Annotated in this window: 43 protein-coding genes (1 of these 43 running past the window's edge); 19 read left to right on the top strand and 24 right to left on the bottom strand. The window is 68.5% G+C overall.

The features are described 5' to 3' along the window. Positions 1-117: 117 nt before the first annotated feature. On the bottom strand, positions 118-909 hold the full coding sequence (locus tag AWC16_RS22155; protein ID WP_109561548.1) for a ParA family protein: 792 nt from the start codon (positions 907-909) through the stop codon (positions 118-120). A gap of 87 nt (positions 910-996) precedes the next feature. Here AWC16_RS22155 and AWC16_RS22150 point away from each other — a divergent pair, with 87 nt between their 5' ends. Continuing rightward, positions 997-1602: an acid phosphatase gene (locus tag AWC16_RS22150; RefSeq protein WP_085266860.1), complete on the top strand. Its 606-nt coding sequence runs from the start codon at positions 997-999 to the stop codon at positions 1600-1602. Beyond that, positions 1599-2738 carry an isochorismate synthase gene (locus AWC16_RS22145; protein ID WP_085266859.1) on the top strand — a complete coding sequence of 380 codons (1140 nt, stop codon included), beginning with the start codon at positions 1599-1601 and terminating at the stop codon, positions 2736-2738. The genes AWC16_RS22150 and AWC16_RS22145 overlap by 4 nt, the downstream gene beginning before the upstream one ends. On the opposite strand, the gene AWC16_RS22140 is transcribed toward AWC16_RS22145, so the two are convergent. Next, entirely contained in the window at positions 2680-3090 is a 411-nt protein-coding gene (locus AWC16_RS22140; protein ID WP_085266876.1) for a hypothetical protein, read from the bottom strand. The two genes, AWC16_RS22145 and AWC16_RS22140, sit on opposite strands and share 59 nt — an antisense overlap. Positions 3091-3145: 55 nt before the next feature. Here AWC16_RS22140 and AWC16_RS22135 point away from each other — a divergent pair, with 55 nt between their 5' ends. Next, positions 3146-4123 carry a diacylglycerol/lipid kinase family protein gene (locus tag AWC16_RS22135; RefSeq protein ID WP_085266858.1) on the top strand — a complete coding sequence of 326 codons (978 nt, stop codon included), beginning with the start codon at positions 3146-3148 and terminating at the stop codon, positions 4121-4123. Positions 4124-4366: 243 nt separating this feature from the next. Continuing rightward, positions 4367-4621: a WhiB family transcriptional regulator gene (locus tag AWC16_RS22130; protein ID WP_024443658.1), complete on the top strand. Its 255-nt coding sequence runs from the start codon at positions 4367-4369 to the stop codon at positions 4619-4621. A gap of 148 nt (positions 4622-4769) precedes the next feature. Here the strand turns inward: AWC16_RS22130 and AWC16_RS22125 are convergent, their stop codons facing one another. Beyond that, positions 4770-6257, bottom strand: coding sequence for a sensor histidine kinase (locus tag AWC16_RS22125; protein WP_085266857.1), 1488 nt, complete (start codon positions 6255-6257; stop codon positions 4770-4772). 32 nt (positions 6258-6289) lie between these two features. Next, positions 6290-6505 (bottom strand): biotin/lipoyl-binding carrier protein, encoded by a 216-nt coding sequence (locus tag AWC16_RS22120; protein ID WP_085266875.1) that lies wholly within the window; start codon positions 6503-6505, stop codon positions 6290-6292. Between the two features lie 342 nt (positions 6506-6847). Here AWC16_RS22120 and AWC16_RS22115 point away from each other — a divergent pair, with 342 nt between their 5' ends. Beyond that, positions 6848-7240, top strand: a complete 393-nt coding sequence (locus AWC16_RS22115) for a hypothetical protein (RefSeq protein WP_085266856.1) — start codon at positions 6848-6850, stop codon at positions 7238-7240. Positions 7241-7348: 108 nt separating this feature from the next. Beyond that, positions 7349-7441 carry a 50S ribosomal protein bL37 gene (locus AWC16_RS25805; protein ID WP_014208825.1) on the top strand — a complete coding sequence of 31 codons (93 nt, stop codon included), beginning with the start codon at positions 7349-7351 and terminating at the stop codon, positions 7439-7441. A 6-nt stretch (positions 7442-7447) separates the two neighbouring features. Here the strand turns inward: AWC16_RS25805 and rsrA are convergent, their stop codons facing one another. Next, positions 7448-7744 carry a mycothiol system anti-sigma-R factor gene (gene rsrA, locus AWC16_RS22110; protein WP_085266855.1) on the bottom strand — a complete coding sequence of 99 codons (297 nt, stop codon included), beginning with the start codon at positions 7742-7744 and terminating at the stop codon, positions 7448-7450. Next, positions 7741-8403, bottom strand: a complete 663-nt coding sequence (locus AWC16_RS22105; protein ID WP_234812388.1) for a sigma-70 family RNA polymerase sigma factor — start codon at positions 8401-8403, stop codon at positions 7741-7743. Before AWC16_RS22105 ends, rsrA begins: the two co-directional genes overlap by 4 nt. Before the next feature lie 316 nt (positions 8404-8719). Here AWC16_RS22105 and AWC16_RS22100 point away from each other — a divergent pair, with 316 nt between their 5' ends. Continuing rightward, complete coding sequence (locus AWC16_RS22100) at positions 8720-9211, top strand: aminoacyl-tRNA deacylase (protein ID WP_085266853.1); 492 nt, start codon at positions 8720-8722, stop codon at positions 9209-9211. A 9-nt stretch (positions 9212-9220) separates the two neighbouring features. Here AWC16_RS22100 and AWC16_RS22095 read toward each other — a convergent pair whose 3' ends face one another. The 3 genes from AWC16_RS22095 to AWC16_RS22085 form a co-directional block, all read right to left on the bottom strand. Continuing rightward, positions 9221-9748, bottom strand: a complete 528-nt coding sequence (locus tag AWC16_RS22095; protein ID WP_085266852.1) for an anti-sigma factor antagonist — start codon at positions 9746-9748, stop codon at positions 9221-9223. A gap of 102 nt (positions 9749-9850) precedes the next feature. Then, on the bottom strand, positions 9851-10024 hold the full coding sequence (locus tag AWC16_RS22090) for a CsbD family protein (RefSeq protein WP_085266851.1): 174 nt from the start codon (positions 10022-10024) through the stop codon (positions 9851-9853). Between the two features lie 84 nt (positions 10025-10108). Then, entirely contained in the window at positions 10109-10744 is a 636-nt protein-coding gene (locus AWC16_RS22085) for a TetR/AcrR family transcriptional regulator (RefSeq protein ID WP_165759293.1), read from the bottom strand. A 221-nt stretch (positions 10745-10965) separates the two neighbouring features. On the opposite strand from AWC16_RS22085, the gene AWC16_RS22080 reads away from it, so the two are divergent. Continuing rightward, positions 10966-11826: an SDR family oxidoreductase gene (locus tag AWC16_RS22080; protein ID WP_085266849.1), complete on the top strand. Its 861-nt coding sequence runs from the start codon at positions 10966-10968 to the stop codon at positions 11824-11826. A gap of 55 nt (positions 11827-11881) precedes the next feature. Here the strand turns inward: AWC16_RS22080 and AWC16_RS22075 are convergent, their stop codons facing one another. From AWC16_RS22075 to AWC16_RS22060, 4 genes are read right to left on the bottom strand one after another with little or no spacing between them, the layout of a single operon-like run. Next, positions 11882-12949, bottom strand: a complete 1068-nt coding sequence (locus tag AWC16_RS22075) for a class I SAM-dependent methyltransferase (RefSeq protein ID WP_085266848.1) — start codon at positions 12947-12949, stop codon at positions 11882-11884. Positions 12950-12988: 39 nt separating this feature from the next. Continuing rightward, on the bottom strand, positions 12989-14422 hold the full coding sequence (locus tag AWC16_RS22070) for a HAMP domain-containing sensor histidine kinase (protein ID WP_085266847.1): 1434 nt from the start codon (positions 14420-14422) through the stop codon (positions 12989-12991). Next, positions 14419-15138, bottom strand: coding sequence for a response regulator transcription factor (locus AWC16_RS22065; RefSeq protein ID WP_085266846.1), 720 nt, complete (start codon positions 15136-15138; stop codon positions 14419-14421). The genes AWC16_RS22070 and AWC16_RS22065 overlap by 4 nt, the downstream gene beginning before the upstream one ends. Before the next feature lie 53 nt (positions 15139-15191). Continuing rightward, positions 15192-15947 (bottom strand): SOS response-associated peptidase, encoded by a 756-nt coding sequence (locus AWC16_RS22060; protein ID WP_085266845.1) that lies wholly within the window; start codon positions 15945-15947, stop codon positions 15192-15194. Positions 15948-16195: 248 nt separating this feature from the next. Here AWC16_RS22060 and AWC16_RS22055 point away from each other — a divergent pair, with 248 nt between their 5' ends. The 4 genes from AWC16_RS22055 to rsgA all read left to right on the top strand — a co-directional run bounded on the left by AWC16_RS22055 (position 16196) and on the right by rsgA (position 20166). Continuing rightward, a complete protein-coding gene (locus AWC16_RS22055) occupies positions 16196-16495 on the top strand; it encodes a PE family protein (protein WP_085266844.1) in 300 nt (99 codons plus the stop codon). A gap of 14 nt (positions 16496-16509) precedes the next feature. After that, positions 16510-17754 (top strand): PPE family protein, encoded by a 1245-nt coding sequence (locus tag AWC16_RS22050; protein WP_085266843.1) that lies wholly within the window; start codon positions 16510-16512, stop codon positions 17752-17754. Between the two features lie 124 nt (positions 17755-17878). Continuing rightward, positions 17879-19171: a 3-phosphoshikimate 1-carboxyvinyltransferase gene (aroA, locus tag AWC16_RS22045; RefSeq protein WP_085266842.1), complete on the top strand. Its 1293-nt coding sequence runs from the start codon at positions 17879-17881 to the stop codon at positions 19169-19171. Beyond that, positions 19168-20166, top strand: coding sequence for a ribosome small subunit-dependent GTPase A (rsgA, locus tag AWC16_RS22040; protein ID WP_085266841.1), 999 nt, complete (start codon positions 19168-19170; stop codon positions 20164-20166). The genes aroA and rsgA overlap by 4 nt, the downstream gene beginning before the upstream one ends. Before the next feature lie 81 nt (positions 20167-20247). Here rsgA and AWC16_RS22035 read toward each other — a convergent pair whose 3' ends face one another. The 5 genes from AWC16_RS22035 to AWC16_RS22015 form a co-directional block, all read right to left on the bottom strand. After that, positions 20248-21507 (bottom strand): fatty acid desaturase family protein, encoded by a 1260-nt coding sequence (locus AWC16_RS22035; protein WP_085266840.1) that lies wholly within the window; start codon positions 21505-21507, stop codon positions 20248-20250. A gap of 81 nt (positions 21508-21588) precedes the next feature. Then, on the bottom strand, positions 21589-22734 hold the full coding sequence (locus AWC16_RS22030; RefSeq protein WP_085266839.1) for a ferredoxin reductase: 1146 nt from the start codon (positions 22732-22734) through the stop codon (positions 21589-21591). Between the two features lie 67 nt (positions 22735-22801). After that, positions 22802-23326 (bottom strand): DUF6912 family protein, encoded by a 525-nt coding sequence (locus AWC16_RS22025; protein ID WP_109561538.1) that lies wholly within the window; start codon positions 23324-23326, stop codon positions 22802-22804. 1 nt (position 23327) lies between these two features. After that, positions 23328-24155 carry a polyphosphate kinase 2 gene (gene ppk2 / locus AWC16_RS22020; RefSeq protein WP_085266837.1) on the bottom strand — a complete coding sequence of 276 codons (828 nt, stop codon included), beginning with the start codon at positions 24153-24155 and terminating at the stop codon, positions 23328-23330. After that, positions 24152-25546 carry a WS/DGAT/MGAT family O-acyltransferase gene (locus AWC16_RS22015; protein WP_085266836.1) on the bottom strand — a complete coding sequence of 465 codons (1395 nt, stop codon included), beginning with the start codon at positions 25544-25546 and terminating at the stop codon, positions 24152-24154. Before AWC16_RS22015 ends, ppk2 begins: the two co-directional genes overlap by 4 nt. Positions 25547-25746: 200 nt before the next feature. Here AWC16_RS22015 and AWC16_RS22010 point away from each other — a divergent pair, with 200 nt between their 5' ends. Continuing rightward, positions 25747-26280 carry an Rv3235 family protein gene (locus AWC16_RS22010; RefSeq protein WP_085266835.1) on the top strand — a complete coding sequence of 178 codons (534 nt, stop codon included), beginning with the start codon at positions 25747-25749 and terminating at the stop codon, positions 26278-26280. A 76-nt stretch (positions 26281-26356) separates the two neighbouring features. Here AWC16_RS22010 and secA read toward each other — a convergent pair whose 3' ends face one another. The 4 genes from secA to AWC16_RS21990 all read right to left on the bottom strand — a co-directional run bounded on the left by secA (position 26357) and on the right by AWC16_RS21990 (position 31481). Continuing rightward, the gene (secA, locus tag AWC16_RS22005) at positions 26357-29143 is read right to left on the bottom strand and encodes a preprotein translocase subunit SecA (protein WP_085266834.1); all 2787 of its coding nucleotides are present in this window, start codon (positions 29141-29143) and stop codon (positions 26357-26359) included. A gap of 129 nt (positions 29144-29272) precedes the next feature. After that, positions 29273-29983 carry a ribosome hibernation-promoting factor, HPF/YfiA family gene (gene hpf / locus AWC16_RS22000; protein WP_085266833.1) on the bottom strand — a complete coding sequence of 237 codons (711 nt, stop codon included), beginning with the start codon at positions 29981-29983 and terminating at the stop codon, positions 29273-29275. Positions 29984-30114: 131 nt separating this feature from the next. After that, positions 30115-30762: a ComF family protein gene (locus tag AWC16_RS21995; RefSeq protein WP_085266832.1), complete on the bottom strand. Its 648-nt coding sequence runs from the start codon at positions 30760-30762 to the stop codon at positions 30115-30117. A gap of 65 nt (positions 30763-30827) precedes the next feature. Next, the gene (locus AWC16_RS21990; protein WP_085266831.1) at positions 30828-31481 is read right to left on the bottom strand and encodes a carboxymuconolactone decarboxylase family protein; all 654 of its coding nucleotides are present in this window, start codon (positions 31479-31481) and stop codon (positions 30828-30830) included. Positions 31482-31642: 161 nt separating this feature from the next. On the opposite strand from AWC16_RS21990, the gene AWC16_RS21985 reads away from it, so the two are divergent. Genes AWC16_RS21985 through AWC16_RS21975 form a run of 3 tightly spaced genes read left to right on the top strand, consistent with a single transcriptional unit; the run spans position 31643 to position 35408 of the window. Continuing rightward, complete coding sequence (locus tag AWC16_RS21985) at positions 31643-33976, top strand: nitric-oxide reductase large subunit (RefSeq protein ID WP_085266830.1); 2334 nt, start codon at positions 31643-31645, stop codon at positions 33974-33976. Between the two features lie 2 nt (positions 33977-33978). Continuing rightward, a complete protein-coding gene (locus AWC16_RS21980; protein ID WP_085266829.1) occupies positions 33979-34626 on the top strand; it encodes a hypothetical protein in 648 nt (215 codons plus the stop codon). 11 nt (positions 34627-34637) lie between these two features. After that, entirely contained in the window at positions 34638-35408 is a 771-nt protein-coding gene (locus tag AWC16_RS21975) for a slipin family protein (RefSeq protein ID WP_420094316.1), read from the top strand. A 270-nt stretch (positions 35409-35678) separates the two neighbouring features. On the opposite strand, the gene AWC16_RS21970 is transcribed toward AWC16_RS21975, so the two are convergent. Then, positions 35679-36449 (bottom strand): SDR family NAD(P)-dependent oxidoreductase, encoded by a 771-nt coding sequence (locus AWC16_RS21970; RefSeq protein WP_085266827.1) that lies wholly within the window; start codon positions 36447-36449, stop codon positions 35679-35681. 100 nt (positions 36450-36549) lie between these two features. Between AWC16_RS21970 and dosR the strand changes: the two genes are divergently transcribed. Further along, positions 36550-37191 (top strand): hypoxia response regulator transcription factor DosR/DevR, encoded by a 642-nt coding sequence (gene dosR, locus AWC16_RS21965; RefSeq protein ID WP_085266826.1) that lies wholly within the window; start codon positions 36550-36552, stop codon positions 37189-37191. Continuing rightward, positions 37184-38890, top strand: a complete 1707-nt coding sequence (locus AWC16_RS21960; protein ID WP_085266825.1) for a GAF domain-containing sensor histidine kinase — start codon at positions 37184-37186, stop codon at positions 38888-38890. Before dosR ends, AWC16_RS21960 begins: the two co-directional genes overlap by 8 nt. Here the strand turns inward: AWC16_RS21960 and AWC16_RS21955 are convergent. Beyond that, positions 38829-39941: an Acg family FMN-binding oxidoreductase gene (locus AWC16_RS21955; RefSeq protein ID WP_085266824.1), complete on the bottom strand. Its 1113-nt coding sequence runs from the start codon at positions 39939-39941 to the stop codon at positions 38829-38831. The two genes, AWC16_RS21960 and AWC16_RS21955, sit on opposite strands and share 62 nt — an antisense overlap. Positions 39942-40151: 210 nt before the next feature. On the opposite strand from AWC16_RS21955, the gene AWC16_RS21950 reads away from it, so the two are divergent. Further along, positions 40152-41109: the 5' portion of a WS/DGAT/MGAT family O-acyltransferase gene (locus AWC16_RS21950; protein ID WP_085266823.1), read on the top strand. The gene runs 488 nt beyond the window's last position; the window shows 958 of its 1446 coding nt (coding positions 1-958); it begins with the start codon at positions 40152-40154; the stop codon falls past the right edge of the window.

Below are 41109 nucleotides of genomic sequence, written 5' to 3'. Positions count from 1 at the left end.
CTACAACCGCCTCCACACCGACGAGAAATCACGACGCCCTACACCCCACGCCACCGCTGCTTGACATAGGAGCAATCTTCGCGGGGGATGGGCGCGGGGATGGGGCGCGGCGGCTGGCTAGATCTCGGGGGCGAAGGTGGGCAGCGCCTTGCCGTTCTTCCAGTGCCTGAGCAGCGACTCAGCCAGCTCCCGATAGGCCTGCGCGCCCTTGTTCTTGCGGCCGGCGATCACCGAGGCCCCCGATGCGCTGGCCTCGGCGAAACGCACGGTTCGCGGGATGGGCGGCGCCAGCACCGGCAGGCCGTACCGGTCGGCGATGTCGAGCAACACGTCACGACTGTGGGTGGTACGCGAGTCGTAGAGCGTGGGCAACGCGCCCAGCAGGCGCAGCTTCGGGTTGGTGATCTGCTGGACGTCGGCGACGGTACGCAGGAACTGGCCGACGCCCCGGTGGGCCAGGGTCTCGCACTGCAGCGGCACGATCACCTCACCGGCCGCGGTCAGACCGTTGAGGGTGAGCACCCCCAGCGATGGCGGGCAGTCGATGACGACCACGTCGAACTGGCCGTCCAGTTTGTCCAGCGCCCGCTGCAGGGCGTACTCGCGACCGGCCCGCATCAGCAGCATCGCCTCGGCGCCGGCCAGGTCGATATTGGCCGGCAGCAGGGTCATGCCTTCAGCGGTCGGCACCAGTGCGGCGTTGGGTTCCACCTCTCCGAGCAACACCTCATGCACCGACACCGGCAGCTTGTCGGGGTCGTGTCCCAGCGAGAACGTCAGGCAGCCCTGCGGATCGAGGTCGACCAGCAGCACCCGTCGACCCTGCTCGGCCATCGCCGCTCCCAGCGACGCCACCGTCGTGGTCTTGGCCACGCCGCCTTTCTGGTTGGCAACCGCCAAGATCCGCATCCCCGTCACACCGACATACTGGCACGGCTTGCGTCCGCGCAGCGCCAAACGCGGGCCGGTGTCCGCAGTCGGGCAGAATCGACGGACGTGGGCATCGAGGAGCACCGGCTGCTGCTGCTTCGCCACGGTGAAACCGAGTGGTCTCGGACCGGGCGGCACACCGGGCGCACCGATTTGGAGTTGACCGAAGCCGGCCGGCGCCAGGCCGTCGCCGCCCGCGCGATGTTGGCGGAACTCGAACTGGACAATCCGCTGGTGCTCGCCAGCCCGCGCCGCCGCACTCAGGTGACCGCCGAGCTCGCCGGACTGCACGTCGACGAGGTCTCCGACGACCTCGCCGAATGGGACTACGGGCGCCACGAGGGGCTGACCACCGCACAGATCCGCCGAACCGAACCCGACTGGTTGATCTGGACCCACGGCAGTACCGGCGGCGAGACAGTGGCTCAGGTCAGCGACCGCGCGGACCGGATGGTCGCGTTGGCGCTGCGGCAGCTGGTCTCGCGCGACGTGGTGTTCGTCAGCCACGGTCACTTCTCCCGAGCGGTGATCGCCCGCTGGCTCGAGCGGCCGTTGGCCGACGGAACGCGTTTCAGGATGGCCGTGGGGTCGGCCGCCGTCTGCGGGTTCGAGCACGGGTTGCGCCAGCTCGTCGCGCTCGGACTGACCGGACCAAGGACCGAAGGGCCTTGAAAACACCGCCAACACCGAGAACATCGCCGGCGTTCGTGCTGTCCGGCCCGGCCGGGACGCTGTCGGGTGACGCGATCGCCACCGGTTTCGCCGACGTCGCCGCGGCCCGGGCCGCCCTGTCCGCCGGCGAAGCTCCAATAGTGATGGGCGCGTTGCCTTTCCGACCGGGTGCGCCCGCCGCGCTGTTCGTCCCGCGGGAGCTGCGACGTGCCGACGCACTGCCCCCGGAACCCGAAGCGACACTGCCCGCGGTGCGCATCGTCGCGCAGATCCCGCAGCCCGACGATCATCGCGCCCGGATCCGCCGGGCCCTGAGCGAACTGACCGTCCCGCAGGGCGGCCTGCACAAAGTGGTGCTGGCCCGCGGGCTGCGACTGGCCGCCGACGCCCCCCTGGACGCCGGAACCGTCCTGCGCCGGCTGGTCGCCGCCGACCCGAGCGGCTACGGCTATCTGGTGGACCTGAGCGCCGCCGGAGGTGAGTACACCGGCACGGCCCTGGTGGGGGCCAGCCCGGAGTTGCTGGTCGCCCGCGAGGGCGACCGGGTCACCTGCCGGCCATTCGCCGGCTCGGCGCCGCGCTCCTCCGACGACCCCGCCGTCGACGCCGCCAACGGGGCGGCCCTGGCCGAATCCGGCAAGAACCGCCACGAGCATCAACTGGTCGTCGACCAGTTGCGCGCCGCACTCGAGCCGCTGTGCACCGAACTGGACGTCGCTTCGGAGCCGCGGCTGACCGGCACCGCCGCGGTGTGGCACCTGAACACCCCGATCACCGGCCGGCTACGCGATACCTCCACCACCGCACTGGATTTGGCGCTGGCGCTGCACCCGACGGCCGCGGTCGGCGGAGTGCCGACGGCAGCCGCGGTCGACCTCATCACTGAGCTGGAGGGTGACCGGGGTTTCTACGCCGGCGCGGTCGGCTGGTGCGACGCCGGCGGCGACGGCCGGTGGGTGGTGTCGATCCGGTGCGCCCAACTGTCCGCCGACCGGCGATCCGCGCTGGCCCACGCCGGCGGCGGGATCGTCGCCGAATCCGATCCGGACGAGGAGCTGGCCGAGACCGTGACGAAGTTCAGCACGATTCTGTCGGCTCTGGGCGTTGCGCCACCCAGCGCAGCGCCGCCGGGCTGAACAGCGCCGCCAGCACCACCACCGCCACCACGCCGACGACCGCGCCGTACCCCCATCGGTGCGAGCCCACACCCAGGTACCAGGCGACCGGCAACAGGATCAGGTTGGCGAACACCGCCAGACCGCGCCCGACCCGCCGGCCCCGCAGCAACGCCCAGCCGGCCGCCGACACCGCGGCACCGACCACGGCGAACCACGCCGCGGTGCCGTAGCCGTTGACCGACTCCTGATCCGCGCCGGCCAGGGCCCGCCACACCAGCACCGCCGCGACCAGCAACGCGGCCACGCCCTGCACTGCAACGATCAGGCCCGCACCGAACACGGCGCGCGGTGGATCAGCGACGGCTTTCACGCCGCCAGAGTAACCACCGCATCCCAGATCCTGGATGCCCATAGACTCGTATCCCGTGCGCGCCGTGCTGATTGTGAACCCCAATGCCACGTCCACCACCCCGGCAGGCCGGGACCTGTTGGCCCATGCGCTCAAGAGCCGGCTCGACCTGACCGTCGTGCACACCGACTACCGCGGCCACGCCAGCGAGATCAGTCAGGCCGCGTCCCGAGACGGCGTCGACCTGGTGATCGCGCACGGCGGCGACGGGACCGTGCACGGCATAGTCAACGGCCTGCTCGGAGCGCCCGGTTCGGCGGCGCCGGAACACCTGCCCGCGGTGGCGGTGGTGCCCGGCGGCTCGGCGAACGTCTTCGCCCGTTCGCTGGGTATCTCCGCCGACCCGATCGCCGCCACCAACCAGCTGATCGAGTTGATCAATTCCCGTGGGGAGCAGCCCAACTGGCGCAGGATCGGGCTGATCGACTGCGGCGAGCGATGGTCGGCGCTCAACGCCGGCATGGGTGTCGACGGCGAGGTGGTGGCCGCGGTCGAAGCCGAACGCGAGAAGGGCCACGCCGTCACCCCGCTGCGCTACGTTCGCGCCGCGGTTCCCGCGGTGCTGGCCACCACCCGCCGCGACCCGACGTTGACGCTGCAGCTAGGCGACGATCAGCCGGTTGAGGGCGTGCATTTCGTGTTCGTCTCGAACTGCGCGCCGTGGACATACGCCGACGAGCGGTGCGTCTGGACCAACCCCGACACCACCTTCGAGTCGGGAATGGGCGTGTTCGCGACCACCAGCATGAAGGTGTTGCCCACCTTGAGGCTGGTCCGGCAGATGCTGTCGAAACGGCCGAAGCTGCGGGCCAAGCAGCTCATCCGCGACGACAACGTGACCACGCTGCGCGTCGATGCCGGCGACACACCGATAGCGACCCAGATCGACGGCGAATATCTCGGCATGCGCACCACGATGACGTTCCGCGCCGTCCCCGACGCGCTGAGCGTCGTCGCTCCCCCGGCTAAAAATCCCGCTGACCTGCGGAGATAGTGCTCAAATCGGCCGATGAGCACACAGTTGAGACCACTGTAGTACACGCCTGCGGGCGCCCGCGGAGCAGCCCCGCGCAGACGTGACGTTGGCCACGTGATAAAGCGCACCCTTGACATCTGTGCAGGCTGTGAAACGATCGAGCGATCGGATGCAAGCCGTAACCATTTCTTGCGCCGCTTATAACAGTCGAGAAACAAAGTTGCGCACCCGGCTGCGCCCAGAGTGAGGAGTTGGAGACCTATGGATTGGCGCCACAAGGCGGTCTGTCGTGACGAGGACCCGGAGCTGTTCTTCCCGGTGGGAAACAGCGGGCCGGCACTCGCCCAGATCGCTTCCGCTAAGCAGGTCTGCACCCGATGCTCGGTGGTCACCGAGTGCCTTACCTGGGCGTTGGAGACCGGTCAGGACGCCGGCGTGTGGGGTGGCATGAGCGAGGACGAGCGGCGCGCGCTCAAGCGCCGCAACGCCCGGACCCGGGCGCGCAGCGGGGTCTGACCCCTCAAGCAGACAACGACGCGGCCCCGACCTGGTCGGGGCCGCGTCGTTTTGCGTCAGCCGCGGTGCGCTGGCCGCGAGTGGGAGTTTCACGACGCGACGCGCCCATGTCACGTCGCCAGACTCCCATTGGGCCCCTATCCAGCACTCACAGCGCTTGGCGAAGCCGACGGCCGCCGACCGGAATGCGCAGCACCATCTCGGTCCCGCCGCCGGGTGCGTCCCGTGCGGTCAGCGAACCGTTGAGTTCCGCCGAGATCAGGGTGTTGACGATCTGCAGGCCGAGCCGGTCGGAGGTCTCCAGCCGGAATCCGGCGGGCAGACCGTGACCGTCGTCGTGCACCACCACGTCCAGCCAGCGCGCCGAGCGTTCCGCCCGGATCGTCACGCTCCGCCGGTCGGCATCCGCGGAGAAGGCGTGCTCGATCGCGTTCTGCACCAGTTCGGTGATCACCATGATCAAGGCGGTCGCCCGGTCGGCGTCCAGCGAGCCGACCGAACCGATGCGGGCGATGTGGATCGGGGTGTCCACGCTGGCGACGTCGTTCATCATCGGCAGGATCCGGTCGATGACCTTGTCGAGGTTCACCACCTCGTCGACCGACATCGACAGGGCTTCGTGGACCAGCGCGATCGACGCCACCCGTCGCACCGACTCCAACAGCGCCTCGCGTCCTTCGGCACTGGTGGTGCGGCGGGCCTGCAGCCGCAGCAGCGCGGCCACGGTCTGCAGGTTGTTCTTCACCCGGTGATGGATCTCGCGGATGGTGGCGTCCTTGGACAGCAGCGCCCGGTCCCGACGTTTGACCTCGGTGACGTCGCGGACCAGCACGGCGGCCCCGGCCGGTTGACCCTGCACGATCAGCGGCAGGGTGCGCAGCAGCACCACCGCCCCGGCCGCGTCGACCTCGAACCGCATGCTCGACCCGCCGGACAGCGATTCGCGCACATGCTCGGCCAGCTCATGCGCCTCGAACGGATCGGAGATCAGTGGCCGGGTGACGGCGACCAGATCGTGGCCGGCCAGTTCGGCGGCCAGGCCCATCCGGTGATAGGCCGACACCGCGTTCGGGCTGGCGTAGCTGACCGTGCCGTCGACGCCGAGGCGGATGAAGCCGTCGCCGACCCGCGGACTCGAACGCGACACCGCGATGTCGCCGACGTCGGGGAAGGTGCCCTCGGAGATCATGTGCACCAGATCCGCCGCGCAGTCCAGGTAGGCCGCCTCCAACCGGCTGGACTCCCGCCCGCCCGTCAACGCGGTCTGGTGGGTCAGCACGGCCACCACCCGGTCGCTGTGCCGGACCGGGACGGCTTCCATATTGCGTTGTCCGGCAACCCCTTCCCGCCCGATCACCCCCGAATCGAACGCCGCGACCGCCAGTGGCATCTTCTCCGCGCCGACGACGGTTCCGACGGCGTCGCTGAGCAGCACGGTGGGCGCGGTGTTGGGCCGGCACTGCGCGACGCACACCAGCGCGCCGTCCACATCGGGATCGCGACGGACCCACATCAGGTAGTCGGCGAATGACAGGTCGGCCAGCAGCTGCCACTCCCCGACCACGGCGTGCAGGTGATCCACCGCGCTGCCGGGCAAGAGGGTGTGTTCGGCCAGGAGGTCCCCGAGGGTGGACATCGGCTAGGTCGCGCCGGGTGTGGTGGCTGCGATCAGCTGATCACGGCGATGAGGTCGCCGGCTTGGATTACGTCACCGACCTGCACGGCCACCTTGGTGACGGTGCCCGCAGACTCGGCCAGCACCGGGATCTCCATCTTCATCGACTCCAGCAACACCACGGTGTCGCCCTCGCTGATCTGGTCGCCCTCGTGGACCACGACTTCGAGCACGCTGGCCACGATCTCCGCCCGAACGTCCTCGGCCATCTTCACCTCGTTCATCACCCAGTCGACGATTCCCTGATCCCCAAAATCCTTGGCCTTATCGAACCACAACCCCGGGCGGGCGTTGAGCGGGGCGCACGCGTAAGCGAACTCCAAGACAAATAAGAGGACGTAGAGAGTTTGATCCGTGACCGTGTCGTGTTTCTGCTGTGACAATTGCATAGCACCGTTACTCGAGTGTTTCGAACGCGTGACGTATCCGCTGTGACGCAGGACGAGTCGAAGTCGAACTTGAGGAGTAGTGCCTTGTTTGTTTCCCGGTCTGTTGCCTGGCCTGTTGCCCCTTGGTCTGTTGCCCGGTCCTTTCCCCGGTCCCTTCCCAGCATGTCCGACCCGCGAGTCCGGTTGCCCCTGGTGTGCGCCAGCGCCATGACGGTGGCCACGCTCGGGTTCGGTGTCGCCTCTGCCAAGGCGGCCCCGGCCCTGGTCGACGACCCGATGCCGATGCCGATTCCGTCCCCCGTCGGTGCCCCGGCGCTGCCCGGTCCGGCTGCCGGCAGCTCGGCCGCCGGCGTCAACGCCGCCAACTCCTTCCTGCAGGCGCTCAACGGTATGCTGAACCGCGTGGTGCCCGGGGTCGGCTCGATCATGCCGACCGACGTCAGCTCGCTGACTCCGCCGGCCGCAACGGTGCCCGGGGCCCCCGCGCTGGAGACCCCGCCGGCGTCCGCCGCAACCGTGCCGCAGACCCTGGCCGGGGCATGGAGCTTCTACTGAGGTGAAGGCGGTGACCGCAGTGGCGGGGGCCGTCAAGGCCCCGCTACCGCGTCACACCTGGCCGTATGAGAGACTGGCCAGCCGGAATACCTGCTAGGAGGGTCGATCATGGCAAAGCGTGGCCGCAAGAAGCGCGATCGCAAGCACAGCAAAGCCAACCACGGCAAGCGACCCAACGCCGGCTCGAAGGCCGTCAAGTAGCAGCTTCTACTCGTAGGTCCGGATGATCGTGGTCCGGCTGATCTCCAGCCGTACCCGTTCGAAGAGTTGCCGCGGAGCCTTCTCGCCACTGCACTTGCGGGCGATCAGCGCTTTGATCCGTTCCTCGACCCCGTAGTGCCGCAGGCAACCGGGACATTCCTCGAGGTGGCGACGCAACTTGGCCTTGGTCTCGGCCGTGCATTCGCCGTCGAGCAGCGTCCATACCTCGGCGATCACCTGCGAGCAGTCGGCGCCCGCCTCATCGGGCTCAGGGGTTGCGCACTCATGCGAGTGGTCGGTCACGACGACACCTCCTCGGGTGCCTGGCCGTCGCGGATGAAACCGCGGTCGCGGGCCACATCGGTCAGCAGACCGCGCAACTGGCGCCTACCGCGATGCAGGCGCGACATCACCGTGCCGATCGGCGTATCCATGATCTCGGCGATCTCCTTGTAGGGGAATCCTTCGACGTCGGCGTAGTACACCGCCATCCGGAATTCTTCGGGAAGCTGCTGCAACGCCTCTTTGATCTCGGTGTCGGGCAGTAACTCCAGGGCCTCGACCTCCGCCGAACGCAGCCCGGTCGAAGTGTGCTCCGCGGTGGCCGCGAGCTGCCAGTCGGTGATCTCGTCGGTCGGGTACTCGGCGGGCTTGCGCTGCTTCTTGCGGTAGCTGTTGATGTAGGTGTTGGTCAGGATGCGATACAGCCACGCCTTGAGGTTGGTGCCCTCCCGAAACGAGCGGAACCCGGCGTAGGCCTTGACCATGGTCTCCTGCAGCAGGTCCTCGGCATCGGCGGGATTGCGCGTCATCCGCAGCGCGCCGCCGTAGAGCTGATCGAGCATCGGGATCGCGTCGCGCTCGAAGCGCGCGGTCAGCTGCTCATCGGTCTCATCGGAACGGACCGGGGCCTTGGTTTCAGCCTCGGTCCCGGCCTCGGTCGCGCTTTCGGCGTCAGCCATCTCGATTGCCGCAGTCCCTTCTGTCGCGGTGCTTACAACCGGCGCAGCCGGCAGCTCCCTCTCCAGCAGACCGATCGCCGTTGACACCCGAACTCCTTCCCAGATCCTAGGACCGTGATCGACGGCTACGCGAAGCGACCACGCAACTGCCCTACTCAACAGCGTCGCCCACCGCGCTATTTCCGGCGGTTCAGCGAGGCTCGACGAAGGAGAGCCGAAGCTGGGACCGCCGCATGAACCCGGCGGTTCAGCGAGGCTCGACGAAGGAGAGCCGAAGCTGGGACCGCCGCATGAACCCGACCGTTATCCTGGCCCGGTGAGTCGCGCGGCAACCCCGGCCATCGCGGCCCTGATCGCCGCACAGGTGCCCCACGAGGTGCTGCGTTACCGTCACGATTCCCGTCGGCGCTCGTTCGGCGCCGAGGCCGTCGAGCAACTGGCGACCGGCGAGGGCGTGCTGCCCGAGCAGATCTTCAAGACGCTGATCCTGGCCGTACCGGGCGGCCTGGCGGTGGCGGTGTTGCCGGTTCCGGCGACGCTGTCGCTGAAGGCGGCCGCCGCGGCGCTCGGGATGACCAAGGCGGCGATGGCCGAACCCGCGGCAGCTCAACGGGCGACCGGTTATGTGGTGGGCGGGATCTCCCCGTTCGGGCAACGCAGGACGCTGCCGACGGTGGTGGACCGCTCGGCGCTGGGTTTCGAGACGGTGCTGTGCAGCGCGGGGCAGCGCGGCTGGGACGTAGCGGTGACGCCGGCAGATCTGATCCGGCTGACCGCCGCGGTCACCGCTGACATTCGGGCGCCCTGACCCGGGCTGTCACCGCGAGTTCAGCTGCTCCGGATCTTCCCGCGGCGAGCCGCCGAGCGCCTCGTCAAGGTCGGCGAAGAACGACAGCTCGGCGTGGAGCCCGGCTGCGGTCACGACCCGCGCCACGATGGGCTGGCCGCTCACCAGGCACAGCGTGATGCCGCGGCTGCGGCATCGGGCTGATTCCTCGACCAGTACCGCGAACGCACAGACTCCCATGAATTCAAGTCCGTTGGTCTCGATGATCAGGGGACCCGGTGCGGTGGTGACCCCGGCGGCCTCGCCGACCAATCGGCGCCAGACCATCACGTTGGACGCGTCGACGCTGCCGCCGGCGTGGACCAGCAGGGCCGCGCCGCTGCGCTCCAGAACGACGCGCAGACCGTCATCCGGAAGGCCTGGCCCGTCGCCGAGGCGAACCGGACGATCGCCGGTCGTCACCGGCCCGCCGGCGTCCTTTCCGGCCTGACCCGGCGCGGCCGCGTTGTCGCGCCGCGCCGCACAGCGCCGAAGTTTACGCCGTAAACCGAACAGCATGCGGTCGAAGCTACGCCGGTTTGTTTACGTTGTAAACCCATCGCCGGCCACCGACAAGACGCGCCCCGCCCGGGCGAACAGGGCGGGGCGCGTCATTTCCTGTCAGTCCTTGAAGGCGTCTTTGATGTTCTCGCCGGCCTTCTTGAGGCTCGACTTGCCCTGGTCGGCCTGGCCCTCGTTCCTCAGGTCGTCATTGCCGGTCGCGTCGCCGACGGCCTCTTTGACCTTGCCCGCGGCGTCCTGCGCGGCATTCTTGGCCTTGTCTGCCAGTCCCATCGTGAAGCTCCTCCCTGGTGCGGCTCTTACGTCATGGAACGTACCCAGGAGGTTTACAACGTAAACGCGGTGCAGGGCGAGGCTTCAGTCCCGGGCAAGGAGCACTTCGAGGCGGTCGAGCATGGCTTCCAGAGCCTCTTCGAACTCGGCGGTGCTGTGGTCCTGCGACAACATCGGCTGCAGACGATGCAGATGCCGATAGTCGGTCAGATTGCGCTCGGACCCTCTGCTGCCCTCGAGGATGGCCTCGTCGGGATGCAGGTCGGCCCCGCGCGCAGACACTTCCAGCAGCAGGTGACCGACCAGGAAGGTGGTGTAGGAGCGGTAGGCGGCAACCGCGGCGCTGTCGTCGAAGCCGTAGGAGATCAGCGTGTCGAGGAAACTCTCCATCCAACGCAGGCTGCGCAGCGGCGGCCGAACCCACGGCGCCTCCGGGGCCTGCGTGGCGACCAGCGGGAAAACCTCGGGGTGGTCCAGGGCGATCTGGCGGACTCCGTGGGCCAGGCGCACCAGGTAGTCCTGCCAGCCGTCCTCTTGGCGCCGCGCGGCGAGTTGATCGGTGTAGAGCCGGTCGATGATGTGGTCGACGACGCCGGTCAGCAGGTCGCCGCGGCCGTGCACATAGCGGTAGAGCGCCATCGCCTCGACTCCGCAGGCGGCCCCCAGCCGCCGCATGGTCAGCTTCGCCAGGCCGTGCCGGTCGATGAAGTCGATCGCCATCTCCAGGATGCCGTCGCGGCTCAACTGCGGCGACACTCGCGGACCGTCGGCCGTGCCGATGTCCTCGACGTGCGGCCTCCGCTGAGGATCGCGATCGTCGGCATCCACCAGACCAACCCCTTCTCGCTGCACCGCCAAGACCGGCTGGTGCCCTAGTTTACGGCGTAAGCCGGTCGGGAGACGCGAAAGCAACGGGCCGGCGGGGGCATAGGGTGACACCTATGCCAAACCCAGCACCCCTCTCGGGCAAGACCATGTTCATCTCGGGCGCCAGCCGCGGCATCGGGTTGGCCATCGCGAAGCGGGCGGCGGCCGACGGCGCCAATATCGCGCTGATCGCCAAAACCGCCGAGCCGCACCCGAAGCTGTCCGGCACCATCTACACCGCTGCCGCCGAGATCGAGGAGGCCGGTGGGCAGGCACTGCCGATCGTCGGCGACATCCGCGACGGGGAGTCGGTGGCCGGTGCCGTCGCGGCGGCGGTCGAGCGGTTCGGCGGGATCGACATCTGCGTCAACAACGCCTCGGCGATCAACCTCGGGTCGATCCTCGAGGTGCCACTAAAGCGCTTCGACCTGATGAACGGCATCGAGGTGCGCGGCACCTACGCGGTGTCGCAGGCCTGCATCCCGCACATGATCGGCCGGGAGAACCCGCACATCCTCACACTGTCCCCGCCGATCCGGCTGGAACCCAAGTGGCTCAAGCCCACCGCCTACATGATGGCCAAGTTCGGGATGACGTTGTGCGCGTTGGGCATGGCCGAAGAGCTGCGCGCGCACGGGATCGCGTCCAACACGCTGTGGCCGCGCACCCTGATCGCGACCGCCGCGGTGCAGAACCTGCTCGGCGGCGACGAGGCGATGGCCCGGGCCCGCACACCTGAGGTCTACGCCGACGCGGCCTACGCCATGGTGACCAGGCCGGCCACCGAGTACACCGGCAACTCGGCGCTCTGCGAAGACGTGCTGCTGGACTCCGGTGTCACCGACCTGTCGGTCTATGACTGTGTTCCCGGCAGCGACTTGGGCGTGGACCTGTGGGTGGACACCGTCAATCCCCCGGGGTATATGCAGCCGTAGCGCACATCCGATCGAACGACGCGGCGCTACATGTCAAGGGCGATGAGCGCGGCGGTCAGCGAGCCGTCGTGGCCTCGTCGCCTTCGACCGGCTTCTGGTAGATCAGCCAGTGCAGCTCGATCGGGCACGCGTCCGGTTCGAGATCGAATACGTCAAGGCCGCGGGCCCAGTCGGCGAACCAGCCGGTGGGGGGCCAAGCGCCGTCGGGCAAATGGGCTTTCTCGTACTCGTACACCAGATCGTCACCGACCAGCTGCAGGCCCAAACCATCTGCTGCATAGTTCATCTCGTCCCAGGTGTAGAACATGTTGTAGCACTGCTGGCTGAGTTCACGGGCGGCCGCGTCGGGCACATAGCCGCCGCGAGTCACGAAAACGTTGAGCACAAAACGCCCACCCGGGGCCAACCGCTGGGCTGCCAGTTCGAATATGTCACGCAGCTGCTGGGTGGTCCGGAAATCCGGGGTGACCTCCGACAGCACAATCAGCTGATAGTCACTGCGCAGACTGTCGCCGCCGGCGAACACGTCACGCTGAACGACGCGGACATCCAGTGCCTCGCGATGCGCGCCCGCACGAATGTCGGCGGCGAAGATGGGTGTCATCTCGACCGCGTCCACCGGATGCCCGCGCCGGGCCAGGGCCAGGCTGTTGCGCCCGGTTCCGGCACCGATGTCCAGCACCCGACAGCTACGGGGATCGGCGGCTTCGCAGGCCAGCGCCCAGACTCGCGCATCGGGTTCGGTGCCGAACAGCGGTGGTTGGCGGGTGGCGAGCCAGCTCTCGTACCCGGCCTCGATCGTCTGCCATTCGGCACGAATCACGTAGTTCAGGACGCTGCCGATCGGGAACTCATAGCTGACGATGATGGTCGATCTCGACGACGCCTCAAAGGCCGCGGCCAACTCCTTCCGCAAGTTCGCCCTCAACTGATCCCGCTGGTCGTCGTCGAGCGGCGCACCCACGCCGGCGAACAGGGTTTCACACATCGTGACGTATTCGTCGAGCATGTCCGGCACAGCCGGCAACTTGATCTGTCCGGAGGCCTCCGCCCTGCGATACAGCCGCCGGGCCATCGCGTCGTGCAGCCCCGGAGGGCGGGCCGACGTGTGCGAATTTTCCATCGCACCGTTGTACCCAATCGGACAGCCGTCTGCCAGCTATCAGCCGGAAACGCCTAGATCTCCCAGCTCGTCTGCCCGCGCCGGGAGGACCAGCCGGAAGGTGGCGCCGCGGTCATTCGTCAGGCAGGTCAGCGACCCACCGTGGGCATCCGCCAGCGCCCGGGCGATCGGCAGTCCGAGACCGGCACCGCCGTGCTCACGGTCGCGGGCGCTGTCCAGGCGCACCAGCCGGTCGAAGATCCGCTCGGCGTCCTCCTCGCGAATGCCGATGCCGGTGTCGGTGACGAGCACCTCGGCGCCGCCGTCGCCACGCCGGACGTCGACAGTGATCCGCCCGCCGGGCGGGGTGTAGCGGCGCGCGTTGTCGAGCAGGTTGGACAGGATCTGCGCCACCCGGGTGGGGTCGATTCGAACGGTCAGGGAGTCCACGCCGGTGCGGGCCACGTGCAGTTGCGGGGCCAGTAGCGCCGCCCGGTCGAGCTGGGTGTCGACGATCCCGATCAGGTCGGTGTCCTTGAGCTCCAGCGGCAACCCCGCATCGATGTAGCTGAGGTCCAGCATGTCGGTGACCAGTCGGGTGGCCCGCCGGGCCTCGGTCAACAGCAGGGTGGCACGACGGTGCTGGCGGAGCAGTTCGGGGTCGGCGGTGTCCGGGCCAGCGGACCGCCCGACGCGTTGGCCGACGCTGCCGGCGATCTGTTCGGCGGCAGCCTGCATTCCCGCGATCGGGGTGCGCAGCTCATGAGCGGCGTCGGCCAGAAAACGCCGGACGGCGGCCTCGGCGCGCCGCGCCGCTTCGGCGGCGCGTTGCGCGCGCATCTCGGAGTCCTCCAACTCATCGAGCATGTTGTCGAAAGCTGCTGCGGCCCGGCCCAGTTCGGTCTTCGGCCGGTCGGGGCGCAGCCGTCGTCCCCGGTCACCGGTGGAGATATCGCGGGCCAGATCGGCAAGCCGGTCCAGCGGCGCAAGCATGGCCCGGCTCACCCCGGCCAACAGCATCCAGGCGAGCAGCAAGGTCCCCAGCCCGGCTCCGATCATCAAGCGCCGCAACCTGCTCAGGGTCTCATCGCCCTCGGTGGTGTCGGCGACCAGGATCACCCGGTCACCGTTGGCCAGGGGATGGACCAGAACCGTCGCAGTCTCTTCGGACTCCGGCGACGTGGTACGAACCTTCGATCCGGTGGTGGCGTCGGGGTCAATGGCGGGGTCGCCGTAGCTGGCACCGTCCGCGGTGACGACGAGCGCGGCGATAGCGGCGCCATTGAGGTGCTGCGAGAGCTTTTCAGCAGATATCCCCAGTGCCACAAGGGAATCTGCGCGCGCGGTGGCCGCCCCCAGCCGTTCGTCCAGGCTACGGGTGGCCCACGCCGCCAAGGTGGCGTTGATCAACAGGCCCACGGCCACCATCAACACCGCGAGCAGTGCCAGCGCCATCATCATCAGCCGGCGGCGCAGCGATGGCGTGGCGGTCATGAATCAGAAAGCTCCAGCAGATAACCGATCCCGCGTACGGTATGCAGGATCCGCGGCCCGTGCGCCTCGAGTTTCTCCTTCAACCCGCTGATGTGAACCAGAGCCAGATCGGGATCGTAGGCTTCATTTCCCCACACCGCGTTGCGGATCTGCACGCTGCTGACGATGCGGCCGCGCTGTTCCACGAGGTAGACCAGCACCCGCAACTCGGTGTCGGTCAAACCCAGCGGGGCGCCCGAACGGGAGGCCATCCCGGCGTCGACATCGACCATCAGATCGCCGAACTGCACAGCTGCGGGCAACCGGCCGCGCCGGCGCATCACCACCCCGACCCGCGAGACGAGTTCGGCAAGCTCGAACGGCTTGACCACGTAGTCGTCGGCACCCCCGTCGAGGCCGCGCAGCCGGTCGCGCAGGCCGTCGCGTGCGGTGAGCAGTACCACCCCGACCTCACCCCAGTTCAGAATCACGTTCATCAGCGCGAAGCCGTCGGGCCCCGGCAACATGACGTCGAGTACCACCAGATCGGGACGGAATCCGTCCAGCACCTGCTCCAAGCCGTGCCCGTCGGGCCGGGTGGCGGTCAGATAGCCGGCGTCGGACAGCGCCTCGCTGACCATCTCGCGGATCGTCTCGGAATCTTCCACCACCAGCACGCGCGGCGTCCCGGTGAAGGGACTGCCGTCACGCCGCTCGGCGGATCGGGAATAGTCCATGGCCCATTGATAACATCGTCGCGCCCGGGCGGGCGAAACCACCTGGTCGGACGTCAGAGCAAATAGCCCTGCTCGGGCTGCGGAGTTGCCGCCGCGATCAACTCCGGCGAGTTGTTCCGCACGCTGTTGACCAACGACGAGACCTCACGCAGCGCGATCCCGGCCACCTCCGACGCGCGGGCCAACTGCCTGGTGTCAATCGAATCATCCGGGTCCAGCCAACGGTCCCACTGGTTTTCGGGAAGCAGCAGCGGCATCCGGTCATGTATCCCGGCGAGGTCCCCGGCGGCCGCGGTGGTGATGATTGTGACGCTCAACACTGCCTCGGACGTTCGTTGCGGCCGCCACACCGACCACAGCCCCGCAGCGAACAAGGTCGTGCCGTCTCCGTGGATGTAGAACGGCGTCTTACGGGCCTTGCGCCCGGCCGACCCGAGGGGTTCAGGCCGCCATTCGTAATAGCCGTCCATCGGCACCAGGCACCGTCGGCGATCTGCGGACGCGCGAAACGCCGGCGCGGTGGTGACCTTCTCGGCGCGGGCGTTGATCAGCACGGGGCCGCCCACCACGGGCGCGCCGTCGGGGCCGGCCTTTGTCCACGGCGGCACCAGCCCCCAACGCATCAACCGCAGCCGCCGGGTCGGCTCATCACCAGGCTCGGAGTGCCGGCAGACCACCGTCGCGACGCCGTCGGTGGGCGCCACGTTGTAGTTCGGGCCGGAATCGGCGGTTGTCGGTATCTCGTTGATCGCGTCGATCCGGGTGGCCAGCAGCGCCGGGTCGGTGGTTGCCACGAAACGCCCGCACATGTCTCCATGGTGACAGCCGATTGATCCGGCGCGCGAACGCCCGATTCATGGACTCGGACCGGGTCGCAAGGTGAACGGCAGGCGTCGGCAGATTAACGGGCAGCCCTAGCCGATGAACATTAGATCCGAATCGGTGAACAACGCGTGTAACAGCTTTTCAGGCCCGGACACAGCTGCTTAACCTGGCAGCGTCCTGGAAGTTTCAAGCGAATTCCTGTCCGCGATGGCCAGGCGAGGAGGAGTTACACGTGTCCACCGTTGTTGCGCAGCCGGAGGTACTGGCTGCGAGCGCCCGAGAACTGCAGGCCATCACCGCGGGCATGCAGGCCGGAAACGCAGCTGCGGCAGCCCCGACAACCCAGGTCACCCCCGCAGGAGCTGACATGGTGTCGATCCTGACTGCCGTCAACTTCGCCGCGCACGCCGAGCTCTACCAGGCGGTCGGTGCTCGCGCCGTCGCCATGCAGGAGATGTTGGGTGCGGTGCTGAACATCAGCGCTGGGTCCTACGAGATGACCGAGGCCGCGAATGCGGCCGCGGTCGCCTAGTCGAGGTCGACGCAATGGACTTCGGCAGTTTGCCCCCTGAGATCAACTCTGCGTTGATGTACGCGGGTGCCGGCTCGGCTCCGCTGTGGGCCGCCTCGCGTGCCTGGGAAACTCTGGCCGCCGACATACACGCCACCTCCGCCGGGTACGCATCGGCGCTGGCGGACCTGACCGCGGACTGGCAGGGTCCGGCAGCGGCTTCGATGGCGCGCGCGTTCGCACCGCACCTGGAGTGGCTGAATCGGGCTGCCGCACAAGCTGAGCAGGTCGCGGCGCAGGCGGGTGCTGCCGCGGCCGCCCACGATGCGGCGTTTGCCGCGACGGTTCCGCCGGCGGTCGTCGAGGCCAACCGCGAGACCATGATGGCGTTGCTGGCGACGAATGTCCTGGGACAGAACACGCCGGCGATCGCGGCCACCGAGGCCGCCTACGGCGAGATGTGGGTGCAGGACGCTGCCACGATGTACGGCTATGCCGGTCAATCGGCCGCCGCGTCGAGGTTGACGCCGTTCACGGCGCCGGCGCCCACCACCAACCCCGGCGGAGTGATTGCGCAGGAGGCGGCGGTCGCCCAAGCCGTCGGATCCGCGGCCGCGACCGACACCGAAACGCTGACGGCCCTGACCTCGGCGCTGCCCGGCAGGCTGGGCGAGTTCGCCAACCCAGCCCTGAACGGGTTTGTCGAAGATCTGCTGAACCCGATCACCATGGACGGGTCGAGCATCACCTTCAACGGCATACTCGGCGACTTCATGCGGGGGTTGACCGGGTCGGAGACGCTGAGTGCCTCCAGCCCGATGGACATGTTCATCCGGATGGTGTCGCCCACCCGTCTTTTCACGACGGCGTTCAAGGACTTGGACGGCCTCTCGCATTCGTTGTTCCCGGTGTCGAAGTCCGCCGCCGAGGGCGCCGCCAAGGTCGCCGAAGGAGCCGCGAAAGCGGCCGAAGGTGCTGCCAAGGGCCTGGGCGCCGGTATCTCGGGAACCATCGGCAAGGCCTCGTTGGTCGGTCCGCTCTCGGTGCCGCAGGCCTGGAGCGCCGCCGTACCGGCGGCCGCAAGCCAGGCCGCCACGATTCAGCTCAGCAGCGTCGGCGGACTGGCCGGGGCGGGAGCCGGCCCGGCTGCCCACAGCGCCATGGGCGGGATGCCGATGGCGGGCGCCGGCGGTGGTCGCGGTGGCGGCTTCGGCGCCTTCGGCACTCCCCGATACGGATTCCGGCCGAGTGTGGTCGGACGTCCGCCTGCCGGAGGATAGCCGGGTAATCAGCGCTGGCGGAGCGCCGATACCAGCGCCGGCTCTATGCGGCGGTCCCAGCTTCGCCTCTCCTCCGTCGAGCCTCACTGAACCGGCCGGAGCCAGGCGCTGGCAGGATGAAACCGTGACGACTTGGCCGGCACCGACGACCACCGCTCCCGTCAACGCGACGGTGGCCGTGCCCGGCTCGAAATCCCAGACCAACCGGGCGCTGGTGCTGGCCGCGCTGGCCGCCGCGCGCGGCGGCGGGGTCTCCACCCTCTCCGGCGCCCTGCGCAGCCGCGACACCGACCTGATGCTCGATGCGCTGCGCGCTCTGGGCCTGCGGATCGAGGCGGTGGCCCACCATGTGACCGTCAGCGGCGGGATCGACCCGGAGCCGGACACCCGGCTGAACTGCGGCCTGGCCGGCACGGTGCTGCGGTTCGTGCCGCCGCTGGCCGCGCTGGGCACCGCCACCGTCACCTTCGACGGGGACGAGCAGGCCCGAGCCCGGCCGATCGCGCCGCTGCTGGACGCGATGCGCGGCCTGGGTATCGCGGTCGACGGTCACGCCTTGCCGTTCGCGATCCGCGGCGCCGGTGCCGTGGCCGGCGGCACCGTGGAGATCGACGCCTCGGCGTCCTCGCAGTTCGTCTCCGGCCTGCTGCTGGCCGCCGCGGCATTCGACGACGGCCTGACCGTGGTGCACACCGGAGCCTCCCTGCCGTCGGCTCCGCACATCGCGATGACGGTGGCGATGCTGCGGCAGGCGGGAATCGATGTCGATGACGCCACGCCGAACCGCTGGCAGGTGCGGCCGGCGACCGCCACGGCCCGGCATTGGGAGATCGAGCCCGACCTGTCCAACGCCACCCCGTTTCTGGCGGCCGCGGTGGTCACCGGCGGCAGCGTGCGCATCACCGGCTGGCCGACCGCCGGTGTTCAGCCGGGCGGCGCCATCATCGACGTCATCGGCAGCACCGGGGCCCAGATAAGCCACGCCGATTCGCAGCTGCAGGTGCGGGGCCCGCGGAGCCACGGCGGATTCGACGTGGACCTGCGCGCGGTCGGCGAGCTCACCCCGACGGTGGCGGCGCTGGCGGCACTGGCCGCCCCGGGGTCGGTGTCACGGCTGAGCGGTATCGCGCATCTGCGCGGACACGAAACCGACCGGTTGGCGGCGCTGACGGCCGAGATCAACCGGCTGGGCGGCGAGGCCGTCGAGACCCCCGACGGCCTGGTCATCACCGCGACCCCGTTGCACGGCGGCATCTGGCATTCCTACGCCGATCACCGGATGGCCACCGCCGGTGCGATCATCGGGCTGCGAGTCCCCGGGGTCGAGGTCGAGGACATCGAGACCACCGCCAAGACGCTGCCCGCGTTCCCCCGGATGTGGGCTGAGATGCTGGCCGACTCGGGGTCGGGCGTTTGAAGCCCGGCGACTACGACGAGTCCGACGTCAAGGTCCGCCCCGGCCGGAGAACCCGGCCGCGCACCAAGATCCGCCCCGAACACGCCGACGCGCGAGCTGCCATGGTGGTCAGCGTCGACCGTGGCCGCTGGGGTTGTGTCCTAGACGGGCCGGACGGGCCAGACGGCCCGGCCGATCTCCAGGTCACCGCGATGCGTGCCCGCGAGCTGGGCCGCACCCCCATCGTCGTCGGCGACCGCGTCGACGTCGTCGGCGACCTGTCCGGCCGCCCCGACAGCCTGGCCCGAATCGTCCGTCGGCGGCCACGCCGAACGGTGTTGCGGCGCACCGCCGATGACACCGATCCCACCGAGCGGGTGGTGGTCGCCAACGCCGACCAGTTGCTGATCGTGGTGGCACTCGCCGATCCCCCGCCACGCACCGGCTTGGTCGAGCGGGCGCTGATCGCCGCCTACGCGGGCGGCCTGCAGCCGATCCTGTGCCTGACCAAGACGGACCTCGCCGATCCGGACCCGTTCGCCGACCAGTTCGCCGACCTGGATCTCACGGTGGTCACCGCGGGCCGCGACGACCCGCTCGACGCCGTCGCTCCACTGCTGGACTCGCGGGTCACGGTGCTGCTGGGACACTCCGGCGTCGGCAAATCCACCCTGGTGAATCGTCTTGTTCCGCAGGCTGATCGGGCGGTGGGAAGGGTCACCGACATCGGCCGGGGACGGCACACCTCCACCCAGTCGGTGGCACTGCGGCTGGCCGGCTCCGGCTGGGTGATCGACACTCCCGGAATCCGGTCGTTCGGGTTGGCCCACATCGCGCCCGACGACGTGCTGCTGGCGTTCTCCGACCTCGCCGAGACGATCGGCGACTGCCCGCGCGGGTGCGGACACCTCGGGCCGCCCGCCGACCCCGAATGCGCACTGGACACCCTGACCGGTCCGGCGCAGCGCCGTGTCGAGGCGGCCCGCCGGCTGCTCACGGTGCTGCGGGAGGGTTAGCCGGTACCCACAGCGCGACGGTGAATCTCACGACGCACGAGCCGCGTGTCGCGTCGTGAGATTCCGTCTCGGGACTTCGGGTCAGGCGGCCAGGTCGATCCGCTTGTCGCGACGCCAGCCACGCACCGCGGCGATAGCGGTCTTGAGCCCGCGGCGGCGCCCGGTTGCCGGATCGATGCGAGAGAATCCGGGCTCCAGGTCGGCGAACATCTTCTCGCTACGGGTCTCCGGGGCGTCATCGGCGGTGTCGCGCAGGAAGCGGTCCGGCAGCGACAGTTTGGCGATGGTGCGCCAGGTCTTGGCGTACTGCACCAGGAACGGACCGGAGGTGTAGGGCAGGTCGTACTTCTCGCACACCTGGCGAACCCGCACCGCGATCTCGGGGTAGCGGTTGCTCGGCAGGTCCGGGAACAGATGGTGCTCGATCTGATGAGACAGGCTGCCGCTCATGAACCGCATCGGCTGTCCCGCGTCGATGTTGGCACTGCCCAGCAGTTGGCGCAGATACCACTGGCCCCGCGACTCGCCGACCATGTCGGTCTTGGTGAATTTCTCTGCACCGTCAGGGAAGTGACCGCAGAAGATGATCGCGTTGGACCACACGTTGCGGATCACGTTGGCGATCGCGTTGGCCTTCACCGTTGTACCGAAGGTCGCGCCGGGCGACAGCGAGGTCAGCGCCGGGAACGCGATGTAGTCCTTGAACACCTGCCGACCGGCCTTGCCGGCGAACTCCCGCAGCCGCACCAGGGTTGCCGCACGGTCGCTGCGGCCCTTGAAGATCTTGCCGACCTCCAAGTGCTGCAACGCGACTCCCCACTCGAACCCGATCGCCAGAATGGTGTTGTACAGCAGGTTGAACAGGTTGAAGCGTTTCCAGGGGGTGTCGCGGGTGACCCGCAGCAGGCCGTAGCCCACATCGTCGTCCATCCCGAGGATGTTGGTGTACTTGTGGTGGGCGAAGTTGTGGGTGAAGCGCCAGTGCTTGGAGAACCCGGCCATGTCCCACTCCCAGCCGGTGGAGTGGATCTCCGGGTCGTTCATCCAGTCCCACTGGCCGTGCATGACGTTGTGGCCGATCTCCATGTTCTCGACGATCTTGGCCACCCCCAGGGTGGCCGCGCCGGCCCAGCGCGCCCAGCGGCGAGAACCCGCCGTCAGCAGCACCCGGCCGGTCACCTCGAGCGCGCGCTGGGCGGCGATGGTGCGGTGGATGTAGCGGGCGTCGCGCTCCCCGCGGGAGGCCTCGACGTCACGGCGGATGGCATCCAGCTCGGCGGCGAGGTTCTCCACGTCGGCGTCGCTGAGGTGCGCGAACACCTCGACGTCGGTTACCGCCATCGGACCGCCTTTCGGGAAGTGCTGCCGTCTTGACCTACGCTATCGTAACCTACGTCTCCGTAGGTTACCAGCGGGTAATCGTCAGACGTCCAATTCGCAATCGCCGGCCGCTGTGCTGACACAGGTCTGGATCCGGCTGCCCGGCTCATGCTCGGCGCCGTTGCGCAGATCGCGGACCTGTCCGGCCACCAGAGTCACCACGCAGGACTGGCAGATGCCCATCCGGCAACCGAACGGCATCGGAACCCCGGCCCCCTCGCCGGCCTCCAGCAGTGTCGTCGCCGCGTCCGCGACGACACTCTTGCCGCTGGTCGCGAAGGTGACCGTGCCGCCGCCCTCGGCTGTCGCGGTGCGCGCCAGGGTGAATCTCTCGATATGCAGTTGGTCGGCGATCCCGGCGGCCGCCCAGAGCCGCTCGGCGTCGCCCAACAACGCCGCCGGTCCGCAGGCCCAGGCCTGCCGGGAACGCCAGTCGGGCACCTCGCGGTCCAGGGTCTCCGGCCCGCGCAGCTCCAGCCGGCCCGAGTCCCGGGTGGTACGCAACAGCAGCCGGTAACCAGGATGGTCCCGCGCCAGAGCCGCGAGTTCATCGGCGAACAACGTGTCGGCGGCGGTGGGCGCCGAGTGCAGATGGACGACGTCGGTGATGGCGTCGCGGCGCGCCAGGGTCCGCAGCATCGACATGATCGGGGTGATCCCGGATCCGGCGGTCAGGAACAGCACCGCGGCCGGCGGCGGGTCCGGAAGCACGAACTCACCCTGCGGTGCGGCCAGCCGCACGACGGTGCCCGGGGCGACGCCGTCCACCAGGTGACTGGACAGAAAGCCCTCCGGCATCGCCTTGACGGTGATGGCGATGGTGCGGGCCCCGCTCACCGGCGGGGAGGTCAGCGAATAGGACCGCCAGCGCCAGCGCCCGTCGACCAGCAGACCGATGCCGATGTACTGGCCGGCCCGATAGTCGAACTGAAAACCCCAGCCGGGCTTGATCACCAGCGTCGCCGAATCCGCGGTCTCGCGGCGCACCTCCACCACCCGGCCACGCAGCTCACGGGCCGACCACAGCGGGTTGGCCAGCCGCAGATAGTCATCCGGCAGCAGCGGCGTGGTGATCTGCGTGGCGATGCGGCGCAATGCGTTCCAGCCGCGGTGCCGGTCGGCGCCGGACACGGTGGGGCGCCTGGTGTCGCCGATGTGCGCGGTGATCGCCGAATGCTTCTTGCTCACGAAAACTTCCCTGCTCGCTGACCGGAGGTCGATAAACCTACGGTAGCGTAACTTAGCCAAGCCGACATCAGAGCAGGTCGAGCAGGAACGGCAGCTCCTGGGTGGCGTACCAGGCCAAGTCGTGGTCCTGGGCGTCGCCGACGGTCAGCTCGGCGTCCTCGTCGCCGAGGTCGGCGTCGTCGATCACCGCTATCGCCGCGAGCACCGCCGGCTCGGCCGCCGCATTGTCCACATACGCCGCGACCACATCGGAGAGCTCGACCGGGCCGACCAGCCGGACCACGGCAGCGTCCAGATCGGGGCGGGCCGTGGGCCCATCGGCTCCATCGGCGATGTCGGCGACCAGCACCGCCCGCCGGGTGGGCAGTGCCTCATCGCCCGCAGCCGTATCGGCGGCGCCGAGTAACCGCAGCGACGCCAGCGCCGCCTCGCCGAGCGCGACTTCGGCCAGTTCGTCGTCGTCGCCGTGCGCGTAGGACTCCCGCAACGCCGGCGTCACCGCGAAGGCAGTCCCGCTGACCGCCCGCAGCGAACCGTCGGCGACCAGTTGGGCCAGCATGGCCAGGGTCGCCGGGATGTAGACCCGCATCAGCTCACACCTCGCCCAGCAGCCCAGCGGCGTAGTCGTCGACGTAGTGGAAGTTGCCGCGCCCGGGCCGCCGGTAATCGCCGGTCATGACGGGCTTCTTCGGCAGATCCACCCGCTCATGCGGCACCTCGGAGTAGGGAATGGTCGACAACAGATGCGACATCATGTTCAGCCGCGCGTGCTTTTTGATCTCCGACTCGACCAGATACCAAGGGCTTGGGGCCACATCGGTGTGAGCCAGCATCTCATCACGGGCCCGGGAGTAGTCGTCCCAGCGGTGCAGCGCCTGCAGGTCCATCGGGGAGAGCTTCCACTGTCGCAGCGGATCGTTGCGCCGCTTGCGGAATCGGCGCAGCTGCTCTTCCTGGGAGACCGAGAACCAGTACTTACGCAGCAGAATTCCGTCGTCGATCAGCAGCTGCTCGAAGACCGGGGCCTGCCGCAGGAACTCCGAATGCTCTTCGGGCGTACAGAATCCCATCACCTTCTCCACCCCGGCACGGTTGTACCAGGACCGGTCGAACAGCGTGATCTCACCGCGCGCCGGCAGGTGCGCGACGTAACGCTGGAAGTACCACTGCCCGCGTTCGCGTTCGGTGGGGGCCGGAAGAGCCGCGATCCGCACCACGCGCGGGCTGAGGTATTCGGTGATGCGCTTGATCACGCCGCCCTTGCCGGCGGCATCGCGTCCCTCGAAGATCACCACTATGCGGGCGCCGGTTTGGCGGACCCATTCCTGGAGCTTGACGAATTCGCTTTGCAGCCGGAGCAATTCCCGCTCGTACACATCGTCGGCGAGCCGCTGGTCGACAGCTGCGAATTCGTCACTCACTTGGCCGCCTCCAACAGTTCGGCGAGCGCCTCGTCCAACAGCGCCGAGACCATGCCTACATCACTCATCGCCTTGCGGTCGGCGTTGACCCCGAAATACAGCTTGCCGTTGTAGGACGTCACCCCGATGGTCAATGCCTTGTTGGGCAGCAGCGGAGGCACGCTGTAACTCTCGAGCAGTTTCGCGCCGCAGACGTAGAGCTGGCGCTGCGCACCGGGCGCATTGGTGATCAACAGGTTGAACACCCGCCCGGAGAACCCGGCGAAAGCGGTCGCAACCCGAACGCCCATCGCGTGCAGAGTCGGCGGGGCAAAGCCCGCCACGGTCAAGATGGTGCGGGCGTCCACCAGGCCGGTCGACGTGGGATGCGACTCGGTGGCGTAGGCGATCTGGGAGAGCCGGACCACGGGATTGGGTTCTCCCACAGGGAGGTCCACCAGAAACGGTGTGACGGAACCGATGGGTTGGCCCGCCGAGTCGAATTCGTGGTCCGGGTACACCGACAACGGCGCCAGGGCCCGCACGGTGCGCGTCGAGGGCACCGGTTCGCCGCGCGACAGCAGCCAGTTGCGCAGCGCGCCGGTGATCACGGCGAGCACCACGTCGTTGATGGCACAGTCGTAGCGGGCCCGCACCGTGCGATAGTCCTCCAGCTCGCCCTGCGCCACGGTGAAGAGGCGGTTCTGCGACACCTGGGTATTGAGCGGACTGCGCGGCGCCGCGCCGCGCGTGATGGTCCGTGCGGCGTCGAAGGCCTTGCGGCTCGCCCAGCCCAGCGGGCTGCCCACCGTGGACCCCACCGCACGCAGCTGGGCGCGCGGGGCTGCCACCCAGTCCCCCACCGCACCGAGCACCAGTTCCACCGAACCGGGCTCGTGCCGCGGCACCCAGATGTCTTCATCGAACGGCGGCGGGCGCTGCGTCCGGTCCACCAGGACGTGCCCCAGGGCCGGCGCCGCCATTCCGTTGACCAGCGTCAGGTGCGACTTGAGGTAGAGGGCGATCCGATTGTCGGCCAACCCTTCGATCAGATACATCGCCCACAGCGGCCGGGATCGGTCCAGCGGTTGTTGACCCAGGCGCGCGACCAGCTCGTGCAACTGCCGGTTGCTGCCGGGCGAGGGCACCGCGAGATGGCGCACGTGGTAGGTGATGTCGAACTCGTGGTCGTCCACCCAGACCGGGCTGGCCAGGTTCATCGTGACTTCGCGGATCTTCTGCCGGTACCGCGGGATCTGCGGCAGCCGTTGCTCGACGGTTTCCAGCAGCTTCTCGTAGCTCAGTCCGTTGCGCGGCTTGCGCAGGATGTACAGCGACTGCGCGTACATCGGCGTGGTCGTGTTCTCCAGCCGGTAGAACGAGGCATCCGACGCCGACAGCCGGTTCACCATCGCGGCCCCTCCTCCCTGCTGACTCGATCCGGCCGGGCGCCGCACCCGGAGATCGCAGAAAAACACTGCCGCTCACGGTAGCCCGCCGCTGCAGCGCTGCGCACGCGGATACGCACCGGCGGCGATTGTGCGATGATCGCCGGGCACGTCCTGCCACTCTCCAGCAGGCCCATCCGCCGGATCGACTTTGGAGAGCTGCCGTGACGACCGACCCCGCACCTGCGCTGAGCCCGACCGTCGCACCGGTGGTCGACTACGAACCACCTGCCCGCGCCGCACTGCCGTACCGGCCCGCGCAGCGGGCATCGGCGCGATCGGCCCGGCCTCGCCGCGCGCACCCGCCGAGAATGCGCCCGGCGGTGCGCCACATGCTGCCGCCGCGGCTGCAGTCGGCCGCGATGTTCGCCGACGCCGCGCTGCGCCGGGTCTTGGAGGTCGTGGACCAACGCCGGCCGCCGACGCACCTACATCCGCTGCTGGCTGCCGGGCTGGCCGAATCGGTGCTGTCGGTGCGCCCGGTGACGCCGCCGGGCCGGACCGAGCCCGCGACGCTCCAGCGGGTGCGCGTCCAGCCGGCCGGTTCCGGTGAACCGGCCAGCGCGGTAGAGGTTTTCGGGACCTACCGGCGCGGACGGCGCACCCATGCGCTGGCCTGCCGCGTCGAGCCGGTTTCCAGGCCCGGAGCCGGCGGAGACGGCACAACTTGGCAGATCGTCGCGCTGCACATCGGCTAGCGCCGATCGCAAGCGCGGCGAAGCCACGCGCGACGGGTCGGCGCCATCGGCTGAGGGCTTCCAGCCGTCACCGGCCTCAGCTCTTGCGCGGTGTCTTCGGCATCCGGGACCCACGGCCTTCCCGGCGGGCGGCCTCACGGCGCTCGCGGCGGGAACCGCCAGACCCCGCCGTCTGCAGGTCACGGTTGCGCCGGACCTTCGCCGAGCCGTCCTCGTCGGGACCGGAGTAGGTCAGCCCCGCTGCGCCATCGGCGCCGTCGGCACCGTTGGCGCCGTTGGCGCCGTCGATTCCCTTGGCGCGCAACGCGAACTCCGCCAACCCCTCGGGGGCGTCCACCGGTGCCACCGACTGCTTGGGCACTGCCTCGACGGCGACGTTGAACAGGAAGCCGACGCACTCCTCCTTGAGCCCGTCGAGCATGCCGGTGAACATGTCGAAGCCCTCCCGCTGGTACTCCACCAGGGGGTCACGCTGAGCCATCGCCCGCAGGCCGATGCCCTCCTTGAGGTAGTCCATCTCGTAGAGGTGCTCGCGCCACTTGCGGTCGAGAACGCTCAGCAGCACACCGCGTTCCAGCTCCCGCATGGCGCCGGACCCCGCGGTCTCGTCGACCTGAGCCTCACGCGCGGCGTAGGCGTTCTCGGCGTCGGCCAGCAGCGCCTCCAGCAACTCCTCGCGGGTCAGGTCGTCGGCCTCGCCGATGTCGTCGGCATGCAGCAGTTCGTGATAGTCGATCCCCACCGGGTACAGGGTCTTCAGTGCCGTCCACAACTGCTCGAGGTCCCAGTCCTCGGCGTACCCGTCGGCGGTGGCACCGTCGACGTAGGCGGTGATCACGTCCACGAGCATGTCGTGGGCCTGCTCGGCCAGGTTCTCGCCGTCCAGGATGCGGCGGCGCTCGGCGTAGATCACCTTGCGCTGCTGGTTCATCACCTCGTCGTACTTGAGGACGTTCTTGCGGATCTCGAAGTTCTGCTGCTCGACCTGGGTCTGCGCGCTCTTGATCGCCCGGGTGACCATCTTGGCCTCGATCGGCACATCGTCGGGCAGGTTCAGCCGGGTCAGCAGCGACTCCAGCGCCGCCCCGTTGAACCGTCGCATCAGCTCGTCGCCCAACGACAGGTAGAACCGGGACTCGCCCGGGTCACCCTGCCGGCCGGACCGGCCGCGCAGCTGGTTGTCGATACGCCGCGACTCGTGCCGCTCGGTGCCCAGCACGTAGAGGCCCCCGGCCTCGATCACTTCCTTAGCCTCGGCGGCCGCCTCCGCCTTGACCTCGCGCAGCACCGCATCCCAGGCGGCCTCGTACTCATCCGGGGTCTCCACCGGGTCCAGGCCCTGGTCGCGCAACCGCTGGTCGGCCAGGAAGTCGACGTTGCCGCCGAGCACGATGTCGGTACCGCGGCCGGCCATGTTGGTGGCCACCGTGATCGCGCCGCGCCGACCCGCCTCGGCGATGATGTGCGCCTCGCGCTCATGCTGCTTGGCGTTGAGCACGTTGTGCGGGACGCGACGCTTGGTCAGCTGCTTGGACAGGTACTCCGAGCGCTCCACGCTGGTGGTGCCGATCAGCACCGGCTGACCCTTCTCGAAACGCTCGGCGACGTCGTCGACGACCGCGAGGAACTTGGCCTCCTCGGTCTTGTAGATCAGGTCGATCTGGTCGGTACGCGCCATCGGCTTGTTGGTCGGGATGGGCACCACGCCCAGCTTGTAGATCTCGTGCAGCTCGGCGGCTTCGGTCTCGGCGGTGCCGGTCATGCCGGCGAGCTTGTCGTAGAGCCGGAAGTAGTTCTGCAGGGTGATGGTGGCCAGGGTCTGGTTCTCGGCCTTGATCTCCACCCGCTCCTTGGCCTCGATGGCCTGGTGCATGCCCTCGTTGTAGCGCCGCCCCACCAGCACGCGGCCGGTGAACTCGTCGACGATGAAGACCTCGCCGTTGCGAACGATGTAGTCCTTGTCGCGGTTGAACAGCTCCTTGGCCTTCAGGGCGTTGTTGAGGTAGCTGACCAGCGGCGAGTTCGCGGCCTCATACAGGTTCTCGATGCCGAGCTGGTCCTCGACGAACTCCACCCCGAGCTCGTGCACACCGATGGTGCGCTTGCGCAGGTCCACTTCATAGTGAACGTCCTTCTCCATCAGCGGCACGATCCGGGCGAACTCGGTGTACCAGTTGGAGCTGCCGTCGGTCGGCCCGGAGATGATCAGCGGGGTGCGGGCCTCGTCGATCAGGATGGAGTCGACCTCGTCGACGATGGCGAAGTTGTGCGGGCGCTGCACCAGCTGGTCCAGCGAATGCGCCATGTTGTCGCGCAGATAGTCGAAGCCGAACTCGTTGTTGGTGCCGTAGGTGATGTCGGCGTTGTAGGCGACGCGCCGCTCGTCCGGGCTCATCTGCGACAGGATCACCCCGACCTCCAGGCCGAGGAAGCGGTGCACGCGACCCATCCACTCACTGTCGCGCTTGGCCAGGTAGTCGTTGACGGTGACGACGTGCACGCCCTTGCCGGCGATCGCGTTGAGGTAGGCCGGCAGAACACAGGTCAGGGTCTTGCCCTCACCGGTCTTCATCTCGGCGACGTTGCCGTAGTGCAGGGCCGCCCCGCCCATCAGCTGGACGTGGAACGGCCGCTGGCTCAGCACCCGCCAGGCGGCCTCGCGGGCCACCGCGAACGCCTCCGGCAGCAGGTCGTCGAGCGATTCGCCGCCTTCGTAGCGCTCCCGGAATTCGTCGGTCTTGGCCCGCAGCTCCGCGTCGGTGAGCTTCTCGACGTCGTCGGAGAGGGTGTCGATGTAGTCGGCGACCTTCCTGAGCCGTTTGACCATCCGGCCTTCACCAAAACGCAGCAACTTGGACAGCACGGCTGGTCCCCTACTCAGTCTCCGGTATTACGAGCGTCACCCATGGTAGGTGACACCGTTGCGACGAGCGGCAATGCGGCGGCAGAGCAGGTGTCGGGGCGGCGTTCCCGCCGGGTCGGATGAACGGCGTCAGACCAAACGGATCAGGCCGTAGTCGTACGCGTGCCGGCGGTAGACCACCGACGGTTGATCGGTCTCCTTGTCCTTGAACAGGAAGAAGTCGTGACCGACCAGCTCCATCTCATACAGCGCGTCGTCGACGGACATCGGCGTGGCGGCGTGCTCCTTGGTCCGCACGACCCGGCCCGGCTCATGGGCCGCGCCGGCACCTTCGCCGTGCCCGGCACCGTCGCGGTGGTCGGGTTCGGCGGTGCCGTCCCGGTTGAACGCCGCGGCGAGGGCGTCCGGGTCCAGGGTGGTGGTGGCCCCGGTCGCCTCGGCCAGCGACAGCGGAGTCTTGTCGCCGTAGGAGACGTTGCGGCGGTCCTTGCCGCGGCGCAGCCGGCCCTCCAGGCGGTCGACGGCGGCCTCGAACGCGGCGTAGAAACTGTCGGCGCGGGCCTCGCCGCGAACTACCGGCCCGCGGCCGTGCACGGTGATGTCGATCTGCTGGCAGGACTTTCGCTGGCGGCGATTGTTCGCATGCTTGAGTTCGACGTCGAACAGGCGGATGGAGCGGTCCAGCCGCTCCAGGCGCGCCAGCTTCTGCGCGACGTAAACCCGGAAGTGGTCTGGTATCTCGACGTTGCGGCCCTTGACGACGATCTCCGCTCCCGACTGATCGGGGCTCTCGTCGGCGTCGGCCTGCGTGCGGCTGGTTTCCACGAATTGATTTGCCATGCTCGACACTCTTTTCTGTCGTCTCGACCACGTGGTGCTACAGCTCGATGGTCCACCGGACCTCTTGATGACGACCGTAGCCATGCCGCCGAGGACTTGCCACCGATTTGGCGCACCATTTGGTTGCCGTCTCATGCCGATGCGATCACCAACGCCGCGGCCACCGGAATTCCGGCAGATCGCAGCACCCGCACCGACTCGGCAAGGGTGGCACCGGTCGTGACGACGTCGTCGACGAGCAGGACGTCACCGGGGCCGGCCGCCGCGGGCAGCCGGCCCCGGCGCAGCAGCACCCGGCCGGCAACGTTGCGTTCCCGGGCGCCGATGCCCAGGCCGACCGAGTCGCGGGCCAGGGCCCGCATCCGCAGCACCGGAGCCACCGTCAGGCCGCCGTGGCGGGCCGCCACGGTGGCCGCGATCCGCCCGATCGGGTCACCGCCGCGGCGCCGGGCGGCGCTACGCCGGGTGGGAGCCGGGATGAGGGTCAGCGGCAACTCCAGCATCCGCCAGCACAGCAGCCGGTGCAGCGCCCCGGCCAGCGACCATGCCAGCGGAGCGATCAGGTCGGTACGCCCGCGCTCCTTGACCGCGACGATCGCCTGCCGGCGGGCCCCGGCGTAGCGGCCCAGCGCGAACACCGGCACCTGCGGATCCAGCCGCGGGCTCACCAACCGCGGCTGATCCGGTCCGGCCGTCAGCTGTGCGGCGCAGACCGCGCACCATCGGGTTCCCGGGGCGCCGCAGCCCCCGCACTGCAGGGGAAGCACCGCGTCGAGCACATGGGAGATGCTGCACCCGGGCACCGACAAACTCAGCCACGTCAGGCCAACCAGCAGGCCGGCCGTTACTCCCCGGCCAGGTCTGCCGACAGGTCGGCGACCGCCGCCCCCTCCGGCACCCGGACCTCCTCGATCGGCTCGGGCCGGTCGTCGAACTCCAGGCGCAGCGCCCGGCAGATGGTGGCGTGCATGTCATACATGCAGGTGATGTAGGTCAGCTCCAGGATCTCGGGGTCGGACAGGTTCGCCTTGAGCACCGCGAAGACCTCGTCGGCCACCCGCCCGCCGTCATAGACCAGGGCATCGGTGTAGGCCAGCACCGCCCGCTCGATCCCGGAGAACGCGTCGCTGACCTGCCAGGACGGCAACGCGGCAATCTTGGCTTCGGACATGCCCAGCGAACGCATCTGCTTGCAGTGCTGGGAGAAGACGAACTGGCTGCCTCGTGCGTAGCCGGCTCGCGCCTGACCGAGCTCACGCAGCAGCGGGTCCAGGGAGGCGTTGCGGTACAGGGCGAACCCGCGCACCGCATGGGCGAACACCTGGGGCGCCTGCGCGAACACCGTCCACCAGTCACCCGGTGTGCCGTGGACGGTGCGGTGTCCCCCGGACGCCGCGGGGGCTGCCGGGTCTATATCAGGGCCGAACAGCCGGTCGTAGAAGAACAGGATCTGCTCGTCGGTCACTTCGGCGCGCGGGATCTCGCGGAGTCGGGGCATGGTCTTCCTTTCCGGCCTGCAGAACGGCGCCTACTACGTGATGTCGTACTTCTAGTCAAGGGGCATTTGGTCAGTAGCAAAACTAACGTCGGACCCCAAATCCGTGAGGCGCCTATCAGTTTCGCGAACTTTCGTCCTCAATACTGTTAGCGTCCCGGTTCATGAGCACCGAAGCAGCACAATTGGGCACGCCCAGCAGCGATTCAGGCCACGCCGCGCCGCTCATCGGCAGAGGCTGGGCCCAGGGCGTGGCCCTGGTCATGATCTTCGGATTCCTGGTCATGGGCATCCTGGCCTACCGCACCTACACGGCGTCGATGCCGCTGCCCGAGAGGGTGGTCAGCGAAACCGGCCAGGAGCTGTTCACCGGCGCCGACATCACCCGCGGCCAGGAGCTGTATCAGGCCCGCGGCCTCATGCAGTACGGCTCGGTGCTGGGCCACGGCGCATACCTGGGCCCGGACTACACCGCTGAGTACCTGCGGCTGGCCACCGAGAACGTGGCCGACCAGTTCAAGGCACAGGGCCTGACGAACCCGCATGACGAGGTGGTCGCCGAATTCCGGACCAACCGGTACAACGCGGACACCAAGACCCTGGTGTTCACCGACAAGCAGATCAATGCGTTCAACGACATCGAGAGGTACTACGCCGACTACTTCGGCGAGGCCTCCACCAAGTACGGCCTGCTGCCGCACATGATCACCGAGCCGGGCGAGATCCGCGACCTGACCGCCTTCTTCGCCTGGACCGCGTGGGCGGCGGCGGCCGACCGGCCCGGCCACAACTACAGCTACACCAACAACTGGCCGTCGGAGCCGCGTGTCGACAACGGTCCGACCGGATCGGTCGTGGTGTGGTCGGTGCTGTCGCTGATCATGCTCCTCGGCGGCATCGGGATCATGTTCACCGTCTACGGCCGCTGGAGCCAGAACATCGGCTGGCACGGCACCGAGACGACCAAGCTGCACTTCCGCCAGCCCGGCGAGGTTCCCCTGACCCGCTCGCAGCGTGCCGCGATCTGGATCTTCGCCGTGGTCGCCGTGCTGTTCCTGGCGCAGGTCCTGCTCGGCGGCGCCGTCGAGCACTATCGTGCGGATCTCGCGGAGTTCTACGGGATCGACCTGGCGAAGATCCTCCCCTACAACCTGGCCCGGACCTGGCACCTGCAGCTGTCGCTGTTCTGGACCGCGGCGGCGTTCCTGGCCGGCGGTATCTTCCTGACGCCGTTCATCACCCGGCGCGAACCAGCCAAGCAGTCGGTGCTGGTCTACGTATTGCTCGGCGCGCTGGCGGTGGTGGTCTTCGGATCCCTGGCGTTCGAAGCGCTGTCGATCTTCGGGGTGATCAAGCCGGGCACCGTGTTCTCCCAACAGTGGGAGTTCCTGGACCTGCCGCGGTTGTTCCAGGTGCTGCTGATCGTCGGCATGTTCTTGTGGATCGTGATCATCTGGCGCGGCATGCGCGCGAAGCTGGCGACCACCTCCAAGATGAACCTGCCCTGGGTGTTCTTCTACACCGGCCTGGCCATCCCGACGTTCTACGCGGCCAGCCTGCTGGCCGGCAGCGAGGCGCACTTCTCGGTCGCCGACTTCTGGCGGTTCTGGATGGTGCACCTGTGGGTGGAAGACTTCCTGGAGCTGTTCACCACCGCCATGGTGGCCTACATGTTCGTCCAGCTCGGGGTGGTGCGCGAACGCGTCGCGCTGCTGGTGATCTTCCTCGACATCATCCTGTACTCCGCCGGTGGCGTGATCGGCACCATGCACCACCTGTATTTCTCCGGGACTCCGGTGGAGCACATGGCGCTGGGCGCATTCTTCTCCGCCGCCGAGGTCATCCCGCTGACCTTCCTGACCGTGGAGGCATGGGCGTTCCTGCAGCTGGGTGCTCGGCAGGAGGCCGGCGAGCAGAACAGCTTCCCGGCTCGCTGGGCGGTGATGTTCCTGGTCGCCGTCGGGTTCTGGAACTTCCTGGGCGCGGGCATCTTCGGGTTCCTGATCAACCTGCCGGTGGTGTCCTACTACGAGATCGGCACCGCACTGACCGCCAACCACGCGCATGCGGCGATGTTCGGGGTCTACGGCATGCTCGCGGTGGCACTGGCGATGTTCGCTTTCCGGTACGTGATCCCGGCGGAGAAATGGCCGAACAAGCTGGCCCGGCTCTCCTTCTGGTGCATGAACATCGGCCTGGCGTGGATGGTGTTCGTCACGCTGCTGCCGCTGGGCGTGCTGCAACTGTTCCACTCGGTCAACGCCGGCTATTTCGAGGCACGGTCGCTGGGCTACATCACCCAGCCCGGCAACGCACTGCTGGAGTGGATGCGACTGCCCGGTGATGCGATCCTGATCGTCGGCGGTGTGCTGCCCTTCGTCTGGATCGCCTGGATCGCATTGCGTAACTTCCGCTCCGGCGAGACGGTCGACGAATTGCCGGAGCACCCGCTCTACACCGAGGTCGCCGTGGATTCCGCGGCCGCGGGCAAGGACTGAGCATGAGCGGACCGGCGACATGGGTATGGCTGGTCGCCGGCTACGCACTGCTGCTGCTGTCCTTCGCCTGGGGCTTCGACCGGATGGCCAAGCGGACCTCCGAGCGCGCCGCCCAGTGGCGCACCGGCAAGTTCGTCTACCACGACGACCATGACGCGTGGAAGTGCCCGGAGGATCAGTGGCTCTGGCCGACGTCGTTCGACCCGGAGAACCGGGTGATGCGATACCGGGCGACGCCGTCGATCTGCAACGCCTGCCCGGTCAAGGACACCTGTACCACCTCCGGCCACGGCCGGGAGATCAGCCGGGCCGTCGATCCGTGGCCGCACTCGGAGACCGGGCGATTCCACCGCGGTATCGCCTGCGCGGTAGCAGGTTTCGGGATTGTGCTGCCGGTGGCGACGTTGTTCGTGAACCACTCGGCCGCCGACGTGCTGGTGTTGGCGACGACGGTCGCAGTGGTGGGAGCCGGCAGCATTCCCCTGCTGCGGCACCTGTGGAACACTCCAAGCAACGCCCCGGACGACCGGCCGCACCGCCTTGTCGCCGATGAGGAGGCGCTGCAGGTCGAGGCCGCCATCGACCGGTACTCCACCCGGTGGGGCGGCTTTTCCGATGACTCGTCAACCAGGAGGCAGCAGCTGAAGTGAGTGAAGGACTGATCACGGTGCTGGTGCTGGTCATCGTCGCGCTGGCCACGCTGGCGTATTTCTCGCTCAACGTGCTGCGGGAGTATGAGCGTGGCGTGGTGTTCCGGATGGGCCATGCCCGTCCGCTCTACCAGCCCGGTCTACGCTTCCTGATTCCATTGGCGGACAAGCTGATCCGGGTGGACCAGCGGGTGGTGACCCTGACGATCCCCCCGCAGGAGGTGATCACCCGCGACAACGTGCCGGCCCGGGTGAACGCGGTGGTGATGTTCCAGGTCATCGACCCGCTCAACGCCATCATGGCGGTGGAGAACTACGCGGTGGCCACCTCCCAGATCGCCCAGACCACGCTGCGCTCACTGCTGGGCCGCGCCGATCTGGACACCCTGCTGGCGCACCGCGACGACCTCAACGCCGACCTGCGCACGATCATCGACAAGCAGACCGAGCCGTGGGGCGTGCAGGTGCGGGTGGTCGAGATCAAGGACGTGGAGATCCCGGAGTCGATGCAGCGGGCGATGGCCCGCGAGGCCGAGGCCGAACGCGAGCGCCGGGCGAAGGTGATCAGCGCCCGCGGCGAACTGCAGGCCTCCGAGGAACTGAGCCAGGCCGCCGAGACGCTGTCGAAGAACCCGGCGTCACTGCAACTGCGTTACCTGCAAACACTTTTGGAGCTGGGGGCAGACCAGAACTCCACCGTGGTGTTCCCACTGCCGGTGGACATCATCACCCCGTTCCTGGGCGGAGCGGCGCAGGCGCTGCGCGCCACCAAGCAAGACTAGCGGCAATACCGTTCAGTCAAAGCTGAATGGTATCGAGATTTGCCGCGTTCCCGGCCGGACCCCTTAGTGCCCAACCAGACCCCATAGCGATGGTTGCCCGCCTTCGAGCGACAAATCGCAGTGGGCTCGTGCACGCACCCGCTGTTGTCGCTACCAGGCGGGCAAGTGTGCCATTCCCCTGAGCCCGGGTTAGCCGGGAGATCACCGGCGCGGCGGAACCGGGCACATGGGGGCACCTCCCGCTTGCGGGGGAGGGTCGCCGCCGCGAAGCTACCGCGCCACCATCCCGCCGTCGGCATGGATCGTCTGACCGGTGATGTAGCTGCCCGCATCCGAAACCAGAAGCAGCACCGGACCGACCATTTCATCAGGGGCGGCGATGCGCTGCTGCAGGGTGGCGGCCCGCAATGCGGCGATGAACTCCGGCGGGTTGTTGCGCACCATGTCGGTGTCGACCGGTCCGGGGGCAAGCGCATTGACCCGGATCCCCGATGACGCGAACTCGGCGGCCATGGATCGGGTGAAGGACACCAACGCGGCCTTGGCCGCCGAGTACATCGAAGTCGCCGGTGAATAGACGAAGGCTCCGGCGGACACCACATTCACGATCGCGGCGTGGTTGCTCTTCCGAAGGTGCGGTAGCGCCGCCTGCACCAGCAGTACCGGCCCCTGCAGATTCACCGCGAACGACTTGCTCAACGCCTCCGGGGTGATCTCGCCCAACGGCAGGGCCAGCGCGTTGGCCGCGTTGTTGATGACGATGTCCACGCCGCCGAACCGCTCGACGGTGGTGTCCACCAATTGCTGGATCGCATCGACATCGCCGAGATGGGTTGGCACTCCGATGGCGTCGGCACCGGCCTGGCACAGTTGTTGCGCCGCACGTTCGCACGCCTCGCTCTTGCGGCTGGCCACCACCACGTTGGCGCCGGCGGCGGCCAGTCCGTGCGCTACCGCCAATCCGATGCCACGACTGCCGCCGGTCACGATGGCGGTACGTCCGGTCAGGTCGAACAACGCGTTGAGGGCCGAGGAGTCCACGTCGAAAGCGTAATTCACCCACGGATCGGGGCTTTGGACCCTGGGAATCCGCGGGTCACGCCGCTACCGTGGTCAGTGCCTTCAGCGGAGAGGACGCGATGTGGTCAGAGTCTTTCTGGTGGACGATCACGAGGTGGTACGCCGCGGCCTGATCGACCTGCTCGGCGCCGATCCCGAGCTGGATGTGGTCGGCGAAGCCGGCTCGGTGGCCGAAGCCCTCGCTCGCATACCGGCGCTGCGCCCCGATGTGGCGGTGCTCGACGTGCGGCTGCCGGACGGCAACGGCATCGAGCTGTGCCGCGATCTGCTGTCTCGGATGCCGGAGCTGCGGTGCCTGATCCTGACGTCGTTCACCTCTGACGAGGCGATGCTCGATGCCATCCTGGCCGGCGCCAGCGGCTACATCGTCAAGGACATCAAGGGCATGGAGTTGGCCCGCGCCGTCAAGGACGTCGGCGCCGGACGGTCCCTGCTCGACAACCGTGCCGCGGCAGCATTGATGGCCAAACTGCGCGGCGCCGCCGCCAAGCCCGATCCGCTGTCCGGACTGTCCGAGCAGGAACGCACGTTGCTGAGCCTGCTCGCCGAGGGCCTGACCAACAAGCAGATCGCCGACCGGATGTTCCTGGCGGAGAAGACCGTCAAGAACTACGTATCGCGGCTGCTGGCCAAGCTGGGCATGGAACGCCGGACGCAGGCCGCGGTGTTCGCCACCAAACTCGAACGCTCCCGGAATGACTGACCACGCATCTGCGGAAGGACCGAACCCGCTGCACGACAAGCTTTCTCAATTGCGGCTGGGCGAACTGCTGGCCGGCGTCCAGGATCGGGTCGAGCAGATCGTGGAGGGCCGCGACCGCCTCGACGGGCTGCTGGCGGCGATGCTGGTGGTCACCTCGGGTCTGGAACTCGACGCCACCCTGCGCACCATCGTGCAGACCGCCACCACCCTGGTCGATGCGAAATACGGTGCGCTGGAAGTGCACGACCACAACCGCCGAATGCTGCAGTTCGTCTACGAGGGCATCGACGACGAGACGTTCACCCAGATCGGTCGCTTGCCCCAGCAAGTGGGCGTGGTCGGCCTGCTGATCGACGAACCCCAGGTCCTGCGACTCGACGACCTCTCCAAACATCCTGCGTCGATAGGTTTTCCGCCGCACCACCCGCCGATGCGGACATTCTTGGGTGTTCCGGTGGGCGTGCGCGACGAGGTGGTCGGCAATCTGTACCTCACCGAGAAGGCCAACGGGCAGCCATTCAGCGAGGACGACGAGGTGCTGGTGCAGGCGCTGGCCGCCGCGGCCGGGATCGCCATCGCCAACGCCCGGCTGTACGCCCAGGCCAAGGCGCGACAGTCCTGGATCGAATCCACCCGCGACATCGCGACCGAACTGCTGTCCGGGACCGACCCCACCACGGTGTTCCGGCTGATCGCCGAGGAGGCCAGCAAGCTGACCGGTGCCGAGTCGGCGCTGGTCGCCATCCCGCTCGACGAGGATGCCCCGGAAGCCGAGATCAGTGAACTTCTGGTGGTCGAAACCATCGGCGCAGCAATGGATTCCATCGCCGGAGAAACGATCCCGGTCACCGGCACCACGGTCGGCGAGGCGTTTGCACAACGCGCGCCGCGCCGGGTGGACCGGCTGACGCTGACCGGAGCCGACGTGGCGGGGCCGGCGCTGATCCTGCCGTTGCGCGCCACCGACGCGGTGGCCGGCGTCGTGGTGGTGCTGCGGCACGGCGACGCGGTGCCGTTCAGCATCGAACAACTCGACATGATGGCAGCGTTCGCCGATCAGGCCGCGCTGGCCTGGCAGTTGGCCACCACACAGCGCCGGATGCACGAACTGGACGTGGTCACCGACCGGGACCGGATCGCACGCGACCTGCACGACCATGTCATTCAACGGCTTTTCGCGGTCGGATTGTCGCTGCAGGGCACCATTCCGCGAACCCGGGACGCCACGGTGCAGCGCCGGCTGTCCGACGCGGTCGACGACCTGCAGGGAATCATCGGCGAGATCCGCACCACGATCTTCGACCTGCACGGCACCTCCTCCACAGTGACCCGGCTGCGGCAACGACTGGACAACGCGGTCGCTCAGTTCGCCGGCTCGGGGCTGCACACCACCGTGCAGTTCATCGGTCCGCTGTCGGTGGTGGAGCCGCCGCTGGCCGATCACGCTGAGGCGGTGGTCTCCGAGGCTGTCAGCAATGCGGTCCGGCACTCGGGCGCCACCGAGTTGGCCGTGCAGATCAAAGTCGAAGACGATCTGAGCATCGAAGTGACCGACAACGGCCGCGGTATGCCGGACGTGGTGACCCGCAGCGGCCTGACCAACCTGCGTCGCCGAGCCGAGGAAGCCGGTGGGACCTTCAACGTCGAGTCAGCTCCGGGGGGCGGGACCGTGCTGCGCTGGTCGGCGCCGCTTCTCTGACGGTGTCACGCCTCGACCCCACGTCCAGCGGCACCTGCCATTCGACGGTGTCGTTCAGGAAACGTCGCGGGGTGGCGGGCAACGGGTCGGCGTTGATCGGGGCCCAGCCCACCCGCAGCAGCATCTGCGGATAGCCGCTCGTCCCGAAGACGTCGCGGCGCACCGCGGCACGGGTTTCGGCGATCTCCAGCGGCTCGGTGACCGGGCAGCTGGCCAGCCCCAGCGCAGTCGCCGTCAGCAACACCACACTGGTGGCCTCACCCGCGCGCAGCTGCGCCAGGCGGTCGTCGCCCTCGGTGCCCAGCGCCAGCATCACCGCGCGGTCCTCGGCGGGGACGGCGCCCGGCGGCTGGGGCAGCACCGAGCCGGCGAACAGCCGGCCGGGAATGGGTGCGTCGGCGGCCGGGGTCGGCACGCTCTGCGCCGGGACACCGGCCACCGACCCGTAGCGCCCACTCCACGTCGTCAGCTCGGCGAGATAGTCGTAGTCGGTGCGGTGCTCGAAGACGGCCCGGGCCACCACCGCGTTGAGCCGGTCCAGCGCGTCCACCTGGCGCAGCATCACCCCTGCACGGGCGGCTCGCGCACCCATCAACGCGATGTCGGCCGCGGCCACCGGCCAGCCGCTGAAGTAGCGGCGGTCGGTGCGCCGCCGCGGGATCGCCGCGGCCAGCGCCACGTCGACCTGACAGAGATCCTCCGCCGGGCCGAGCGGGCACAGCTCGATCGACGCCAGATGGTCAGGGTTCGCCGGGTCCGGTAGCCGGTGGGCCTTGACCTGGTGGCCCAGCGCGGCCAGCGCGATCACACAGTGGTGCAGGGCCGCTCCGCAACTCAAGATCATGCCCCGGCCGTCGGGGTCGATATTGCGCAGCTGCAGATCGGGCTCGACGTACAGATCCAGCCGGGGCGTGGGTGTCGTCACATCAACCCGCCAGCGCCACGGCTGGGAGTTGTGCACGGACGGCGCGCGCGCCGCCAACAGCAGCGCGGTTCGGATCGTCTCCCGGAGCGCCGCGTCCTCCGGGTAACCCGCAGGCTGTTGATCCACGGTCCGGCCCCTTTCTTCCCTCGCGGCCCTGAGCGGAATTCCACGCTGAGCCCCGAATGGCCCGTGACCCTTTCACGATGCGCTCTGTTCACCCCTCCCGGACAGGGCACGAAGACCCGCACCTGACGCCCGGAGTCGGGACTTCTGGCCCTGCCCTCGCCGCTGTCACGGGCGGACCATTGGAGCGGGACCAGGCGGGAGGTCGGAATCGTGGAGCAGCTGACGACACTGGACGCGGGTTTCCTGCAGGCCGAGGACTCCGACCGCCACGTCAGCCTGGCGCTCGGCGGGCTGGTCGTCCTGGAAGGGCCACCGCCGGACTACGCGTCGCTGGTTTCCACGCTGGGCGCCCGGATCAGCGGCTGCCGGCGGCTCGGGCAGAAGCTGCAGTCGCACCCGCTCGACCTGGCGCCGCCCCGGTGGGTGGACGACCCCGACTTCGACCTGGCACACCACCTCGGACGGATCGCGTTGCCCCATCCCGGTGGCGACGCCGAGCTGTTCGGCGTCGTCGCCGATCAGATGGCCCGTCGACTGGACCGCGATCGGCCGCTGTGGCGTATCTGGGTGATCGAGGGACTGACCGGCGAGCGGTGGGCGATGCTGGTCCAGGTTCACCACTGCGTCGCCGACGGGATCGCGGCGTCGCATCTGTTCACCGGCCTGTGCGACGAGAGCGGCGACGATGCCGACGCGGTGGCCAGTTTCGCCGGCGATATTCGTAGTGCTCACGAATCACATTCGGCCCGTTCAGAATTCGGCCTCCACTCGGTGAACCTCAACCCGGCGAGCTGGCCGGCCGCGCTCTGGAAGGTCTCGACCGGGATCAGCGCGGCCGCGGCGCGGGCGGTCCGCGGCACCGTCGAGCTGTCGGCAGGGCTGTTGAGCCCGGGCAACAGCACCTCGTTGAACGGTCCGATGAGCGCTATGCGCCGGTACAGCTCCGCTCACGTGGCCCTCGACGACGTCAACCGGATCTGCCGGGAGTTCGACGTGACCCTCAACGATGTCGCGCTGGCCGCCCTGACCGAGGGCTACCGCGGCATGCTGGAACGCCGCGGCGAACATCCCACCGCCGAAACCCTGCGCACCCTGGTGCCGGTGTCGACGCGGGCGGGCGATGCCTCCGACGCAACCGACAACCGGGTCTCACTGATGCTGCCCTACC

This window comes from Mycolicibacter longobardus (genome assembly GCF_002102265.1).
GTDB classification, from domain to species: Bacteria; Actinomycetota; Actinomycetes; order Mycobacteriales; family Mycobacteriaceae; genus Mycobacterium; species Mycobacterium longobardum.
This window is presented reverse-complemented; position numbering and strand designations above follow the sequence as displayed.

What these genes read in the sequence shown, in the direction of transcription:
- AWC16_RS22090 (WP_085266851.1), bottom strand. Translation starts at nt 10,024, where the DNA reads ATGGGACTGGCAGACAAGGCCAAGAATGCCGCGCAGGACGCCGCGGGC.
- AWC16_RS21980 (WP_085266829.1), top strand. Translation starts at nt 33,979, where the DNA reads ATGAGCGGACCGGCGACATGGGTATGGCTGGTCGCCGGCTACGCACTG.
- AWC16_RS22125 (WP_085266857.1), bottom strand. Translation starts at nt 6,257, where the DNA reads ATGTCCACCCTCGGGGACCTCCTGGCCGAACACACCCTCTTGCCCGGC.
- AWC16_RS22035 (WP_085266840.1), bottom strand. Translation starts at nt 21,507, where the DNA reads ATGGCGGTAACCGACGTCGAGGTGTTCGCGCACCTCAGCGACGCCGAC.
- AWC16_RS21990 (WP_085266831.1), bottom strand. Translation starts at nt 31,481, where the DNA reads ATGCCCCGACTCCGCGAGATCCCGCGCGCCGAAGTGACCGACGAGCAG.
- AWC16_RS22080 (WP_085266849.1), top strand. Translation starts at nt 10,966, where the DNA reads ATGCCAAACCCAGCACCCCTCTCGGGCAAGACCATGTTCATCTCGGGC.
- AWC16_RS25805 (WP_014208825.1), top strand. Translation starts at nt 7,349, where the DNA reads ATGGCAAAGCGTGGCCGCAAGAAGCGCGATCGCAAGCACAGCAAAGCC.
- AWC16_RS21985 (WP_085266830.1), top strand. Translation starts at nt 31,643, where the DNA reads ATGAGCACCGAAGCAGCACAATTGGGCACGCCCAGCAGCGATTCAGGC.
- AWC16_RS22070 (WP_085266847.1), bottom strand. Translation starts at nt 14,422, where the DNA reads ATGACCGCCACGCCATCGCTGCGCCGCCGGCTGATGATGATGGCGCTG.
- AWC16_RS22065 (WP_085266846.1), bottom strand. Translation starts at nt 15,138, where the DNA reads ATGGACTATTCCCGATCCGCCGAGCGGCGTGACGGCAGTCCCTTCACC.
- AWC16_RS22130 (WP_024443658.1), top strand. Translation starts at nt 4,367, where the DNA reads ATGGATTGGCGCCACAAGGCGGTCTGTCGTGACGAGGACCCGGAGCTG.
- AWC16_RS22050 (WP_085266843.1), top strand. Translation starts at nt 16,510, where the DNA reads ATGGACTTCGGCAGTTTGCCCCCTGAGATCAACTCTGCGTTGATGTAC.
- AWC16_RS22095 (WP_085266852.1), bottom strand. Translation starts at nt 9,748, where the DNA reads ATGCTGTTCGGTTTACGGCGTAAACTTCGGCGCTGTGCGGCGCGGCGC.
- AWC16_RS22120 (WP_085266875.1), bottom strand. Translation starts at nt 6,505, where the DNA reads ATGGCCGAGGACGTTCGGGCGGAGATCGTGGCCAGCGTGCTCGAAGTC.
- AWC16_RS21960 (WP_085266825.1), top strand. Translation starts at nt 37,184, where the DNA reads ATGACTGACCACGCATCTGCGGAAGGACCGAACCCGCTGCACGACAAG.
- AWC16_RS22155 (WP_109561548.1), bottom strand. Translation starts at nt 909, where the DNA reads ATGCGGATCTTGGCGGTTGCCAACCAGAAAGGCGGCGTGGCCAAGACC.
- AWC16_RS22115 (WP_085266856.1), top strand. Translation starts at nt 6,848, where the DNA reads ATGTCCGACCCGCGAGTCCGGTTGCCCCTGGTGTGCGCCAGCGCCATG.
- AWC16_RS22085 (WP_165759293.1), bottom strand. Translation starts at nt 10,744, where the DNA reads ATGGCGATCGACTTCATCGACCGGCACGGCCTGGCGAAGCTGACCATG.
- AWC16_RS22060 (WP_085266845.1), bottom strand. Translation starts at nt 15,947, where the DNA reads ATGTGCGGGCGTTTCGTGGCAACCACCGACCCGGCGCTGCTGGCCACC.
- AWC16_RS22075 (WP_085266848.1), bottom strand. Translation starts at nt 12,949, where the DNA reads ATGGAAAATTCGCACACGTCGGCCCGCCCTCCGGGGCTGCACGACGCG.
- AWC16_RS22105 (WP_234812388.1), bottom strand. Translation starts at nt 8,403, where the DNA reads ATGGCTGACGCCGAAAGCGCGACCGAGGCCGGGACCGAGGCTGAAACC.
- hpf (WP_085266833.1), bottom strand. Translation starts at nt 29,983, where the DNA reads ATGGCAAATCAATTCGTGGAAACCAGCCGCACGCAGGCCGACGCCGAC.
- AWC16_RS22015 (WP_085266836.1), bottom strand. Translation starts at nt 25,546, where the DNA reads ATGGTGAACCGGCTGTCGGCGTCGGATGCCTCGTTCTACCGGCTGGAG.